The sequence below is a fragment of the Aeromonas sp. R2-2 genome (assembly GCF_040908355.1).
Taxonomy (GTDB): Bacteria; Pseudomonadota; Gammaproteobacteria; order Enterobacterales; family Aeromonadaceae; genus Aeromonas; species Aeromonas veronii.
Genome location: NZ_JBFODQ010000057.1, coordinates 56823 through 113386, shown reverse-complemented (window position 1 = coordinate 113386; position 56564 = coordinate 56823). Strand labels below are relative to the sequence as shown.

Genomic DNA, 56564 nt, shown 5'->3' with positions numbered 1-56564 from the left:
AGCTCTACCGCCGAGTTGAACGCCAGCTCTGCCTGTTTGGCGAGCTGTTCGATCTGTTGCTCGGTCTGGTTCAACTGCTGGTTGGTTTGTTCACAACGATTGCGAGCTTCGTTGACCTGACCGTTGGAGTCCTGAATGTTGCGGGCGATCTCGTGGGCCGTGCTGGCCATCTGAGTCATAGCCGTAGCCATCTGCTGGGTCTGGGCATCTTGCTCGTTGATATCGAGACAGGCTTGATGAGAGGCCTGCTTCAGATTGATGGCCAGGGTTTGCAGAGGTGCCGTGGCATCGTTGATCCGCCCCAACACGGTTCGGATGCGAGCCTGCAGCATTTTAATATGAAAATCGGCAATGGCGCCGGGGTTGTCACCGGAGTAGACCAGTCGGGTCAGACTGTCATATTCACGGCCCAGTTGCTGCAGATAGTGGGGTAGGGCAAAGAGCTCGCGCCAGTAGGTTCCGCCAAGAAGCAACAGGGGCAGCAGCATCAGCAGGACGGTCATGGCCCCTTGGTTGGCGAAGGCCCAGCCCATCATGCCGAGCAGCAGCAGGGTAATGGCCGGGGTGCGCACTCTGGCAAGAGAGGGGAGGTTGCTGCTGTTGCCGCGCTCGGCCTTGAGCAGGGCTTGGTAGGTCTGAGCGGCGATGCGCTTGAATTGGGGCTCGGGCTTGCAGCGTACCGACTGGTAGCCGCTGATCTTGTTGCTTTCGTAGATGGGGGTGACGTAGGCATCTACCCAGTAGTAGCGGCCATCCTTGCAGCGATTTTTGACGATGCCGCGCCAGGGTTTGCCCTCCTTGAGGCGGGCCCAGAGATCGGCGAAGGCGGCCTTGGGCATGTCGGGGTGGCGTACCAGATTGTGGTTGTGACCGACCAGCTCGTCGGCGCTATAGCCGGCGATGGTGCAAAAAGCCGGATTGGCATAAGTGATCACCCCGCGTAGGTCAGTGGTGGAGACCAGTTGTACGTCGGCAGGAAACTCCACTTCGCTATCCAGGGTATGGACATCTCTGCGGGCCATAGGAATACGCTCCGATGTTCTTGTTGATAATGTTGTCGTTGTTATTGTGGCAGATCTGGAGGTGGCCGCAGGCTCGCGCCAGCAGGAGACAGACCAGCTTCATTGGGGGCTGGATTTTGCCAATAATGGCGGATGAATGGTAGGGGGAAGTTGATGTTTTGTTGGCTAATCGTAAAAAAGGCGGCCGATAGGCCGCCAAAGTAGAGACAACATTACCTCTGTGGCATCCGGTAGCGCACCTGCAACTGATCGAGGATCTGCAGCTGGCCCGGCAGGCGGGCGGCGAAGTGCTCCCAGCCCTTGTGGGCGGGATCGCTCCAGGCCACCTCGGCCGTGGCCAGCATACGCGGGAACAACATGTAGTCGAGACGATCACGGCTGGTGATCAATTCTGACCACAAGGGGCTCAGCACCCCGAGGATGTTATCGTTGGCATGGAAATCGGCTGGGGCAGGGTCACACGAGTAGATCTGCTCCAGATTGAGGGTACCCGCCCAGTAGAGGCCGGGTTCATGAATATCGGCGCTCCAGGCGAGATCGAGATAGAGGAACTGGGCGGGCGCCATCACCACAGGATAACCCGCGGCGGCAGCATCCAGCCCCGCCTGAAAGCTGGTCCAGGCACAGATGGCCGCTTTGCGGCTCACCTTGTCGCCATGCAGGATCTCCTCCCAGCCGATCATCTGTTTGCCTCTGGCGGCCAGATAGCGCTGGCAGTGGCGCAGCAGATGGCCCTGCAGCTCGCGGCAGTCGGCGTAGCCCTGCTCGACCATCAGCTGCTGGCAGGCGGGGCTGTCGGTCCAGACCCCGGTCGGCACCTCGTCACCCCCCATGTGGATCTGCGGACCGGGGAAGAGCTCGCACACCTCGTCCAGCACCGCCTCCAGGAAGCGGTAGGTGCCGGGCAGGGCGGGGTTGAGCACGTTGTCATCGAAATGCTGAACCGAGCGGTAGCGGGAGTGATCCGCCGTTTCGATCAGCAACTCGGGCAGCGCCTTGATGGCGGCGTGGCAGTGGCCCGGAATGTCGATCTCGGGAATGACGGTGATGCCGAGCTCACTGGCATAGCTCACCAGCTCCTTCACCTCGCTCTGGGTGTAGTAGCCGCCATAGGGTTCGGCACCGCCGCTGAGCTGGGGGCCGATCGCCAGATCGTGGCCGCGCCAGGCACCCACGTCGGTCAGCTCCGGGAAGGCCTTGATCTCGAGTCGCCACCCCTCGTCATCAGTCAGATGCCAGTGGAAGCGGTTGAACTTGTAGAGGCTCATCAGCTTGAGCAGGCGCTTGATGGTTGCCGGAGTGTGGAAGTGGCGGGCGCAGTCGAGAAAAATGCCGCGAAAGCCAAAGCGCGGGGCATCCTCCAGCGTGACGCAGGGCAGGCTCTCCCCATGTTGCAGATACCACTGGGCCAGAGTCACCAGCCCATGACGCCAACCCGCTTCGTCGGCGGCGGCAATTACCACCTCCTGCGGCGTGATGGTCAGTTGGTAGGCTTCGGGGGCCAGTCTGGCCTCGGTCAGCCGAATTTCTGCGTCGTGATCCTGCTCCAGTGCCAGCGACGTCAGCTTGTTGAAGTGGGCAAGCAGCTTCGGCATATCGCGGGGGGCGCTGACATGAGCCCGCTCTGCCAGCCGGAAGTTCCCCTCCAGCAGCACCAGATGGGCCGGTTGCGGCACCATGCCGGGCAGGGACTCGACATCCGGCAGGTCGGGGCGGGTTACCGGCGGGTTTTCCAGTCCAAGATCCTGAGCGGCCAGTGTCACCGGCAGCAGCTGAGCACCCGTGGTCGCCTCCGGCAGGCTGAGAAAGAAGCCCTGCGGCATGTCGGAGAGCTTCTTGATGGGCGTCTGGCGGCAGCAAAAGCGCAGCTCGCTGCTGCCAGCGTTCGGGACAATCACCTTGTAGCTGCCGCTCTGGCGCTCCAGCTCGCCTCCGTGCAAGGAGTCGGGGTCGATATGGCGAGCCAGACAGAAGTGCAGCTTCCACTTGGTATCAGGCATGCGGGAGAGGGTGAAGGTGAACCAGACATCCTCGCCGTCACGTCGGGCGACCTGGGTGTGGATCAGGGGTGTAGACATGGAAAATCCTCTGATTGGGCAAACAGGATGGCGCCATCGAGCGCATCTGCCTGGGGGGGGATCAGGTTGAGCTGGCCGAGACGGGGAGCGAGGCGGGTGCCAATCCCCCCCAGCAGGGCGATCTGTCTGGCTCCGAGCTGGGTCATTCCCTCCAGCAGGATCTGCAGCTGCTCGCAGGTTTCGTCCAGCAGCTGATTGGCGAGCTCGTCACCATCGCTGGCGGCATCGAACACCCAGGGGGCAAAGTGGCCATAGTCCGCCGGAATGGCGCGGGCGGCCCAGCGTACCACCTCGGCCTGATCCCGCTTGAAGCGATCCATCAGGCGGATTGCGAGGGTGCTGGGGGGCAGAATGCCGTCGTGGCAGAGCAGGGATTGCTGGATAGCGCGCAGCCCCAACCAGGCGCCGCTGCCTATGTCTGAAATGGGGAAGCCGCGGCCGGAACAGGTGCGGATCTGCCCCTCCTGATAGACCAGCCCCACCGAGCCGGTACCTGCGATCAGAATGGCCCCCTCACGGCCGCCAAAGGCGCCGAGGCAGGCACCGAATGCATCGGAGGTGAGCCTGACGCTGGCAAAGGGGAAGGGCATCTCGAGCAGGGCGTGATAGCAGTCGGCCAGCTCGGCGGAGGCGAGCGCCAGCCCGACCCCCATCTGCTGTTCACTCTCGATAGAGATCCCGGCGGCAAGGCGGGCGCTGGCGATGGCGGCCAGCACATTGGCGTGGGCATGGGGGATGCCCAGCTCCAGATTGGAGCCGGCCGCGCGCCCCTCTCCGAGCAGTTTGCCCGCCCGATCCCGAATGCGGGCGCGGGTGTGGGTGCCCCCGCCATCGACGCCGACCCAGAACTCAATCATGGCGACCTCCATTTCCCCGCGCATTCAGCCAGGTGATGGCAAGGGCAAACCAGGCAGCGTGGGGGATCCACTGCTCGCCCCAGCGCCAGTTCTGATCCAGCCGATCCTTGTACTCCTCCGGAATAAAAGCTACGTCGTTTTCGTCATCGAACCCGGCGGTGATGCCGTTGCAGATGCCCCCCTGCGCATTGGGATACCCGGCGGTATAGGCGGGGTTGTTGATGCCGTGGCCCGCCAGCATGCAGGCGTTGAAGGGGTTCTGCCCGAGGATCCAGTCGAGTTGGCGCTGGCCATAAGTGAGCAGCGGCTGGCTCTGGCGGGGGAAGTGGCGGGCGCCAGCAAAGGCCATGGTCGCCAGAGACGCGAGGCGGGCGTTCTCCCCCTGCCACCAGTAACCGGACTCGTTGTTGTGGGGCATAAAGAAGCTGACGCGCGGCGCTTCATCCACCCCTTTCACATATTGGCGGGCAAGGGAGAAGGGGTTGCTCGCGCGGGCGCAGAGCGCCAGCTCGGCGGCCAGCGCCTGTTCCACCACGGTTTGTGCTTGGGCCTTGTGCTCCTGCTCCGGCTCTACGCCCAGATATTCCAGCAGCGCCAGCACCGGCAGGCCCGCCTCGGCGGCGTGATAGTAGGGGCGCGAGCCATCCTCGTTGGCCGACCAGTAGTGACCCAGCTCAGGATGGGGGCGCTGGCGGGCGCAGAGCTTGCTGGCGCGGGCTCTCGCCTCATTCAGCCACTCGGAGCCGAAGGTGCGGGTCAGCTCTACCGCCGCGAGCAGGGCGCAGTAGTCGTCGATGATGTTTTCGACCCCGTCATCCAGATAGGAGAGGTTGTGTTCACGCAGATGCAGGTAGCCGCGTTTGGCGGCCTCGGCGTAGCGGCTGGCATCGAAGTCGCCACTGACGCTCTCGCGGGCGGCGCGGGCCAGCGCGGCGATGGCCATGCCGCCCCCTTGGCGAAAACCCGCCTGCCAGTTGGCGGATTTGATCCCCTGTTGGGTAGCATAGGCGCACAGCTCGCGCTGGGCAGGGTCCTTGCTCCACTTGTCGAACAGGGTCATGAAGAAGAAGCCCGACTCATCCTGCATCCGGCAGAGGAAATCGGCGCCGTGCAGCGCCTCGTCATTGAGCCGCTTGCAGAGGTTCACCCCGTCGATATCGCGGCGCGGGGCCAGCAGTTCGCGGCACTTGAGCAGAGCCCACACCACCATGGGGGTCTGCTGGGGGTTGAGGTAGTTGGCGTAGGAGAGGTGGCTCAGGTACTTGCTCATGTCGCCGCTGGCATCGAACCAGCCGCCGTGCACATCTTTGTGCTGGTCGGTGCCAAACAGGCGGGCGCTGCGGTCGGCCCGATCGAAGGTGCCGCTGGCGCGCTGCCCCTTGAAGTAGTGAATGACGTCCGAGAGGCAGCGGCTGGCCAGCAGATCCTGGCCGATGGCAAAGCGGGTCGAGCGGACAATGCCTTGGGCAGTGATCGCCTCCAGCCGATAGTGGCCGGGCTCCTTGAAGGCGGAGAAGTCGGCACGCCAGTAAGCGCGGCCTTGCCAGCCTGGAACGCTGCCAGCCGGTTGCAGCGGGGTTTCAAACAGGATCTGGCCATCATCGAGGCGTTGCAGCCTGACATAGCCGCCGAGATCAGGGGCGGGGTAGGCTTGCAACAGGGCGACCTTGTGTCCGTCGCACTCGTAGCCCACCTGATTGATCAAGAGTTCCATCAAGGTATTACTCCTGTGGTTCACCGCCGGGCGGTGAGGCACATCACGGGGCTGTGGCCGCCCCGTATCGAGGCATGGCCGGACAGGGTTGTCCGGCCGGTCTAAGGCTCACCCTCACTCGTAGAGGTAGCAGCGCACGAAGTGGTTGTCGGCAAGCTTGGTGATGGGGGGCAGCGCCTCCTTGCAGCGGGGCATCGCCTGATTGCAACGCCCGGCAAAGGGGCAACCGCAGGATTCCGGCGTCCAGAGCGGGATCTCCCCCTTGCGGCCACCCTCCAGTTCGGCATGGATGCTCTTCTCCGGGTCGGGCACCGCCGAGATAAGCAGTTGGGTGTAGGGGTGCTGCGGGTGATGGAGTATCTCGTCCACCTCACCCCACTCCACCATGTGCCCCACATACATGACAGCCAGATCTTCCGCCACATAGCGGGCGGTGGCGATGTCGTGGGTGATGTAGAGCATGGAGACGCCGAGCTCGTTCTTCATCTGCTCCATCAGGTTGAGGATGCCGATGCGAATGGAGACGTCGAGCATGGAGGTGGGCTCGTCCGCCAGCACCACTTCCGCCTCCACCGCCAGATTGCGGGCGATGTTGACCCGCTGGCGCTGGCCGCCGGAGAGCTGGTGCGGATACTTGGCCGCCGTTGCTTTGGCGGGGGTGAGCCCCACCTTCTCCAGCAGGGCGTAGACCATGTCGGGCAGCTCTTTTTTGTCGAGCACCTTGCTGTGCAGCAGCAGGGGACGGGCGATGTGGTGATAAATGGTGTGGGTCGGGTTGAGCGAACCGAACGGATCTTGCCACACCATCTGCACGCTCTGGCGATAGTCCAGCAGGGCTGTGCCCTTGTTGAACTCCTCCAGATCGTGGCCGCGATAGAGGATGCGCCCGGCACTGAGCTTGTACATCTTGGCGATGATCTTGGCGATGGTGCTCTTGCCGGAGCCCGACTCCCCGACCACCGCCAGGGCGCGGCCCCGGTGCAGGTTGAAGGTGATGTCGGAGAGCGCCCGCATCTTGCCACTCTTGATGGCATTGGAGTTGATGGGGAAGTCCTTGTAGAGGTGCTGGACTTCGATGATGGGTGCATCGGTTTTGGCGATTTGCATGACAGACATCCTTAACAGCCAGCGGCCTTGTCCAGATAGATCACGGAATCTTGTTGCAGTCCCTGCTCCTCATAGAGGTGGCAGGCGGTCTGTTGCCCGGGGCGGATCTCGGCCAATCTGGTGTACTCCTGACGGCAGCGATCGTGCCCCTTGCCGCAGCGGGCCTGAAAGCGGCAGCCGACCGGCACCTCCAGCAGGTTGAGCGGGGTGCCCGGGATCCCCTCCAGCACCTTCTTCGGCCCGTGCAGGGGCGGGAAGGAGTTGCCGAGCCCTCTGGTATAGGGATGCAGCGGCGCGGTCAGGATCGCCTTGGAGGGGGCGACCTCCACCAGTTCACCGGCATACATGATGCCGATGCGATCGCAGAACTCCACCATCAGGGAGAGGTCGTGGGTGATGAACAGAATGGAGAAGTTAAACTTCTCTTTCAGGGCATAGACCTTCTGCAGGATCTCCCGTTGTACCACCACATCGAGCGCCGTGGTTGGCTCATCCATGATGAGCAGCTCGGGGTTGAGCGCCATGGCGATGGCAATCACCAGCCGCTGGCGCATGCCGCCGGAGAACTGGTGCGGGTAATCCTTGAGCCGGCTCGGGTGGATATCGACGATAGTGAGCAGCTCCTGAGCGCGCTTGATCGCCTCGTAACGGGTCATGCCGGGGTTGTGGGCCAGCAGCACGTCGCAGAACTGCTCCTCCATCCGCAACACAGGGTTCAGGGCGTTCATGGCGGACTGGAACACCACCGACACCTGTTGCCAGCGGTAGGAGCGCAACCGTTCGTCGTTGTAGTGGAGGATATTCTCCCCCTTGAACAGGATCTCGCCACCGCTGATGTAGGCGGGCGGCTTGTGCAGCCGGGCCACCGAGAAGGCGACGGTGGATTTGCCGCAGCCCGACTCACCGGCGAGACCGAAGATCTCGCCTTGTCTGATATCGAAGCTCACCGAGTTGACGGCGCGCACGTCGCCATTTTCGGTGATGTAATCGACGCAAAGATTGCGTACTGACAGCAGGGGATGCTTGTTCATGCTGTCTTCTCCTGTGCTGTGGCAACCGGAGTGGTGACCGGGGCCGCGAGTTTCTTCCAGCGGTTGAGCCCTTTGTGGGAGCGCAGCTGCGGGTTGGCAATCTCGTCGATGGCGAAGTTGAGCAGAGCCAAACCGGCACCCAGGGTGGCGATGGCGAAGCAGGGGGCCAGGATCTCCCACCAGGCGCCGACCAGAATGGCACTGGAGGTCTGGGCGTTGTAGAGCATGATGCCCCAGCTCACCACGGTCGGGTCGCCAAGCCCCAGGAACTCCAGGGTCGCTTCGGTGACGATGGCGTAGATGATGGAGCCGATGAAGCTCACCCCGATGATGGAGATGAGGTTGGGCAGGATCTCCACCAGAATGATGCGCCAGGCCGGCTCGCCCAACACTTCGGCGGCGATGACGAACTCCTTCTCGCGCAGGGCCAGGGTCTGTGCACGGATGACCCGCGCGCCATAGGCCCACGAGGTCAACCCTATTATCACGGCAATCACCGCCGGTGACGCCTCCCCGATAAAGCTCGCCAGCACCAGTAGCAAGGGGAGGTTGGGGATCACCAGCACCACGTTCATCAGGAAGGTGAGGCATTCATCCACCAGACCCCCGAAGTAACCGGCAGTGATGCCGATGGCGACGGCGAGGGTGCAGACCAGCAGGCCTGCGCTGAAGCCCACCAGCAGCGAAATACGGGCGCCGTTGGTGAACTGGGCCCAGATGTCGTGGCCCATGCGGGTTGAACCCATCACGAACTCGGCACTGGGCGGCTGGTGCGGGCGAGCCACCCGTTTGGTCGGCTCGTTGCTGGCCAGAATGGGGGCAAAGATGGCCATCAGTACGAAGGCAACCACGATGGCGAGGCCACAGGCAGCCTTCTTGTTGCCCAGCAGGATCTTGAGAATGGTCGGCATACGCATCTTATTTGCCTCCTGTACGCAGACGGGGATCCAGGAAGACGTAGAGCACGTCGGCCAGGAAGTTGAAGCTGAGCATGGTGATGGTCATGATGAGCAGCTGCCCCTGAATGAGCGGGTAGTCGCGGGCCAGAATGCCCTGATAGAGGGTCAGGCCCAGGCCGGGATAGTTGAAGATCACTTCGGTGATGAGGGAGCCACCGATGACGAAGCCGAGCGCCATGGAGAGGGCGGTGACGCTGGGCAGAATGGCGTTGCGGGCGCCGTAGTTGAAGATCACCCGGTTGCTGGAGAGCCCCTTGGCCTTGGCCATGGTGATGTAATCCTCGCCCAGCAGGTTGATCATGTTGTTGCGCATGGTGATAAGAAAGCCCCCCACCTGTACCACGGCCAGGGTCAGCACCGGCATGATGGCGTGAGTCATGATGCTCTTGATGTGCTCCCAGCCCCAGTCAGCCTTGATCTCCGGGCTGTAGGCATAGCCGATGGGCAGCCACTCGAGGCTGACCCCGAACAGGAACAGGGCGAGCAGGGAGACCACCACCGGCGGAATGGCCTGCATCACCAGGGTGAGCGGGGAGAGAATGCTGTCCATCCGGCCGCCGCGATACCAGGCGGCGAAGATGCCGACGATGGAACCGATGGAGAAGCTCAGGATGGTGGAGGTGCCGACCAGAAACAGGGTCCAGCCGATGGCACGGCCCAGCACGTCAGAGACCTGCTGCGGGTAGAAACGCACCGAGGTGCCGAGATCCCAGGTGAAGACACTCTTCACATAGGTGAGAAACTGGGTGCCGATGGGGCCGTCGACAAAGCCGAAGGTGGCTTTGAGGGCTTCCAGGGCGGCGGGTTCCATCATGGCGCCAGCGCGGGCAAACATCACGGAGACAGGATCCCCTGGCATGGCACGGGGTAACAGGAAGTTGATGGTGGCGGCTACCAAAAAGGCAACCAGATAGAAGGAAAAGCGTCTCAGTATGAATCCCATGATAGTACCTTTTACTGCAAGTCTGCCCCGCGTCGGGTATAGCGACCCCAACCCCGGCGGTGCCGGGCAAGAAAGGGGTTAACGGGGAAGATGGCCCCCCGCAGGGGGCCAGGATTGTTTAGCTGTTTGGCTTGAGGGACAACACGTGCAGCAGTCGCTCAGGGGTGTCCGGGTGGAGCTGAGGTTTGGCTACCGGGTTATCAGCACTGAACCAGCCGTTGAAGCGCTTGGTGCTGTACTCGTACCAGGTCGGGTTGTTGAAGACCGGAATGATGGTCTGGTTGGCACCAACACGATCCTGGATGGCGAACATGATCTCCTTCTGCTTGGTCGCATCGGCGGTCTGGGTGAAGTCATCGATCAGCTTGTCGAGCTCGGGGTCCTTGTAACGGGGCGCGGCGAAGCGGTTGCCACGGTCACCCATGTTGCGGGAGTGGAACGCGGTCTCGAAGTACTTGTGCGGGTTGGCACCGGCAAAGTAACCCTGCAGGGCGACATCGAAGTCACCGGTGATCAGGTTCTCGGTCCAGACGGTTGCTTCCGGGGTTGCGGTCTTGGCGTTCAGGCCCAGCGCCTGCAGCCCTTCTACACCAATCTGAACTGTGTTGACCCAGTCGGTCCAGCCGTTCGGCACCAGAACCTTGAACTCGATCTTTTTGCAGCTCGGGGTGTCGAGGAACTTGTCGCCGTCACAATCCTTGTAGCCTGCCTCTTTCAGCAGGGCCTTGGCCCCTTCCAGATCGAACTTGTTGTACTTGCCGTACTTCTTGTCCACTTCCGGGTTGTTCCAGGAGTCAAAGGCTTTGCCCAGACCTGACGGGTACTCGTTGACGGTGGGGTAGCCGTAGCCTGCGATATCCACCATGGACTGGCGGTCCATCGCCATGGAGAAGGCGCGGCGGAAGTTGATGTCGTTGAAGGCTTCGTTATTGCCCGGGTTCTTGGTCTGGAAGTTGACGTTGAACGCCACGGTACCAGAGGCCGGGAACCAGTATTTGTTGTTCTTCGGATCGTTGCCGACGTAGAGGCGCTCGATATCCGGCACGAAGGAGCCGAACCAGTCGATGTCACCTTTCATGACAGCAGCCAGCACCTGGTCGTTGGTGGCCATCTGCGGCATACGCAGACAGTCGATAGCAAGGTTGGCGTTATCCCAGTAGTGCGGGTTGCGGCACTGGGTGTAGAGCTGGGCGGAGAAGTTGTCCACTTCGGTGAAGGGGCCAGTACCAACCGGCTTGTCGTTGGTGAAGGCAACCGGATCTTTCACCGATTTCCACTGATGCTCCGGCACGATAGGTACCAGCACCAGATCGTTCACCACGTTGGTGTTGACCTCGGTCAGGTCGAATTTGACCTTGTTGGGGGCCAGCTTCTCGACGCTCTTGATCTGGGTCCAGATTGAGCGCTCATCCAGCGCCTTGTTGGCCTTGACCAGATTGAAGGAGAAGATGATGTCATCGGCATCAAAGGCTTCGCCGTCAGACCACTTCACGCCGTCACGCAGATCGAAGGTGACGGATTTCAGGTCATCGCTGAACGCATAGTTGGTGGCCAGACGATAGACGGGTTTGCCCCCTTGCATATCGTTGAAGATCACCAGCGGCTCATAGATGAAGTGACGGGTGGTGTGCAGCAAGCCCGCTTGCAGGAAGGGGTTGAAGTTCTTGACCCAGGCGGTTTCCTGCTGTGCGACCATGGTCAGCACGGTTTTGTTTTCTGCGGCCATGGCGTTACCGGCGGCACCGGCAAGCATCATGGTTCCCAGCATTACAGCGGTAGAGATTTTGGATACTTTGGCAAGCATATGTTTTCCTTTCTTATTTTTTGGCATTCCCGAGGGTTCGCCTTGTTTTGTGTGAGCACCGGTTTCGCATGCTGATGAAATCGGCCCTCTGTGTTGGTCAGGTGTCTAACCTTTGTCGTTCTGTTTTCCAACGCCCTAAGCAAACCAGAATTAACAGGAAAACAACAACTATTGATTTCGTTGTTTTCGTAAAAATTGACGGTGTTACGTCAATCTCGTCAAAATGCTTTTTTATCTGTTTAGAATCATTGGTTTGCGTTATTTGCTCTCGCGTAGAAAGTGGCTCTGAAAATGGTGTATATGACAAATTTGTGAATTGGATCTGCTCTCGGTTTCAGGGTTGTGCGAGGCTTTGTTTTGCATAAAAAGAAACCAGATTGCCAATTGTGATCCGGCGCCCGTTTAGGGCGCCGTGTCACGGTTTGCGGTTGGCGAGTTGACGCAGGGTCTGGGCGCTGTGCTGCAACTGGTGGCGCTGGTGGTCATTGAGCGGGCAGTGGCCCAGCACATACTCGGTGGTGGCCACTACCGTCTTCCAGCGTGGCGACTTGGGCAGGGTGTCCAGACTCAGGTATTTGTCGAGGGTGCGGGTCTGCGGGCTGGATCTGTCCATATAGACCCGCCACAGCTTGCTCTTCTCTGCCAGCACGATTTTGCCCTTGCCGGTCCCCTGCTGCCAGGCATCCAAGGTGAGCTGCATGGTCTCTACCAGCGCACGGCGCAGCGGCTCGTCATCCTGCTGGCGAATGAGGTCGTCGGCCAGCGAACGGAACTCGCCACCCAGGCGGCTCAGCTCGCCCAGCAGCTGTTCATCTTCGATGATGGCTTGCCGCGAGAGGTTCTTGAGGGCGTTCTCCAGCGCCATTACCCGGTTCTCATCCTGACGCAGCTCGGTACTCAGAGTGAGGGCGAAAGCGGCCTGTCCCCCTAGCGCGATGGGCAGGGCACGGGCGTTGAGCACATCTTTTTGCCCGGCCACCAGAAACTCCAGATTGTGTTCCCGCTCGCTGGCAAGGTCGGGCCACTGCTGTTGCAGCGGGGTGGCGAGCCACTCATTGAGGGGCTGCCCCTCCATGGCTTCCGGCTCCTGTCCCAGCAGGCGCGCCAGTACCCGGGAGGCAAACAGCACTGTGCCCTGCTCGTCGATAAAGATCATGGGGTCGGCCCCTTCGCCGAGCAGGGCCAGCAGGCGCTGCTGATCCTGATGCAGCCGATCCTGCAGGGTGAGGCGATGTTCGATCTCCTGCTTCAATAGCCGGTTCTCTACCAGCGAGGCGCGTCCGGCCTTGGCCTCCAGCAGTGCCTTGACCCGGGCAAACAGCTCTTCCTTGCAGAAGGGTTTGACCAGATAGTCGTTGGCACCGGCCCCGAAGCCCTCCTCGATATCCTTGGGCTGGTTGAGGGCGGTGAGCAGCAGCACCGGCAGCATATCTTTCGGGTGCTGCTGGCGCAGGCGACGGCAGACGTCAAAACCGGAAAGGGTCGGCATCATCACATCGAGCAGGATGAGGTCCACCGGCTCCTCGGCCAGCTTGGCCAGCGCATCGTGGCCGTCACTGCTGGGCAGGATGCGGTAGCCGCAGGGTTGCAACAGATGGCGCAGGATGTGCAGGTTGATGGGCTCGTCATCCACCACCAGAATGAGTGGCGCATCCTCGGGGGGAGGGGGCAGATCGTCGCTCTCCCAGTCCGGCAGGATCAGCGGTTGCTGGCGCACCAGCTGATGCTCGATCTGGCGGCTGTCGAGGGTCAGATTGGCCGCTTTGCCGGTGGCAAGAGGTAGGGTAAAGGCGAAGGTAGATCCGACGCTCGGCTCGCTCTCGACGAACAGCTCGCCCCCCATCAGGTGCACCAGCTGGCGGGTGATGGAGAGGCCAAGGCCGGCCCCCTGCTTGCTTACCTCCGGGCTCATCTGCACCAGTGGCTCGAAGATATGTTCCAGATGATCGGGGGCGATGCCGATGCCGGTGTCGGTGACCTTGATGCGCAGAAAGTTGTTCTCGACGATGGCGCTGAGCACCACCTTGCCCTGCGGCGTGTACTTGATGGCGTTGCCCACCAGGTTGTAGAGCACCTGTTCGAGCCGCTGCTCATCGGCCAGCACCGGCGGCAGTTCGGCCGGGCTGATATCCACCAGAGTGAGGGGTTTGGCCTGCACCAGATGCTGGCAGAGGTTCAGCACCAGCCGGATAACCCCTTTTGATGAGACGGGTTGTGAGTGGATCTCCAGCTGGCCGTAGCGCATCTGGTGGTAGTCCAGCAGATCGTCCACCAGACGGGCCAGACCATCGGCGCTCTTGATGATGAGGCCGAGCTGCTTTTGCTGCCCTTCGGTCAAATCCTGCTGGCTGGCGAGCATCGACTCGGCCATCCCCTTGATGCCGTGAATGGGGGTACGCAGCTCGTGGGAGGTGTTGGCCAGCAGTTCATCCTTGAGCTTGTCTGCCTGCTGTAAGCTGAGGTTCTGCTTGTGGGTCAGCTTGACCTGCTGTTGCAGCTCCTGGGTCTGCTGTTCGATCAGTTCGATCTTGTCCTTCACCGAGCGCTGCATATGGCGAAACGCCTCGGCCAGCCGGTCGATATCATCGCCGGTGCGCTCGATGGCGATGGGGTGATCCAGCGCGCCGTCGGCCACCTGCTCGGCTGCTTCGGTCAGGGATCGCAGCGGCGCCGTGATGGAGTGGGAGAGCCAGCGGGAGAAGAGGATCAGCAGCAGTACCGAGCCCGCACCCAGCACAATCACCAGGGTTTCCAGTTGGCGGATCGGGGCATAGGCTTCCCGGGTGGAGATCTCGGCGATAAAGGCCCACTCGGTATCGAACACCTTCACCTGGGTGTAGGCGGCCAGCACCTCGTCATCCTGATAGGAGTGGAACAGCCCGACCCCCTGCTCGCCGGAGAGCGTCTTGGTGATGAGGGGCGTTTGCAGCGGCCGGAAGTTGGGGCTGAAGCTGTTCTCGACGCTGAACTCCGGTGCCAGCCAGGCATCGGCGCGCATCCGCTTGTCGGGGCCGATCAGGATGGTTTCGCCGGTCTCGCCCAGCCCCTCCCGCTCCGCCATGATCTGGTTGAGCTTGTCCGGCAGCAGCTCGAAAATCACCACACCGCGCACATAGTCGTATTGCATCACGGGGGCCGCCATGTAGGCGACCACCTGCCCAGTCAGCTCGTTGCGGCCAAAATCGGTGAATTCGAAGATCTGCTGCGGTTTCTGACCACCATCGAGGCGGCGTTTGATCTTGGCAAAGGTCTGGCCCAAGCCACTGCCCTGATAGGGGCCGGAGAGCAGATTGGTGGCAAAGTTAGGGTGCTTGGTGACCGAATAGACCACATCACCGTTGAGGTCCACCAGAAAGATGTCGCTGTAGTTGGACTTGCGCACCATGTCGGCATAGCCGCGATGAAAGCGCTGGTGCACCCGGCCATACATCTCGTCGGCGAGGATCAGCGCCGTGATGGAGGGTTCGATCTCTACTTGACTGTCCGGTTTGCGCAGTTGATCCCAGGAGCCTGGCAGATAGCGGGCCTGGGCACGGCTGCGGGCCTCCTGCGGTGTGGTGCCCAGCTTCTCGAAGGCGCCGGTAAAGCCATAGAAACGGCCGATACTGTTGCCGGCAAAATCCTGCTGGGAGAAGTTGATGATCTGCTCTTTGAGGTTGTTGAAGTAATCCTCGAGCTGACTCTTCTTGATATTACGGACGGAGACCAAATGGTTGGAGGTCTGGGTGGTGAGATCCTTGCCGTGGCTGTATAGGAAGAAGAGGGTGATGACCAAAAAGGGCACCATGCCCAACATGAAAAAAGCCAGCATTAACTGCGGCCTGAGCCCACGAAGCGTGAAGATCCATTTCATCTTGTGATTTTCAATTGAGAATCCGGTTATTAAGCCGCTCAAGTCTCGAACGAAAGCGTAATCATTTCAACGACTTTATCCCAAATTCGCTTGGTGGGTCACAGCTGGCTGGAGAAAAATGCAGCAAGGCGTTTAAACCCTGAGCAAACAGTTTGCATCAGGGCTTAAATTGCGAAAAAGGGGTTGTGCTGGCGCTCGTGGTACGTATAATGCGCCTCGTTGTCAGGCAACTGGCACGAAAGCAGTAACGCGGGAATAGCTCAGTTGGTAGAGCACGACCTTGCCAAGGTCGGGGTCGCGAGTTCGAGTCTCGTTTCCCGCTCCAATTTTCCATCGCACCAACGATGGAACTCACTTTCAAGACAATCAGTCTTGTCAGCATGGCGCGTTAGCAAAGCGGTTATGCAGCGGATTGCAAATCCGTTTAGTCCGGTTCGACTCCGGAACGTGCCTCCATCTTTTCTCTGTTTATCTCAATCATCACTCTTCGAGTCTGAGCCTTGGTCAGTATCCTTGCTGTACCAGTAACTGTTCGCAGCCAGCCTGTTTCCACTCGCGCTCGAGATAGTGGCTCACATCCGCCATGTTTTGCCCCCGATATTGAAACTGCACCTCGGCACTGTGCTGGTTGAGATCCGCAATCCGTTGCTTCAGTGTGCCGCATTGCCACAGGCTGACGGTGGGCACGCCCCGTTCGGCCAGCACGATGGCATCTTCCCGATTCAGTTGCCACTCCTCCAGTTGTGCCCGTGTCAGGGCAACCATCAGCACCAGCAGTGCCACTTCCGGCAGTTTCATGCGTGTCTCCCTACTGCATGTTTTTCCCCTGATAACTGTGGCAAAGCGCACGATTTTCGCAAGTTTGTTAACTGTTGGTTAATGACGTAACCCGTTTTCAGTATTTCCCGTTTTTCACCATTTTTTTATAAAAAAATGCGTTAGTGATGTAGTAATCCTACATGGAGTGGGGTAATCTTTGTTCAGTGGTCTTACCAGTAAGGAGTTACATCATGTTTCATCCCTTTTCCCTGACTCAGATTATTCTTCGTCGCATTTATGTATTGCTGGTGGGCATTCTGGCTTTCCCCGTGATGCTGTTTCGCAGCGATCGTGCCCGCTTCTACAGCTATCTGCACCGGATCTGGAATAAAACCAGCACCAAACCGGTGTGGCTCAAAATGAGCGAGCGTGGCGAGCGGATCTTCTACTAAACCCCATTCGCACCATGTGCAAAAAGAGACAGCCAAAGCTGTCTCTTTTTCTATCTGCTTGCCGCAACTCCTGGCTCCCAACCTCCCCCCCCCCCGCTTGTTGATTTATTGTTTCTTGCAAGTTGCATTCAGCCCTGTCTGTTGGCGGGGATTCTTTATGTCTGACACATCTCTTTTGATGGAAGCAGTGAAAAAGATTAACGGGGTGAAAGCACCATATGGCACTTTTCTTGTTCATAAATGGGTGGTCGTCGAGAAATTTTCAATGATGAAATAGCTGTTTAAAATCAATTGATTGAGTGTCTGCCTTTGGATTTTTTAACTCTTTTTGTGTTTTTTTGAAAGGGAATATCCCGTTTGCCGGTTCTATTGCAGGTCCCCGGTTGCGACAAATCGGGGATATCAGCAACATCCAACGACATCAAAAGGAACATGAACATGAATGTTAAAAAAAGCACTGCTATCGCCTCCGCCATGACCGGTCTGCTGGCGCTGGGCGCCCAATTTATCGCGGCACCAGCAATGGCTGCCGATGAAAAGGAGAAGTGCTACGGCGTGGTCAAGGCCAGCAAGAATGACTGTGCGACCAAGAGCAGCTCCTGCGCCGGTACTGCCAAGGAAGATGCTCAGGGTGATGCCTTTGTGGTGATGCCCAAAGGGCTGTGCGAGAAGCTGGTCGGCGGTTCGCTGCAACCCAAGTAAGAGACATCGGGCAGGGGATGGCCAACGGGTCGCCCCCTGCATCTTCTCTGATTGGCGAAAGCGAGTCTTGCGATGAACCCTTTGATTGGTATCGGATTACGCACTCCCCATTACGATGAGATCCGGCAAACCCTGCCGGCAGTCGGTTGGTTGGAGGTGCACAGTGAAAATTACTTCGAACGGCACAGCCAGGGTTTTCAGGTGCTAGCCGAACTGGCGCAACACTACCCCGTCAGTCTTCACGGCGTTGGCATGTCCCTTGGTTCTGCCGACCCGCTCGATCCGCACCATCTGCAGCAGTTGTCGACACTGGCCGCGGCGATCAAACCGGTACGGATCTCCGAACATCTCAGCTGGGGCAGCATTGGCGGGCGTTATTTCAACGATCTGCTACCGGTGCCCTATACCCGCGCCTCCCTGCGCAACATGAGCGACAAGATCCAGCAGGTACAACAGACCCTGGGTTGCCGCATGCTGATTGAAAATCCCTCCTCCTATCTGCAACTGGCCGGGGAGATGAGCGAGTGGGAATTTCTGGCCGAGCTGCAGCAGCGCAGCGAGTGCGGCATCCTGCTCGACCTCAACAATCTCTATGTCAGTGCCTTCAATCACGGTTTCTCTAGCGATGAGTATCTGGCGGCGATCGATCTCGCCACCGTCGGGGAGATCCATCTGGCCGGTTATACCGAGAAGCAGCTGCCGGAAGGCTCCCTCTATATCGATACCCACAGCGCCCCTGTGGTGGAGCCGGTCTGGGAACTCTATCGCCAGATCTGCCGCAAGCAGGCCATTCCCACCCTGATTGAGTGGGACCTCGAGATCCCGCCGCTGCCGGTCTTGCTGGCAGAGGCGGCGCAGGCTGGCGCCATTCTGGATGAGGCGTGCGCCATGAGTGCGCCACGGGAGGTGGCCCATGGCTGAACTGGCACAGCTGCAACAGCACTTTGCCGATGGTTTGCTGGGGGCGCCTGACGCCATTGCCCCTCACATCAGCTCCCGGCTCTTTTCTGCCGAATCTGTGCTGCAGGTCTATCGCAACCATTTCATCCTGAGCCTTGGCGAGGTGCTGGCGAGCAGTTATCCCGCCGTCAAGGCTATGGTCGGGGATGACTTTTTTGCAGCGGCGGCCCGTGGCTTCGTATTGGCCGAGCCGCTCAGGGAAGGGAGCGTCATGCACTATGGCGCCGGATTTGGCCAATGGTTGGCCCGCTTGCCAACCACGGCCGAGTTACCCTGGCTGGAGGCGCTGGCGCAGTTCGAATGGCAGCTTGAGCGTGCCAGTCTGCTGCCACTGGAATCACGCTGCTGGCCAGCCGAGCGTCTGGCCGCATTATCGCCGCAACAATGGGAGCGGCTGCGGCTGTTTCCAGCCACGGATCTGCTGCTGGTTGCCAGCGATTATCCGGTGCTGGCCCTGTGGCAGATGGCGCTGCACGGTGGTGAAGCGGTGGAGGTGCTTGATGCCCCCGTCTGGTTGGCATTGAAGAAACAGCCGGATTGCCGGGTTGCCCCCTTGCCCCTGACGGCTGGTGAGTGGGCGCTGCTACAGGGATGTCTCGCTGGTACGGCGCTGGTCGATCTGCTTGCGGCCGACCCTGCGGCCAGTGAACATCTCACTCGCCTGATAACCCTTGGTCTGCTGGTGGATATGGAGGTAATGCCATGATGGCAAACAAATGGCTGGCGCTGGCCAGCTCAAGTGGTGATTTGCCGCGCTGGAGCAGTACCGGTGTGCTGTTGCTGGCGCGGCTTTGGGTCGCGTCGGTTTTTATCACTTCAGGCTGGCTCAAGCTGACGGCGTGGGATTCCACCCTCTATCTGTTTGAATCCGAGTATCAGGTGCCCCTGCTGCCCTGGTTGTGGGCTGCTTATCTGGGTACGGCGACCGAGCTGCTGCTGCCGCTCTTCCTGCTGGCGGGGCTTTTTACCCGCCCGGCCGCCTTGCTGCTGTTTGGCTTCAATATCATGGCGGTGATCTCCTATCCGACCCTCTGGGCGGGCGGCTTTTACGATCACCAGTTGTGGGGCTGGATGTTGCTGACCCTGACCATCTGGGGCGGTGGTGTGCTGAGCCTGGATCACTGGCTGACACGTCGCAACCATTGATTTATCAGTGATTTCCCCAATCACAAAGAGCGCCACAAGGCGCTCTTTGTCATAATGACGGCCGGCGAAATTTCCCATGAGAGAAAAGGAGCAGCCAATGATTATTCGTCAGGCAAGGGCCGCAGATATTCCCGCAATTGTGGCGCTGCGCATGGAGCTGTTTTGTGAGGTCGGTGAGCTGTTGACGCCGCAGGCAGACCCGGCCTTGTGGCAGGCCACCCTTGACTATTTCACCCGGGCGATGAGTGAAGAGAGTGCTTTATCCTGGCTGGCTGAGGCCGATACGCAGGATGGCGGCAAACAGATCGTGGCGGCCGGGACGCTGGTATTGTTTGAACGGCCACCTTATCTCGGCAATCTGGCGGGGATGGAGGGGTATCTGCTCAACATGTATACGCGGCCACAATGGCGCCAGCAGGGGATCGCCACGGCGCTGCTCGATGCCATTACAGCCTTCGCCAGCTCGCGTCAGCTGGGCAAGGTGTGGCTCCATGCCAGCGAGCAGGGGCGCCCTCTCTATGAGCGGATCGGCTTTGTCGCCAATCCGGCCTATCTGGAGTGGCAACCGGTGGTGGAGTAAGGGTTGCAGCTCTTCATGAGTGGTGCTTGGTCGGTGAATTTGATTTACAGCAATAAATATGGCGTCAGATGGGATCGCGGCAACGCCGCCAACTATGCTGATGGAGCACGCCACCATTATCTTATTGATCCACTGCGTGGTTTGGCCATGGTGGGTGCCAGTCTGGAGGATACGTTTCGATGTTCAATAGCAAACTGAAAGCCGAGTTGCAGCAGTGCCAGGATCAACTTCTGGAACAGCAGGGATTTTTTGACGCAGTGCACGGCAGCGTGGCGACCATCACCTTTACGCCGGATGGCACTGTGCTGGCCGCCAATGATCTCTTTCTCAACGTGGTGGGCTTCAGTGCGCCCGAGGTTATCGGCCAGCATCACCGTATCTTTTGCGACAAGCTCTATGCCCAGAGCAGCGACTATCAGCAGTTTTGGGCGGACCTGAAGCAGGGGCGCTCCCGTACCGGGGTGTTCCAGCGCTTCAACAAACGGGGCGAGGCGATCTGGCTGGAAGCGACCTATTTTCCGGTCAAGTTGCGGGGCGTGGTGACCAAGGTGATCAAGATCGCGGCCGATATTACCGAGCACCACCTGCAACTGCTCAGCCAGCAGGCGGTGGTGACGGCGCTGGATCGGTCGCTGGCGGTCATCGAGTTCACCCCCGGCGGGGATGTGATTGCAGCGAATGGTAATTTCCTCCATACCATGGGCTATACCCTGGCTCAGGTGCAGGGCAAGCATCACCGCATCTTCTGCGACGATCAGTTCTATCGAGACCAGCCCCACTTCTGGGATGAGCTGGGCCGTGGTCAGTTCAAGTCCGGTCTCTTCTGTCGTCAGAACAGTCACGGTAGCAAGGTGTGGCTGGAGGCAACCTACAACCCTATCCTGGATGACAACCGCCGGGTGGTGAAGGTGATCAAGTTCGCAAGCGATATTACCGAGCGGATCAACAAGAGCGATGCGGTGCGGGAAGCGGCCATGCTGGCCCACGATGCGGCCCGGGAGACCCTGAACTGCGCCGAGCGTGGCGCGGGTCTGCTCTCCTCGGTGGTCGATACCTCCAGCCTGATTGCCAGCCAGCTGACTCACAGTATCGGCCTTATCAACCAGCTCAACGAGCAGTCGCGCAGCATCGAGGCGATCGTCTCCACCATCAGCAGCATCGCCGATCAGACCAATCTGCTGGCCCTTAATGCGGCCATTGAGGCGGCGCGGGCGGGGGATCAGGGTCGTGGGTTTGCGGTGGTGGCTGACGAGGTTCGCCAGCTGGCGGCCCGCACGTCTCTCTCTACCGACGAGATCGCCAAGGTGGTACAGAACAACCGGGAGCTGACCGCCAAGGTCACCTCCGAGATGTCCGACGTCGCCAGCAGCGCCGAGCTGGGTAAACAGCAGGTGGGTGAGGTGAACGAGGTGATGAGCGACATCCGCCGGGAGGCGAACAACGTCTCCAGCACCGTCTCTGATCTGGCCATCTGAACCCCCTGACTTCCTGTCATGCCGGGGCATTGACTCATATTTGAGCAGTCAGTGCCCCAATCTGAACCCCTCCTGTATCGTCCCGCCATTGTGAATTGTCCTCTTCTGGCCCCTTGATTAGGCTTGTCGCCTCATTTATTTCAGAGCAGGAACAGAACACGATGGCATTACAACAGAAGGGGCGGGCAATGGCCCTGCTGGTTATGGTCGCGAGCATGGGTCTGGGCGGCTGTATGGGGCAGATGGGGCTTTCCGGCATGGTCACCAAGGGCAACCTGAGCGTAGTGGATAACCGCTACGGTCGTGCCGGGGTTTTTATGCTGCTCTCCCCTGTTTACGGTCTGGCCGCGACCGCTGACCTGTTTGTGTTCAATACCATCGAGTTCTGGTCTGGCAAGAACCCCATCACCGGCAAATCTCCGGCTGTGGTGGACATGAAGGCCAATCCGGTGATCAAGGTGAACCAGCATCTGGATCCGGCCCTCAAGAAGGTGCCGCTGGCCATGCTGCCACAAGGGGTGCGCGAGGTGGAGATCAGCTACCCGGACGAGCATACCGCCCAGATGGAGGTGCACTATCTGGATGGCCGCCGCAGCATGATGCGTGGCGAGAAGCGTGGCGAGTTGATGGATATCTACTTCGATGGCCGCTTTGTCTCTACCCTGAGCCGCGCAGAGCTGGAAGAGCGGGCGAATCAGGGGAAGGCTGCTGCCTAAATTCAACTGAATCCAGATCGATCCAGCTTCAGATGGGGTATACCTAATCTGCTGGCAAAATCGCCATGATGTCTAAGGGAGTAGACTATGACGGTGAATGGATTGCGATTGGCGGAGTTGATTGGTTCCCTCAGTCATGCGCTCGATATGACCGAGGGGCAACCAAGAGGACACTGCATTCGCTGCTGCTGGATAGGTTCCCGTCTGGGGGAGCGGCTGGGACTGGACGCCCGGCTGTGCCATGATCTCTACTACACGCTCCTGCTTAAGGATCTTGGGTGCAGCAGCAATGCTGCCCGCATCTGCGAGCTCTATCTCACCGACGATCTTCACTTCAAACGCGATTTCAAACTGGTGGATGGCTCCCTCTCCGAGGTAGTCAACTTTGTGCTGGGCCACACCGGCTTGCAGGCGGATCTGCTGGGACGTTTTCGCAGCCTGTTTCATATCTTTCGCAACGGCGACCAGATTGCCAACGAACTGATCCAGACCCGCTGTCATCGGGGGGCGGATATCGCTCGCCAGCTGCGTTTCAGTGACGAGGTGGCCGATGGCATTCTCTCCCTCGATGAACACTGGAATGGCAAAGGTCGGCCCCTGCAACTGGCTGGCGAGGCGATCCCGCTCTTTTCGCGCATTGCCCTGCTCTGTCAGGTGGTGGATGTATTTCACGCGGCCGCAGGTCCGGATGCGGCGCTCAAGGAGCTGCGCGAGCGCAGCGGCAGCTGGTTTGATCCGGCACTGGTTCGGGAATTTGAAGCGCTGGCCGACGAAGAGTTCTGGCAAGGACTGGCCGATCCCCGACTGACCGAGTGGGTGCTGGTCCACCCGGCCGGGCAAGGGGAGGTAGCGCTGGATGAAGATTATCTGGACGAAATCGCGGCGGCCTTCGGGCAGGTGGTGGACTCCAAAAGTCCCTACACCGCGGGTCACAGCGGCAGGGTTGCGCTCTATACCGACATTCTTGCCACCCAGATGGGGTTGTCCGAGCCGCGTCGACGCTGGCTCAAGCGGGGCGCCCTGCTCCATGATGTAGGCAAGCTCGGGGTGAGCAACGCCATTCTCGACAAGCCGGGCAAGCTCGATGCGCAGGAGTGGGCGGCGGTGCAGATGCATGCCGCCTACACCGAGGAGATCCTGAGCCGCATCGGCGCCTTCGAGGAGCTGGCACAAGTGGCGGGCGCCCACCATGAGCGGCTCGATGGCAAGGGCTACCCCAAGGGGCTGAAGGGGAACGAGATTACCCTTGAGACGCGCATCATTACCACAGCCGACATCTTCGATGCCATCACCGCCAAGCGCCCCTATCGCGGCGCCATCCCTGTGCCGCAGGCGCTGGAGATGATGGCGGAGAATCTGGGCACCGCTATAGACCCCGACTGTTTTGCCGCCCTGCAGGCGGGTATTCAGGATTTCTCCCTCTACCTCACCACCGAGCAGCCGCTGGCCAATGCCAGTTAAGATTTGCTGCCTTCATGGCCCAAACGGCCAGTCAGACAGCAAAACGCCCCGCAACTGCGGGGCGTTTTGCATTGGGTCTAGTCCGGCTGCTTGCGATGGGGCGGGGTGAGGATCAGCCCCAGCAGGCGGCGTAGGTGGGTGAGCTGCTCGGTCAGTTGCACGTTGAGCCAGAGGTAGCCATTGATGGCCGCCTCTGCGTTGGGCGGCAGCGATACCTGGGTCGCCACCTCGTGCAGGCGGGCGATGGCGGCATCGGCCCCGCGACCATCGCCGGTTTGCATCATCAGGGCAAGCTGGTTGATCGCCTCCTCGGTGGCCAGATGGCAGGCTTGCAGCGCAGCCGTGCTCTGCATCAGGAAGTGGCTCTCCCGATCGTTCCAGTAGGTGTTGGCCAGCATCTCAAGAGTGCAGAGGGTATTGCGCATGGTGACCTGCACCGCATCAAACAGGGCGACGCTGTGGCGTGTCTCCTTGGCCGCCGGGGCCAGCAGGGCCCGCAGTTTGCCGGTCTGCGCCAACAGCTGGGAGAGATTGTGTTTGAGGCGCGGGCGCTCCAGCACATTGGGGGAGAGGTGGGTGTGATAGAGCCGCCCCGACTGCTGCAGGATCTGGTGCAATTGCAGCCGCCAGTGGCTGTAGGCCCGCTGGGGGTAGATGCTGCAAAAGAGCAGCGCCAGCAGGGAGCCCAGTATCACGTCGGCACTGCGCCACAGAGCTGTCTCTATGTCCCCCGGCATGGCCCCCATGGTGACTCCCAGGGTGATGCCGATCAGCAGCCCCACATAGGGGCGCTTGCCGAGGGCCAGATAGCCGCAGAGGAACATGATGCACCCACACCAGATCAGGGTAAGCGGTAGCGAGTAGATCTCGAGATAGAGCGCTACCACCCCGCAACTGGCGCCGAAGATGGTGCCCACCACCCGCTGCAGGGCACGGGAGAGCACATTGCCCCAAAACGAGATGGGGCCCATCACCACCACCAAGGTTATCAGCGGCCAGGTGCTCTCCGGCAGTTTCAGCTCGCGGGTCAGCAGAAAGGTGAGCATAAAGGCGAGCGCAATGCGCAGGCCATGGACGATCCGGTAGCGGCCATAGACCAGCAGATCGAGTCGGGAGAGGGGGGCATCAAGACGCACGGTCTGCCTCCTGTCAGGTGGGTGACGGGGCGCCGTGCATCCGGCCGACGCCCCGTCGGGATTTAGGCCAGTCGTCCCTGCAGGGGGTGGATCCAGACCCGCTCGCCAACGGCGATCCAGGGTTGGTCCGGTACGATTTCGATCAGGCAGTTGGCATCGGCCATGGAGCTGAGAATGCCCGAGCCCTGTGGCCCTGTGGTGCGCACCCGCAGCTGGCCGTTACGGTCCTGATGGAAGATGCCGCGCAGAAACTCGGTGCGCCCCGGGCGGCTCTTCATCTTCTCGTCCGCCAGTGCCGAGAGGCGCAGCGGCTGCCACAGCTTGCCCTGCAAGCGAGCTATGGCGGGCTCGACAAACTGCAGCACGCAGATCATCGCCGCCACCGGATTGCCCGGCAGGCCGAAGAAGGGGGTCTGCCCCAGCTTGCCAAAGGCGAGCGGGCGGCCCGGGCGCATCTGGATGCGCCAGAAATCGATCTGGCCCAGCTCTGCCAGCACCAGCTTGATAAAGTCGGCGTTGCCCACGGAGACCCCGCCCGAGCTCAGCACCAGATCGGCGCTGGCGGCGGCCTGCTCCAGCTGCTGGCGCAGAATAGTCTTGTCATCGGGAATGATGCCAAGGTCCATCACCTCGCAACCGGCGGCGCGGATAAGGGCTATCAGGGTGAAGCGGTTGCTGTCGAAGATATGGCCGGGGGCGAGCTGCTCGCCCGGCGCCTGCACCTCGTCACCGGTACTGAACAGCGCCACTTTCAGCGGGGTGCGCACTGTGAGACTGGCTTGACCGAGTGATGCCGCCAGCCCCAGCTGGGGGGCGCCAAGCCAGGTACCGGCCGGGATGGCGACCGCACCTTTGGCGAGATCTTCCCCGGCGAAGCGCACATTCTGCCCTGCCCGGATTGGGGCGGTGACGGTGACCCACTCACCTTCAATCAGCGTCTCTTCCCGCATCACCACGGTATCCACACCGGGGGGGAGCGGGGCGCCAGTCATGATCTGCACCGCCTGACCGGCCAGCACTGGCTCGTGGCGCTGTTGGCCCGCCAGCACTTCCCCCACCAGTTGCCAGCGACCGGTGGCGAGATCGTCGCTGCGAAGGCCAATGCCATCCATCGCCGAGTTGGCGTGGGGGGGCACATTGATGGGGCTTATCAGATCGGCGGCCAGCACGGCGCCGTGGCATTGGGCCAACGGTTTGTCGCTGCAGGCAGTGCTCGGGGTGAGGGCTGCCAGAATGGCGTTGCGGGCCGCCTCGACAGAGAGAAAGCCCTTGCCTGCTTCAGGCTCCTTGCTCTGGCAGCCGTCAAGCCAGCGGCAGACGAAGTCGGCGATAGCCGCCAGATCGTTGATATCGAGGCGGGGCAGGCTTGTCTGCTGTTGTTCGCCACTTTGTTGGGGCTGATCGCTGGCCAGCGCGATGATGTCGCTGTCTTCGGGGAAGAGCAGCGGCTTGCCAATCTCGGCGCGGTGCAGCTCGATTTTCGGGAAGTGCTCGTGCTTGAACCCCTCGACCAAGAGCAGGTCGAGCTCTGTCTGATCGAAGCTGGCCAGCAGCTGGCGAAAATCGGCTTCGGCCAGTTCCGTTTCGCCGTGCGTTGTTTCAGTAATGCGCGCATGGCGGCGGCGGGAAGCCACCATCATCTGCTTGGCACCCGCCTTGCGCAGGCGGTAGCTGTCTTTGCCCGGCTGGTCGATATCAAAGTCGTGGTGGGCGTGCTTGAGCACCCCGATGCGCAGGCCGCGATCCACCAGCATGGGGATCAACTGCTCCAGCAAGGTGGTCTTGCCGGTGCCGCTCCAGGCGGCGAAGCCGAGCAGGGGAAGAGTGGGGGCCGGGGTCATGAGGTGACTCCTTGTTGGGGGTCGATAGCCGGGGCGAGCAGACGGGCCTCGTAGGCGGCCAGCTCGGCAGGGCTGTTGAGATTGATAAAGGCATCCGGCTGATCGGCAAAGCTCACCACCGCCATATTGTGGCGGGCAAACCAGATATCGATTTTGCGCTCCCCCTCTGCCAGCGCAGCGGTGAGGGAGGGGAGCAGGGATTTGTGCAGCAGGGCCACCACGGGTTGCAACCAGTCGCCATCGTGGGCCACTACCAGCTCGGTATCCGGGGTCAGGGCGGCGCGAAAGCGGCTCATCAGATCCAGCGGCAGGGCGGGGCCATCGCAGGGGACAAACAGCACCCAGTCGTGACGGGCGGCGGCAAGGCCAGCCTGCATGCCCGCCAGCGGGCCGAGATAGTCGTTGTTGTCATCGCTGATTACCGGGGCCAGCGCCTGATAGCGGGCCTGACTGCGGTTGGCGTTGATCAGCACCTCATCCACCTGGGGGCGCAGCCGTGCCAGAACGTGGTCGATAAGAGGGCGTCCCGCCAGTGCTACCCATCCCTTGTCTTCGCCTCCCATCCGGGTGGCGCGGCCTCCTGCCAGGATCACTGCTGATACGGCAACGGGATCAGAGTGGCTGTCGCTTTTTGAAGTCATGTCGCTCGATGATTTTTAAAGGGGTCGTCTCTTGCAGCTGGCCACGGGCGAGGGTCCATTGCCGCTCGCACAGGTCGGTCAGGGCGTTGCTCTGGTGGCTGATGACGACCAGGCCGCTGCCATGTTCCCGCAGATCTTGCGCCAATGCGGCCATCAGGGCAACCGAATGTGTGTCCAGATTGGCGGTGGGCTCATCCATCAGCAGAAAAGCAGGTTGCAGCGCCCAGGCGCGGGCCATCGCCAGCCGTTGCCGTTCGCCACCCGAGAGAATGCTGATGTGCTCCCGCGCCAGTCCCTCCAGCTCGACCCGGCGCAGCGCCTCGAACACCCGGATCTCGCTGCCGAGCTGTTTATCGAGCGCCCAGGCCACGTTGTCGTGCACCGTGCGATCGAACAGATAGGGGGTCTGGTGCAGATAGGTGACCCGGCCCGGCCCCAGATCCCGCTTGAGCAGCCGGTTGAGCCGCTGTTGCCAGCGCCCCGGCAGATTGGTGTGGCCGCGGGTGGGTGCCAGCAGCCCCGCCAGGATTTTGAGCAAGGTGGTCTTGCCCACCCCGTTGGCTCCATGCAGCCAGATGGCATCCCCCGGTGCGATGGCGAGCCGGTCAATCTCGAACAGCTGGCGCTCGCCAAAGCGCATCGTCAGCTGGTGGGCGGTCAGGGCCATGGGGTACTCCTGTTGATACACAGTGGGGGCATGGTCAGTTCTTCAGATAGCTGTGGCCGCGACAGGCCGTCAGCAGCAGGTTGAGCAAGAGGGCGAGGGTGAGCAGCACTATGCCGAGCGCCACCCCCTGGGTGAAGGCCCCTTTCTGGGTCTCCAGCGCGATGGCGGTGGGGATATTGCGGGTAAAGTGCAGGATATTGCCCCCCACCATCATGGAGCAGCCCACCTCGGTGACGATGCGGCTAAAGGCGCCGATGATGGCGGCCAGCAGGCCAAAGCGGCACTCGTGCATCAGGCCGATCAGCGCCTTGGGCCAGGAGACCCCCAGGGTCAGGGCGGTTTCCCAGGCGCGCCGATCGCTCTGAACAAACGCCGCGTGAGCCATGGTGGCGATCACCGGAAAGGCGATCAGCATCTGCCCTACCACCATCGCCTGCTGGGTAAAGAGCAGCTTCCAGTCGCCAAAGGGGCCGGCCCGCGACAGCAGCATGTAGAGCAAGAGGCCAATCACCACGGTCGGCACCGATTGCAGGGTATTGATGCAGGAGAGCCAGAGCCAGCGGCCGGGCAGCGGCAGATAGGCCAGGGCAAAGCCCAGCAGCAAGGCGGGCAGCAGCACCAGCAGCAGAGCGATGCAGGAGACGGAGAAGGAGACCCCCACCACCTGCCACAGTTCAGTGTCACCACTGAACAGCAGGGCGAGGGCAGCCAACGTAGTGTCGAGCAGGGTCGGCATCAGGCACCTCCCTCAGCGAACCGGGGGAGGGCCAGCAAGGTCATCGCAGGGGTCAGGGTTGCCATTATTTCCCGTTGGCATCCGCTACAAACAGTGCCTGACCCGCCACCTTGAAGTCACCGATCAGCTTCTGGCCATGCTCGGAGACCAGCCAGTTTTTCAGGGTGCGGGCCCCTTCGGTGTTGAGATCCGGGTAGCGCTTGGGGTTGACCAGGATCACCTGATAGGGGTTGAACAGGCGCTTGTCACCCTCCAGCAGCACGGCGAGATCCAGCTTGCTCTGGTAGGCGAGCCAGGTGCCGCGGTCGGTCAGGGTGTAGGCACCCAGCTCCGAGGCCATGGTCAGGGTGGGGCCCATCCCCTGGCCGATGGATTTGTAACCGGCAAACTCGGGTTTGACGTCAGCGGCCTGCCACAGGGTCTTCTCCTTGATGTGGGTGCCGGACTCGTCACCGCGGGAGATAAAGATCTGGCCCTGCTCCTTGATGGCTTGCAGCCCCTTGGCCGCGTCGTGCAGTTTGCCGAGACCCGCCGGATCTTTCGCCGGGCCAACGATGACGAAGTCGTTGTACATCAGGTGCACCGGCTCGATGCCAAAGCCCGCATCAACGAACTTCTTCTCGGCAGACGGTGCGTGGGTCATCACCAGATCCGCGTCGCCGTTCTCGCCCATCTTCAGGCTCTGGCCGGTACCGGCCGCCATCACCTGCACCGGATAACCGGTCTCCTTGGTGAACTGAGGCAGCAACCAGCCCAGCAGACCGGACTGCTCGGTGCTGGTGGTGGTGGCGAGGCGGATCGGCGCTTTTGTGGCATTAGTATCCGCTTCGGCGTGGGCAGCACCGGCGATCAGCAGGCTGGTGGCGAGGGAGAGGGCAAAACGTTTGAGGCTGGTTTTTATCGTCATCGTGATGCAACTTTTTCAGGGTGGCTGAGGAGAGGGCAAGAGTAAGCAAGCAGGGTGCCAAACCGTTCCTTTGCCGCTGTATTCACGGTTTGCCGTTTAAAAACAGAAGCTTATTAGAATCAATTAGGTGAGCTTGTTATCGCTTTTAATAATTGGTGTTGGTGCTTTTGATACGGTAAGGACAAAATGTCCCACTAAGGTTCCGGTTATCGGGACATTCACCGACCGTACGTGCATCCGAGGTACTTTTTTCCATGACACTCCCTCCCAGCCGCTGGTCTGCCCTCTCCCTGCTTATCGTTGACGATGAGCCCGGCATGCGCAGCTTTCTGGCCAAGGCGCTGGCCAAGCGCTTCGCCCAGATTGAGACTGCCGCCAGCGTGGAGGAGGCGGAAGCCCTGCGCTGCCGCCTTCACTTCGACCTTATCATTGCCGACATCCGGCTGCCGGGGCGCTCCGGCATCGAGTGGCACGAAGCCATCGACCCGGCCACTCGCCGCAGCGACATTATCTTCATGACCGGTTTTGGCGATATGGAGACCGCCCTCAAGGCGCTGCGCCTCGGCGCCAGCGACTTTATCCTCAAGCCATTCAACCTCGATCAGATGGTGCAGGCGGTGGACAGAGTCATCGAGCGCCGCCAGATGGAGCGGGAGAACCTGCTGCTGCGCCGGGAGGTGAGCAAGCTCTTCCCGCCCACCCTGATTGGCGACAGTGCCAAGACCCGCGAGCTCAAGACGCTCATCGCCAGAGTAGCCCCCTCCAATGCCGCCGTATTGGTGGAGGGGGAGTCCGGCACCGGCAAGGAGCTGGTGGCCCGCGCCCTGCATCAACTCTCCGGCCGGATGGGGGCCTTTGTGCCCCTCAACTGCGCTTCCATCGCGCCGGAGCTGCTGGAAAGCGAGCTGTTTGGCCACGTGCAGGGGGCCTTTACCGGCGCCCGCAAGGGGCGCGACGGCCTGTTCCGGGTCGCCCATCAGGGTACCCTGTTTCTCGACGAGATCGGCGAAATGCCGCTCGCCATGCAGGCCTCGTTGCTGCGGGCGCTGGAGCAGAAGGCCATCCGCCCGGTGGGGGCCGAGCGCGAATTGGCGGTGGATGTGCGCATCGTCGCCGCCACCAACCGCAACCTCAAGGCCGAGGTGGAGGCGGGCCGCTTTCGCGAAGATCTCTTCTATCGCCTCAACGTGGTGGCGCTGCCGGTGGCCCCGTTGCGGGAGCGGATCGACGATATCCCCGCGCTGGTACACCACTTTACCCGCCAGCTCACCGCCGAGATGGGGATGGGCTCCTTGAGCTGGACCCACGAGGATGTGGTAGTGATGCAGGCCTACCCCTGGCCCGGCAACGTGCGGGAGCTGCGCAACCTCATCGAGCGCTGCCTGCTGCTGGGCAAGCCCCCGGCGGATTACTGGCAGAGCAGCAAGCCTGCCGAACAGGGCACGAGCGAGGAGGGTTATCCGCTGGCGTGGCCGCTGGCGGAGGTGGAAAAAGCCCACATCCTGCAGGTGGTGGCGAGCCATGATGGCAACAAGTCTGCCGCCTCCCGGGTGCTCGGGGTGGCGCGCAAGACGCTGGATCGCAAATTCAAGGAGTGGGCCATCGAATGAGGAAGGCTGATCGGATGGGGTGGCGATGAAACTGACCCTGCTCTCCCGCTGCATGCGTGCCCTGTTGCCCCGTTGCGTACGCACCAAGGTGCGCTGGCGCCTGCTGCTGCTCACCTCGGTACCCATCATGCTCACCCTGGTGGGCATGATCGCGCTCACCCTCTACTGGACCCTCACCTACAGCTGGCAGAACCTGCTCACCACGGTGCGCAGCGATCTCGGGGTGGCCCACCACGCCATCACGGTGCAGCAGCAGCGCCAGACTGAGCATCTCGAGCATCTGCGCGATGCCTGGGCCTTTCAGCTTCGGCTGCGGGAATCGCCGGATCAGTTGCATGACTGGGTGATGCCGCTGGCGGCCAACTATGGTCTCGATTTTCTGCGCTTGCGCCGTGGCCCCGAGCTGGATCAGCTGACGGCGCAGGAGCGGGCCGCCCTCACGGCCGGGCGCAGCGTCAGTCACTTCGTGGTCTGGTCACAGCAGGAGATGCTCGCCCTCTCCCCGCAACTGGCCAAGCGGGCTGTGCTGTGGCAGCGGGATGGCACCAGGGTGGTGGAGGACCGGGGGCTGATCAGCCTCTCACTGACGCCGGTGATGGGCCGAGACGGCTCCCTTTGGGCCGTGCTGGAGGGGGGCGAGCTTGTCAACGGCAGCACCCGGCTGGTGGATGAGCTCAAGGGGCAGGTGTTTGCCAAAAATACCCTGCCGGATGGCAGCGTCGGCACCGTTACCCTGTTTCTCGACGATCTGCGGGTGAGCACCAATGTGCCGGTCAGCAGCAGCCGTCAGGTGGGCCGGGCGGTGGGTACCCGGGTCTCGCCGCCAGTGCGCGAGCAGGTGCTGGGGCGGGGGGAGATGTGGGTTGACCGCGCCTTCGTCCACGACGCCTGGTATGTCTCTGGCTACGAGCCGCTGCTGGGAGCCAGGGGCGAGCGGCTCGGCATGCTCTATGTGGGCTTTCTCGAGTGGCCCATTATCCGCACCTACCTCACCAATCTGGTGGAGCTGGGTTCCGGCGTAGTGCTGCTGTTGCTGCTCTCCGGCCTGCTGGTCTATCGCGGCGCGCGGGATCTCTTCTCCCCCATCGAGCGGATGCACAAGGTGGTGCGGCAGGTGCAGGCCGGGGAGTCGGCTCGCATCGGCCCGCTGGCCCTCGATCCCGACCACGAGCTGGCCCAACTCGGTCGCCAGTTCGACGCAATGCTGGACAGGCAAGAAGCGCATCAGCAGCAGATGGCTCGCAGCGCCGACGAGCTGGAGCAGAAGGTGGCCGAGCGTACCCAAAGTCTCGAGCTCAAGACCGCCGAGCTGGAAGATCATATCCATATGCTGACCGAGGCGCGCCAGCAGTTGCTGATCAGCGAGAAGCTGGCGGCCCTCGGCAAGCTCTCCGCCGGGGTGGCCCACGAGATCAACAACCCCTTGGCGGTGATCCTCGGCAATGTGGAGCTGATGAAGCTGGAGCTGGGGGAGGCGGCCGAGCCGGTCAGCGAGGAGCTGGCGCTGGTGCTGGCCCAGATCGAGCGCATTCGTGCCATCACCCGCAGCCTGCTGCAATATTCGCGCCCCGGCGATTACGAGACGGCGCCTGTGTGGCAGCACCTCAACCCCATCATCGAGGAGAGCCTGACGCTGGTGCGCTCCGCCCTGCGCCAGCAGCAGGTGGAGCTGGTGGCCGATCTCAGGGCCCAGCAGCCCATCGAGGCGGATCGCCAGCAGCTGTTGCAGGTGCTGATAAACCTCTTGGTCAACGCCAGCCACGCGCTGGGGGAGCAGGGGGAGATCCGGGTCGAGAGCCGCGACTGGGTCGATGAACTGGATCAGCTGCGCGGGGCCGAGGTGCGGGTGATCGACAACGGTAGCGGCATCGAGGCGGCCATTATCGACAAGATCTTCGACCCCTTCTTCACCACCCGCGCCACCGGCACCGGGCTGGGGCTGGCCCTGAGTCACCGCATCATCAGTCGCTGGGGTGGGGAGCTCTTGGTGGACTCCACCCCGGGGCAGGGGAGCTGCTTTACCGTGCGGCTGCGCAGCCACGCCCTGCTGCCCAGCGGCAGCGAGCCTACGAAACTGGAAGGGTGGCGCATCGCCCTCAATGCCGAGGGGCGTGAGACAAGCGATTGAGGCTGTTATAAAAAGGCCCGTTATAAAAACAGCCCGTCAACATGGTTGCGGGCTGTTTTGTCTGTAGGTGAGTGGTTATTTACTGCGGACTCCACACTAGCTTGCCGCTTTGGGTCAGGTCATAGCCGCCGAGGCGAACCGCCAGCTCGCGCCCCTCGGGGGATTGCAGCCAGCCGATCAGCTGTTGCAGCAGGGTGCGAAAGAAGACCCCCTGCGGCATCACCAGATCGAAGCACTCCTGCGACAGCGGCATAAAGCCGAGGCCAAACTCGGTGGCTGTGCTCTGGGCGCCGGGCCCGACATCCGCATCGCCACGGCTGATGGCGGCGGCCAGCTCCCGCTCGCTGTTGACCTCGAGGGTGCGCTCCAGCCGGGTCAGCGACTCCCCCTGGGTTTGCAGCCACTCCTGCAGAGCGCGCTGGCTGCCAGCCCCCTCCTGACGCATGGCCCAGCGCCAGTCGAGTGCCTCTTTCGCCTCCTTGGGTTGCAGCCCTTGCCGCAGCACCAACCCCTGCACCCGCCTGAATCCATGAACGATCACCCATTGCCGGTGGCCCTGATACTGCTGCACCAGCGCCGGGTGGCGCAGGTGGGCCTCCTCGGCCTGCCCCCAGTGGATGGCGCAGAGATCCACATGGCCGCGTGCCAGCATCGCCAGCCCCTGACGGGTGCCGCACGGGGTGTAGCCCACCAGTGCCTGGGTGCCGAGCTGCTGGGCCAAGCGGCTGCTGGCGTAGTGGAGCAGCACGTCGTCCGAGCCCGCCAGCAGCAGCCGGTCGTTCATCACCCCCTCGTGGCAACTGCCGAGCAGCCAGCGGTCGAGCAGGGAGCGGGGAAACAGCCACTTGCCGGTCGCCTTGGTGGCGGGGATGCGCGCCTCGTTGGCGAGCTGGTAGACCTTCTTCTCGTTGAGATCGAGGTATTCCGCCACCTGCTTCACGTTCATAAACTCGTTCATGACTTAATCCCGCATCCCGCGACCGGCCGGACTGGGCGCCAGCACCGGCGGCTTCTCGTCCAGCACCATATGGTTGTGGCCGCTGAATACCTCGAAATGGCGCCCCTTGGCGCGGGCAATCATGGTGATGCCGAGCTGGCGGGCCAGATCCAGTCCCATCTGGGTGACGCCGGAGCGCGACAGCAGCACCGGAATACCCATCTGCGCCACCTTGATCACCATCTCCGAGGTAAGCCGCCCGGTGGTGTAGAAGATCTTGTCGTGGCCACTCTCGCCGCGCATCCAGAGCTCGCCCGCCAGGGTATCCACCGCATTGTGGCGCCCCACATCCTCGACAAAGGAGAGAATTTCGCTGCCGCGACAGATGGCGCAGCCATGGACGGCACCGGCCATCTTGTAGGTTTCGTTATGAGCCGACAGCGCCTTGAGCAGGGCGTAGAGGGTGCTCTGTTTAAGCTCGGGCGCCGCCAAAACCACCCCTTCGAGCTTCTTCATCACGCTGCCATACATGGTGCCCTGACCGCAGCCGGAGGTGACCGTCTTCTTCTCCAGCGACTTGTCGAGATCGGCTGCCTGCTGGCTGCTCACCACGGCGGCGGCCTCACTCTCCCAATCGACGATCACCGACTCTATGGCTGCAATATCCTCGATAAAACCCTGATTTTTCAGATAACCCAACACCAGCGCCTCGGGGCGGGCCCCCAGCGTCATCAGTGTTACGATCTCCTTCCAGTTGAGGTAGACCGTCAGTGGCCGCTCACAGGCGATTTGGCGGGTGTTCATCGTGCCCTGCTCATCCATCACCTCGACGGCCATGGTGAGCTGGGCGGCAGCATTGCTTTTGATAAAGGTCGGTGTCATGGGCCCCTCGCGACCGGTTGCCGGGATCTAAGGGGAGGGATACAGCAAGTTTTGTTCCAGATTACTTTCAAACGAGGCACAGGTTTAACCTATGACCTTGATGAAACAGGAATTATCCACACCGAGAAGATTAACGAGCTGGGTTATAGAGCTTACTTAATATGATGGGGGAAGGGATAGTCCGCTGGATACCTATTAAGTGGACCGAGATATAGAAGATTATTTTTACAGCACGTGACAAATAAAGAAGAGGGCCTTAAAAGTAGGTTTTGTTAACCTATGTAAGGCCCAGTTAATTAAAAAATCAAACTAGTTTCCGCTATGCAAGCTGAACTCATTGAAATAAACAGGGAAAGTATATGGTGTATTAGCTCCCCCCGCCCCCAACACAACCTTACTCACTTCTTGCAAAGACGTCGTGCCACTATAAACCAAGTCGCCATTCACATACATTCTAATCATGTCATCGACTTTCATGATCGAGAGTCGAAGTTTTGACATATTGCTATAACGTCCTTTGGGTGGGAGGCATCCATTATTATTTATACAAACTTGTGAAACCCAGAAATTATCCCCATCTCTACCGATAACAAGGGATGTTCCCTCTGTTTCATCTAGATTAGAAATTTGAATGTAAGCCCTAGGGTTGATGTTGGATAAATTTGAAAAATCTCCTTGCACAACGGTGCTCAAAGAAATATTTCTCTTTGGTTCAAACGTTTTTGATACACCAGAAAATTTGAAATCCTTCAGCGGGTTCCGAGTGACAACTTTTAGAGAGCTATTTTCCTCTTTTATGTCAGATTTTTCGGAGGTTTGGTTGTAGATATTCCAGTTGGATAGTGAATTTGAGCTAAAAGAATCATGTATATAGAAGTCGCCAGCAGAGGCGGAATTATTTAACAATAATGCTGTAGAGAATGCCAAAATTTTTTTAGTGTTAAACTTCATTGTTATAATCCATCTTTTAGTTTTCTTGTTAAAAGTGAGATAATTATTTATATCAAAGAGCAGATATATAATCTGACCTCTCATATTTTAAATCAATTTTCATCTCACCAACATCATGACTCCCATCAGTGAATTGCAGTTGCCGATGCTTTTTATTGGCAAGCAATTTCTTGCATTGATTTTTATGGGTGTCGTATGGGGCATGTTACATCAAGTTAGAGCTAATCCGCCAGTCCAAAACAGGTGTAACCAAATATTTTATAAAACTTGGAATACCTACCTTTTTGGCAAAACGTAGGGCTGTAGATTCGAATAGCGAAGTGTATTCGAACGGTCGCGTATTGGAAGTGCTACGTGTCCTGCTCTCCTCGAAGGAAAGCCACATCCCGCCTTGGCCCCACTCTTGCTAAGTCTTATCCCATAGATGGCCGTGGCCGCCCTGAATCCCCTGCTCTGAACCGCCTCGAACGGGGTGGATCACGGGGGAGGGCGGCTCGGCAGAGACCTTCTGATGGGAGCCGTGACAGTGCAAGAGACAATCAATACCTTGCCCCCGCAGCGCTGGCTGCAACTGGAGTTAAAGGCCATCGACAGCCAGGTTGGCCGCTGGCAGAGCCGCCGTTTCGAGATTGCGGCGCTCCACCCAGCCGAACCGGAGTCTGCCGGTGCCTTGCCCCTTACCCTGTTTCGCGATGAGCGGGGGGATTATCGCTTCAACCTGAGCTCCGGCTCGCCCCGCCTCTTTGTCACCGGAAGCCGCGTGGACAGTGGTTTTGTGGCCGACGGCCTGACCCTGAGCCAGACCGTGGCCGCCGCCTATATGGATGGCGAGCGGCAGGTGCTCTCCTGCCCGCTGCCCGAAGCGCTGCAAGCCTGGGTGGAGGCCTTTATCGGCCGCCACGGCGAGCTGCTGGAGGCCCGTCGCAAGGGCAAGAAGGGCAAGGGGCGGGCCCAGGATCAGCTGGGAGTCGATAGCCAGGATCAAGCCAGCTGCGGCGCCGTGAAACCCACCGGCCCCGATGGCCGCGAGCGTGGCTGTGACAGCGGAAATCGCGCCCATGAGTGAGTTCCTCAAGCGCTGGTCATCCCGCAAGAGTGAGGCGCGCAAGCATCAGGCATTGCAGCCGAGGGAAGAGGCCATCCCCGAGGCAGTTGCCGCCCCTATCGAAGGCAGTGGCGAAGCTGGAAATACAGATACTGCGCTGGATAGCCCCGTAGTCAGCACTGACAAGGGGAGCTGTGAACCTCTTGCCGTTGAGAGGGCCGAGAGTGGCGAGCTGCCGCTAACAATGGGGCAGCCGGGCAAGGCCAAACTCCCCGACAAGGAGGCGCTACGGGCCATGTTTCGCAGCCACAAGCCGGATGGGCTCGACGACTACACCCAGGATTTCAGCCAGCCCGAATTGCTGCCTGCGGCCCTGACCGCCGGGCTGCGCAACTGGCTGGTGGATCAGGTAACCGCCCCGGAGAGCGAATCGGCCAATCCGGCCAGCGGATCTGCTGAACCGGTGGCGGTTGTCAGCGAACCTGCCGCCGACGAGCTGGCTGATAACCATTCTCAAACCACCACTGACGATCGGGACATTTTGGTTTCCTGTGGTGGACAAAATGTCCCAACCAAAGGTGGGGGAATGGAACCCTCAGGATCCTGACTCCCTGTCAGTCACTTTTTTTCCGGGGGAGTTGGCTCGCCTCTTGCTCTCTCGGCTTACCAACAAGCGCCCATCCCATGAGGTGGCGCGCACAGGAGCGTATGTGAGCACTGAACAAACATTGCCAAATCTGGCCCCAAATCTAGCCTCCAATCTTGCCCATGGGGCGGGGGCGGCCGAGCATAACGCGCGCGCTCGCGCCTATGCCCTGCAGCATACGGTCAAGACCGACAACCTGATCCCGGCCACTGTTTCTTACCAGAGTCAGGGGCGTCTGCTGCTGGTCGGCCCGGAAGATCGCATTCGCCGCGCCGCCAGCCTGCTGCCCGCCGGGGTGAAGCCCACCCTGCTGGTGAGCGAAGCGGTCCACGATGCCGAGGCGGCCGATCTCGAAACCATTTTCGATGCCACCGCATCCCTCGCGGCCCTGACCCTGCGCGAGCCGAGCCTGACAGGGTATCTGGGGCAGTTCCAGTTTACCGGCCTCAATGGTCAGGGTGAGCGGATTGAGCTCGCCGCGATCTGCTTCCCCCAGCAAACGGCTGCTATCAGTGAACAGCCACGCTTTGATCTGGTGGCCGATCTGGGCCGCGCCCCGCTCTTTGCGCTGGAGCGCCCGCCGGTGGGCTATCTGCATCTGGCCGATGACGCTGACTTAGCCGAACGGCTTGCCGAGCTCTGTGCGCTGACCGGTATCTTCGACAAGCCGCGCTATTTTCGCCTCGACCCCGAGGCCTGCGCCTTTACCGCCCGCGGCGTGCCCGGTTGTAGCCGCTGCCTAGATGTCTGTCCGACCGATGCCCTTAAGCCCATCAATGGCCGCATCCAGATCGATCCCCATCTCTGTCAGGGCTTTGGCAGCTGTGCCTCTGCCTGTCCGACCGGCGCCATTGCCTATCACCAGCCCGATGCCAACACCAGCGGCGAATACCTGCTGCGCTTGCTCAAGCACTACCGGGAGGCGGGTGGCGAAGCGCCCCAACTGCTGATTGCCGGCGAAAGCGAGCGCGATTGGGTGGAAGCCGAACTCACCCGTTTGCCCGCCAACTGGCTGCCAGTCTGGGTGGAGGAGAGCGCGAGCTTAGGCATCGAGAGCTGGTTTGCCGCCCTTGCCTATGGCGCCAGCGCGGTACGTATTGCGGTGGGCGATGATGCTCCCGCAAGTGTGCGGGCATTGGTTGAGCGGGAACTGGCGAGCGCCGCCGTGCTCTTGGCGGGCGCGGGTCTCGCTGCCGATCGCATTGCCCTGTTTGACGCAGATGCTGGTGAGCCTGTTTCCGGCCAGACAGCCGTTGCCCTGCTGGAGAAGCCGCTCAAAGGGGATAAACGGGAGAACCTGTTTGCCGCCTTCGATGCCCTCTGGCAGGCCAACGAAGGGAGCCGCGAGCCGCTGGCGGTGCCCCACGGCGCCCCTTACGGCAGTGTGGAATTGAAAGAAACTGACTGCACCCTCTGCATGGGCTGCGTGGCGGTCTGCCCGAGCCGTGCCCTGCATGCGGTGGGGCACACGCCGGGCCTCAACTTTATCGAGCAGGATTGCATCCAGTGCGGCATGTGTGAAAAGGCGTGCCCCGAGCAGGCCATCGTGCTGGTGCCCCGTCTGCAACCCGTGCCCGAAGCGCGCCGCGCCGTGCAGAGCCTGAAAGCCGAAGAGGCGGCCTGCTGCATTCGCTGCTCCAAGCCGTTCGCGCCCGCCTCGATGATCCGCCGCATCCAGCAAAAACTGGCCGGTCACTCCCACTTCCAGAACGAGGCCGCCCAGCGGCTGCTGATGTGCGAGGACTGTCGGGTCAAGGATGTGTTTGCGGCGCTGGCGGCGGATCCCGTCTCCCAGCTCAAGGTATGAGGGGCCAGTGATGAGTGAACAACATAACGAAAAGGCTGGCGAACTGACCATGACCGAACTGGAACAGAGCAGCGCCGATCTCTACGCCCTGCTGGCGAGCCTCTGGCGCGCCGCTCCCCGTGGCGAACAGCTCGCCTGGCTGCAAGGGTTGCAGGCTATGCCGGGCCCCTTTGCCAGAGGGCTGGGGTTGGTGCAGCTGGCGGCCAGCAGCCAACACGAAAACGAGCTTGCCGAGGAGTATCAGGATCTCTTTATCGGGCTGGGGCGCGGAGAGATTGTGCCGTTTGCTTCCTGGTATCTCACTGGCTCTTTGATGGAGCTGCCGCTGGCGGTGCTGCGTGCAGATCTCCAGTCCCTCGGTTTTGAGCGCCAGAGCGGAGTGTGCGAGCCGGAAGATCATCTGGCCGCCCTCTGTGAGGTGATGGCGGTACTGATTGGCGAGCAGCATCCGGAGCGCAACCGCTTCTATGAGCGCCACCTTGCCCCCTGGGTACTCGCCTGCTGCCGCGATCAGCAACAGGCGAAAGGGGGGAGCTTCTACCGGGCGGTCGGCGCCCTTGCCGAAGATTTCTTCAAGCTGGAAAACGAATTGCGCCTGCCGTTTGGCGCCTGCGTGGTGCCGGGCTGAACGCCCCTATCTGCGCATAACACGCTGTGCATAACAAGTTCTGCGCATAACAAAACGAACAGACGAGATATCCCATTGGACGCGAAGCTGGCGCGCAGGCGCCGGCAAGAACAACAACAGAGGTCACAAGAATGAGCGATGAACAGCTGAAAGACCCGTCCCGCCGCAATCTGATCAAGGGAGTTGGCGTGGTCGCCACCATAGGCGTATTGGCCGGTGCCACCGGTCGGGTGGTGGGCAAAGAGGTGCTGACCCACGACACCGAGCCTGACAAGGGCTATCGGGAGACCCCCCATGTTCACGACTTTTATCGCACCCTGCGCGGCACTGACTGAGCCGGATCAGTGAAGGAGAACTCATGAAACTGACAAAACGTGCCGAGCAGCCCCAAGTGGGCGAGCAGGGCAATGAGGCCATTCGCGGTCAGGGGCTGACCCGTCGCGCCTTTATGGTCAACTCGGGTCTGGTGGCCGGTGGCGCCGTGGCCGCCGGTTGGCTGGCGCCAGCCATGATGCAGCGGGCCGAGGCCAAAACTGTGGCGGCCGACGTGCCGGTCGAGGTGAAGCGCACCATCTGTTCCCACTGCTCAGTGGGCTGCGGCGTCTATGCCGAGGTGCAAAACGGCGTCTGGACCGGTCAGGAGCCGGCCTTTGATCATCCCTTCAACCTTGGCGGTCACTGCGCCAAGGGGGCGGCCCTGCGCGAGCACGGCCACGGTGAGCGTCGCCTCAAGTACCCGATGAAGCTGGTGGGCGGCAAGTGGCAGCGTATCAGCTGGGATCAGGCCATCGAAGAGGTGGGCAACGAAGTGCTGCGCCTTCGCAAGGAGTCCGGCCCCGACAGCGTCTACTGGCTCGGCTCCGCCAAGCACTCCAACGAGCAGGCCTACCTGTTTCGCAAGATGGCGTCCCTGTGGGGCACCAACAACGTGGATCATCAGGCGCGGATCTGCCACTCCACTACGGTCGCTGGCGTCGCCAACACCTGGGGCTACGGCGCCATGACCAACAGCCTGAACGACATGCACAACAGCAAGTCGATCATGTTTATTGGCTCCAACCCGGCGGAGGCCCACCCGGTCGCCATGCAGCACATCCTGCTGGCGAAAGAGCGCAACGGCTGCAAGATTTTGGTGGTCGACCCGCGCCGTACCCGCACCGCCGCCAAGGCGGACATGTACCTCTCATTGCGCCCGGGTACCGACGTCGCCTTTATCTGGGGCATGCTCTGGCACATCTTCAAGAACGGCTGGGAAGACAAAGAGTTCATCCGCACCCGCGTCTATGGCATGGACGAGGTGCAAAAAGAGGTGGCGCGCTGGACTCCGGCCGAAGTTGAGCGGGTAACCGGCCTCAACGAACAGCAGGTCTATGGCGCCGCCAAGCTGCTGGCCGACAACCGTCCCGGCTGCGTGGTCTGGTGCATGGGCGGTACCCAGCACACCACAGGCAACAACAACACCCGTGCTTACTGCATCCTCGAACTGGTCCTCGGCAACGTGGGCAAGAGCGGGGCGGGCACCAACATCTTCCGCGGTCACGACAACGTGCAGGGCGCCACCGACTTTGGCGTCACTTCCGACTCCCTGCCCGGCTACTACGGGTTGGAAGAGGGCTCCTGGAAGCACTGGGCCCGGGTGTGGGATGTGGATTACGAGTGGATCAAGGCGCGCTTCGACAACAAGGCCTACAACGGCAAGCTGCCGATGAACAATAACGGCATTCCGGTCTCCCGCTGGGTGGATGGTGTGCTGGAGAACGCCGATCTGATCGAGCAGGGCTCCAATATCCGCGCCATGTTCTACTGGGGCCATGCGGTCAACTCCCAGACCCGCGGCCCGGAAATGAAGAAGGCGATGCAAAAGCTCGACATGATGGTGATTGTCGACCCGTACCCCACCGTCGCCTCGGTGATGAACGATCGCACCGACGGCGTCTACCTGCTGCCGGCCACCACTCAGTTCGAGACCTATGGTTCCGTCACCGCCACCAACCGCTCCATGCAGTGGCGCGATAAGGTGATTGAGCCTCTGTTCGAATCCAAGGTCGATCACGAGATCATGTATCTGCTGAGCAAGAAGCTTGGCTTTGCCGACCAGCTGTTCAAGCACATCAAGGTAGAGAACAATCAGCCACTCTTGGAAGACATCACCCGCGAATATAACCGCGGCATGTGGAGTGTGGGCTACACCGGCCAGAGCCCGGAGCGGCTCAAGGCGCACCAGCAGAACTGGCACACCTTCCACAAGACCAACCTCAAGGCCGAGGGCGGCCCGGTCAGTGGCGAAGTGTACGGTCTGCCGTGGCCCTGCTGGGGCACCCCTGAGATGAAGCATCCCGGCAGCCATATCCTCTACGACACCAGTATTCCGGTGTCGGAAGGGGGCGGCGGTTTCCGCGCCCGTTTCGGCATCGAGTATCAGGGCGTCTCGCTGCTCGCCGAAGACTCCTGGCCGAAAGGGAGCGAGGTGGAAGACGGCTATCCCGAGATCACTGCCGACCTGATGAAACAGCTCGGCTGGTGGGATGAGCTGACCGAGGCCGAGAAGAAGGAGGCCGAGGGCAAGAACTGGAAGACCGATCTCTCCGGTGGTATCCAGCGGGTCGCCATCAAGCACGGCTTTGTGCCGTATGGCAACGCCAAGGCGCGCTGCGTGGTGTGGACCTTCCCGGATCAGGTGCCCAAGCACCGCGAGCCGCTCTACACCCCGCGCCGGGATCTGTTGGCCGACTACGCCACCTGGCCTGATTCGAAGAGCCTGTGGCGCCTGCCGACCCAGTACGCCTCGGTGCAGGAGAAGGACGTCAGCAAGGAGTTCCCGATCATCCTCACCTCCGGCCGTCTGGTGGAGTACGAGGGGGGCGGCGACGAGACCCGCTCCAACCCCTGGCTGGCTGAATTGCAGCAGGAGATGTTTGTCGAGATGAACCCGGCGGATGCCAACGATGTCGGCGTGCGCGACGGTCAGGATGTGTGGGTCGAGGGGCCGGAAGGGGGCAGGGTCAAGGTGAAGGCGCTGGTGACCCCGCGGGTCAAGCCGGGGCTCGCCTTTATGCCGTTCCACTTCGGCGGCCACTTCGAGGGCAAGGATCTGCGATCCAAATATCCGGAAGGGTCAGACCCCTATGTGCTGGGGGAGTCGGTCAACATAGTCACCACCTATGGTTATGACCCGGTCACCCAGATGCAGGAGACCAAGGTCACCCTGTGCCGTTTTCGCAAAGTAGGAGCCTGATCCCATGGCCAGAATGAAATTCATGTGTGACACCAAGCGCTGCATCGAGTGCAACGGCTGTGTGACGGCGTGCAAGAACGAGAACGACGATGCCCTCGAGTGGGGCATCCAGCGTCGCCGGGTGGTAACCCTCAACGACGGCCTGCCGGGAGAGACCTCCATCTCGGTCGCCTGCATGCACTGCACCGACGCCCCCTGCATGGCGGTTTGCCCCGCCGACTGCTTCTATCACACCGACGACGGCATAGTGCTGCACAACAAGGATCTCTGCATCGGTTGTGGCTACTGCCTGTTTGCCTGCCCGTTTGGTGCCCCCCAGTTCCCGAAGACCGCCGCCTTTGGCGATCGGGGCAAGATGGACAAGTGCACCTTCTGCGCCGGTGGCCCGGAAGAGGATCACAGCGAAGCGGAGCGCCAGAAGTACGGTGCCAACCGCATCGCCGAGGGCAAGCTGCCCATGTGTGCCGAGCTCTGCTCCACCAAGGCACTGCTGGCAGGGGATGCGCAGGTGATCTCCGACATCTTCCGCGAGCGGGTTGCCTATCGCGGTGCCCCTCATGCAGCTTGGGGGGCTGATGAACAGGCGCTCTATCGTGACGCCAGCAAACCTCACGATGGCAGAGGCAAGGGGCTCAAGCTTGGCAAGCAGGAGGATGGCCAATGAGACACTGGCTGACAGCGCTGCTGACGGCCTTGCTGCTGTTCAGCGCGCCCGGCTTCGCTGATGCGCAGAAAGAGGCGGTCGGCTTTGCCGGCGCCGACTACTGGCGGGCGGTGAAGGATGGGCAGGAGGGGGTGACCACCTCCCGCTCGCCGGAGCACGGGGTGCTAATCTCGGTGCCGGGCCAGCTCTGGTTTGAGGTGAAGACCAAGTGGGTGTCGCCGCTCGGTGCCATCGCCATCTTCGGATCGCTCGCCATGTGCGGTCTGATGTATCTGGTGGTGGGGCAGACCAAGCTCTCCAAACCGCGCACCGGGCGCAAGCTCAAGCGCTGGAGCCGGCTGGATCGGGCGCTGCACTGGACCACGGCGGCCATGTTCCTGACCCTGTCCGGGTCGGGGCTGGCCATCATCTACGGCAAGTACTTCATCAAGCCGGTGGTGAGCCTCGGGGTGTGGGAGAACTGGATCTGGTTTGCCAAGGTGTTCCACAACTATGTGGGGCCGCTCTTCTTCCTCTGCCTGATGGGGGTGCTCATCAAGTGGTTCCGCCACAACATTGTCAACATGGTGGATGTGCAGTGGTTCATGAAGTTTGGTGGCATGCTCGGCAAGCACAAGGGGAGTCACCCCTCGGCGGGCTTCTCCAACGGCGGCGAGAAGGCGATCTTCTGGCTGCTCATCTGGTTTGGCGGCATTGTGGTGGCGACCGGGCTGTTCCTCGACTTCCCCATCTTCGGCCAGCTGCGCCGTCAGATGGAGTGGGCCAGCTTCATCCATATCGTAGGCGCCTTGATCCTTATCTGCGGTTTTATCTTCCATATCTACATGGGCCTGTTCCAGCTGGAAGGGGCGCTGGAGGGGATGGTGACCGGCGAGGTGGACGAGACCTGGGCCAAGGAGCACCACGACCTCTGGTATGAGGAGGTGAAGCACACCCTCGATGAGCCCAAGGCGGGTAAATCAAGCTGATGGTCGACAAAGAGTAAAGAGAAGGGGGCGCTGCGGCGCCCCTTTTGATGGCGGGTCGATCGTGATGGCAAATTGATTGAGCGATGCCGCAAACGGCGATGGTTTTTTGGGCCACCTTGAGCAACAGTAACAGGGGGGTCCATTCATACAAGGGATGACAAATGATGAGAAAAGCATGGCTGGCAGCGGTATGTGCATCTGCGCTCTTCGGTGGTATTACGGGCGTGGCGCAGGCGGCTGACGGGATCAAGACCCAGCAAGTGCAGTTCAAGAAGGGGGAGTCAGGGGCAACCATCAACGGCACCATTCAAGGTAGCCAGACCCTCGATTACAAGCTGACGGCCAACAAGGGCCAGAGCATGGTGGTGATCCTGACCGGCAAGCCCTACTTCAATATTCTGCCGCCGGGCAGCAAGGGGGAGGCGATGTTTATCGGTTCTACGGAAGGGAACAACTTTGAGGCAACCCTGCCCGCCAAGGGCACTTATACCATTCGGGTCTACCAGATGGGGGCGGCCGAGAGCAGCAAGGCCAAGACGCCGTTCAAGCTGGAGGTGGGCATCAGCGGCTAATGCCAGCCGCTGACAAGCATCACAGAGGTGGCGGCCACAAAGGGCCGCCACCGTTGTTTTATCCCCTCTGTTTTTGCCTCGCCAAGGTCAATATTCCCCCCGGGCCAGCCGTTCGAAGTAGCGCTTATAACGTCCGCTGGCGATGGCCTGCTGCAACTGCTGATTGAACTGATCCCGCAGTTTGGCTGAATCCGGCATCTTGCGCGGGAACATCACGAAGCTGTCGTTGCGCAGAAAAGGGGTCTGACTGTGGGTGATGAGTGCCGCGCTGGCGGGGTCGAGCTGGCTCTGCAACTCGGCCAAACCGACTCGCAGCTCTTGCGGATAGAGGTCGATCCGCCCGCGCAGCAGCTTGCCGAAATTCTGCTTCACGTCGGTGACTTTCTGTTGGGTTACCTTGCCATCGGCCACCATCTTGTCCAGCTCAGACCCGTAGCTATAGGCGATATCGCCCCCCAACCGCATGCCGATGATTTGCTCAAGGCGCTCGGCTTGCAGCTGCCGTGATTTGAGGGAGAAGAAGACAAACTGCTCCTGCAGCACCGCTTCGCTGAACAGAAAATCCTGCTCCCGCTCCGTTTTGTGCATCCAGACGGCGGTGGCATCGTAGAGCTGGCTATTGGCCGCCAGCGAATAGACCCGACCCCAGGGGGCGAAGTGGAACTTCACCTCATAGCCCGCCTCCTTGAACAGATCGCTGATAAGGTGGGCCACGGGACCGTGCTGTTTTGACTGCTCGGAGACGAAAGGGGGCCATTCACCCACGATGATGTTGAGCACCCGGCCCGGTGCGGCGAGAGCCGACTGGCAGGTCAGAAATAGCCACAGAGCAAGCAGCGGGATCAGGCGCATGGCAGAAAGAAGGGGACGCAGGCTGGCAGAGGTGAGGGCATCAGATCACTCCCGGCTGTGATGCGGTGAAAGGGGCTGGGTTGCCCGCAATGCTAACATGAGTCTCATTCCTTGCCGTGGATATTTGTCTCGTCGGGGCCGCCGGGCGCCTATTTTGGCCACAGGGTATGCCCAAGCTCACAAAACCGATCGAGTAAACGTCATATGATTGATTTCATTATGAGTCTTGCTCTCCTGCCGAACGGCAATTTCACGTAAATCAAAGAGAATGACTATGGCTACCGGACAATATCTGCTGTGGAAAGACGCACAGGGACAGGATTTTCGCCCCGTTGCACTGACCGGCACTGATCTGCTTAACAATCGATACCTCAACAAGGGCACGGCCTTCACCGAACAGGAGCGGGCCGATTTTGATCTCGATGGTTTGCTGCCGCCTCAGGTGCAAACTTTTGAAGCACAGCTCGAGCGAGTGTATGAGGGGTTCAAGAGCGCTTGCAGCGATATCGAGAAGTACCAGAACCTGCGTGCCCTGCAGGATCGCAATGAGACTCTCTTCTATGCCCTGTTGTCACGCCATGTGGAGGAGATGACTCCCTACATCTATACCCCGACCGTGGGCAAGGCGTGCCAGGAGTTCAGCCACCGCTTCCAGAAGCCGCGCGGCCTCTACATCACCCCGGACAACGTAGATGATATGGGCAGTCAGGCCCGTCACTTCGATGCCAAATCGATCCGCATCATAGTCGTCACCGACAGCCAGGGCATTCTGGGGATTGGCGATCAGGGCGTCGGCGGCATGGGGATCCCTATCGGCAAGCTGGCGCTCTACACCCTGGGGGCCGGTATTCACCCCGCCTGCTGCATGCCCATCGCGCTGGATGTGGGCACCGACAACCAGAAACTGCTCGATGACCCCATGTATCTGGGCCGCCCCCACAAGCGCATTCGCGGCAAGGAGTATGAAGAGTTCATCGACAAGTTCGTGCAGGGGGTCAAGCGTCACTTCCCCAATGCGGTGCTGCAGTGGGAAGACTTCAGCAAATCCAATGCCTTCAACAATCTGGCCCGCTACCAGCAGGCACTGCCGTCATTCAACGATGACATTCAGGGCACCGGTGCCGTGGTGCTGGCCGGTATCATCGGCGCGGTCAAGGTCAAGGGGGAGACCCTGGGTCAGCAGAACTATCTGGTCTACGGCGCTGGCGCCGGTGGGGTTGGCGTCGCGGATCAGATCTGCGCGGGAATGATCCGCGAGGGGATGGATCCGCAGGCGGCCCGCGATCGCATCTACATTCTGGATACCCAGGGGCTGGTGTGCGACAACCGCGAGGGGCTTGACGAGTACAAGCGTCGCTACGCCAAACCGGGGCTGCTGCGGGCAGGCTGGGATACCGAGGTGCCCGGCAAGGCCAATCTGGCCGATGTGCTGCGTCATGTGCCCATTACCGTGTTGCTGGGTACCAGCGGCTCGGGCGGTGCCTTCCAGGAAGAGCATATCCAGCTGATGCTGCAGCATTGCGAGCGCCCCATGGTGTTCCCGCTCTCCAACCCGACCGCCAACTGTGAAGCGCTGCCGGAAGATATCTACCGCTGGAGCAAGGGCAAAGCCATCGTTGCAACCGGTAGTCCGTTCAAGGATGTGAGCTACGAGGGGCAGGAGTTCCGGGTGGGGCAGGGCAACAACGTCTTTATCTTCCCCGGTGTAGGTCTGGCGGCCATCGTCAGCCAGATCCGCGAGATCACACCCGATGTCTTCACGACCGCCGCCTTTGCGCTGGCCGAGTGCGTGAGTGAGGTTGACCTGGCGAAAGGGGCCGTCTATCCACGCATTCGCGAGCTGCGCAGCATCTCGGTGCATGTGGCGACCGCCGTGCTCAAGGATATCGTGCGTCGGGATCCCTCCCACCCGCTGATCGGTCAGGATCTGCAGCAGCATATCCTCAACCACATGTGGGAGCCGGTTTACCTGCCCTATCGTCGGGTATAACCGCGTATTCACCGCCCCGATAAAGGGTCGGTAAAGATGAAAAGGGGGTAGCGCTGCTACCCCCTTTCGTTTACCCCGTGGCATTCACTAAGTTCGCAATGGCCGCCAGCGCCCTTGCTGATTGCGACAGGCGGTATCCTGCCACTGCTGGCTCGCCTTGCCGATATAGAGTTGCTCGCGATAGTCGCGACACCACTCCCCGCTGGTATGGCGGAAGGTGCGTAGCGGGGTGACGCTACCCGAGTGACGATTAGCCGGATTGAACCAGGTGAGGCTCTGCCCTTTGGTGCGGGTTTCCAGCGCCTTGGCAAGGGCCTGATTGGCCAGTTGAACATCTGCCTTATCCATCTGATGGTAAAGCGGCGGAGTGTCGACCGTGGCGCAGCCTGCGAGGCCGAGCAGGAGGAGTGTTAGCAGATAACGCATCATGGTTGCCCCTGTTGGCGAAAACCGTTGTTGAGCAGCGCCCGCTCCTGCTCATCGGTAAGCACTTGCTGGCGATCATCGACCGTGCCATCACCTCTTAGTTTGTTGCCGTTGGCATCGACGGCATCCACACCGTTGTCATCGACCGTGCCGTCACCTCTGAGCTTGTTGCCGTTGGCATCGACAGCATCCACGCCGTTGTCATCGACCGTGCCGTCACCTCTGAGCTTGTTGCCGTTGGCATCGACGGCATCCACGCCGTTGTCATCGATGGTTCCATCGCCTCTGAGCTTGTTGCCATTGGCATCGATGGCATCTACACCGTTGTCATCAACGCCATTGCCAAATCCGCGGCCACCCCCATGGCGTTCTCCCCCTGCATGTTTTTCTCCACCAGCATGCCGTTCACCTCCACCATGCTGCTCTCCGCCGGCATGCTCGCCTTGGCCGCCACTGTCATCGCTGCCCCCATCGCTGTCGCTGCCACCGCCGCTGTCGCTGCCACCGCCGCTGTTGCTGCCTCCACCGCTGTTGCTGCCTCCACCGCTGTTGCTGCCTCCACCGCTGTTGCTGCCTCCACCGCTGTCGCTGCCACCGCCGCTGTCGCTGCCACCGCCGCTGTTGCTGCCTCCACCGCTGTTGCTGCTTCCACCGCTGTTGCTGCCTCCGCCGCTGTCGCTGCCTCCGCCGCTGTCGCTGCCTCCGCCGCTGTCGCTGCCTCCGCCGCTGTCGCTGCCTCCGCCGCTGTCGCTGCCTCCGCTGCTGTCGCTGCCTCCGCCGCTGTCGCTGCCTCCGCCACTGTTGCCCCCACTGCCACCATCGCCATCTTTGTTGTGAACGATCAGCTCATTGGCGATGTAGCTGTGGCTGCCATCGAGCAGCAGATTGAAGAGTGCGGTAGTGGGAGATGCCTCGATCCAGCAGAGTGACTCAACCAGCAGTAATTCCGGTTGGGCTTGCAGGGCCAGATTGCCCGTCACCATGGCAGGTGCCGGGCGACACATTATCTGCATGCCGGTAAATAGCGGCAGCACCGCCAGTTGCGGGTTTTCGGTTCGGGTCATGGCCGGTGAGATGGCCGCCCAGCCCCGAGTGGTCAGCAGAGGGTGCTCTGCGGTAAAGAACGGGGGCAGATCATTGATCCCGTAGAGTCTGCGCTTGCCCAGAATGACCCGTTCGATCGCCAGGATCCGGTTACTGCCGCCGTGTTGATCCAGCACTCGTTCACCGACCCGGAGCGTCTCTATGGGGCGGGTGGAGCCATCGGCCATCGTGATGCGAGTGCCGGCGATAAAGCAGGACTTGGCATAGGCCTGATTCATTTGCCACTCATTGTGGGCGAAATCATAACTGAACGGGTTTGCAAACAGGGCGAGTGCGATGGCCGAGCCAATAAGCAATCTGCGCTGGCTGGCCTTGAATGGGGGTTGTGACATGGGGACTCCTTGTCCATCTTGATTCACAGGATCCATTATAGAGCGCCCCCTGGCGGCGGCATTTTTGACCATGAACACAATAAACATGATGGAAAAACGATTGGCGTTCGTCACAATAATGCGTAAAATCGCATACTCGATGCTTGTAGCAACGAATCCCGCCTAAAAAGCCAGTTTCATGCCCTTCCCAAGCAGTAAAAGGTAACAAGTGACGAATTTGTGTTCATTTTGTGCCTTGAAAAAGTCTTGTGATAACTGAAAAGTGATAAATATCCCCATCAGTTATCAAAAAATTAAGGACATCCATGTTTTCCTTAGTCAAGCAAAGTGTCGCCGGGCTGCAAATCCTGTTTGTCGCCTTCGGCGCCATGGTTCTGGTGCCCCTGCTCACCGGATTGAACCCCTCCATGGCCCTGCTTGGCGCCGGTGTGGGCACCCTGTTGTTCCAGCTCTGCACCCGCCGCCAGGTCCCGATTTTCCTCGGTTCCAGCTTTGCCTTCATCGCTCCCATCATCTACGCCACCCAGACCTGGGGATTGCCATCCACCATGTTTGGCCTGTTTGCCGCCGGTTTCATGTATTTCATTCTGGCTGCGCTGATCCGGGCAAAAGGGATGGGCTTTGTGCACAAATTGCTGCCGCCCGTGGTGATTGGCCCGGTGATCATGGTGATCGGTCTTTCTGTGGCGCAGGTTGCCTGCAACATGGCGATGGGCCGCGCCGGTAGTGAGCAGGTGGTTCCTGCGGGAACTGCGCTGACACTGGCCGGTATCTCGCTGGCGGTCACCCTGATTGCAGCTGTGTTTTGCAAGGGGTGGATCAAGCTGATCCCCATCCTGTGCGGCGTGATTGCCGGTTATGTCTCGGCGGTCTTCATGGGCCAGGTGAGTTTCGATGGCATGGTGAACGCCCCCTGGTTGGCGCTGCCCCACTTCGAAACCCCGGAGATCAACTGGGCTGCTGCATTGTTCATGTTGCCGGTAGCCATCGCCCCCTGTATCGAGCATATCGGTGGCGTGTTGGCGATTGGTGGCGTGACTGGCAAGGATTACACCAAGGATCCGGGTTTGCACCGTACGCTGGCCGGTGACGGCATCGGCGTCTGCTTCGCCGGTTTCATCGGTGGCCCACCCGTGACCACCTACGCCGAAGTGACCGGTGCCGTGATGATCACTCGCAACTTCAATCCGGTCACCATGACATGGGCTGCGGTGTTTGCCATCATTCTGGCCTTCTTCGGCAAGTTCAATGCGCTGCTTACCTCCATCCCCATGCCGGTGATGGGCGGTATCATGCTGCTGCTGTTCGGATCCATCGCTGCCATCGGTCTCAAGACGCTGGTGGAATCCAAGGTGGATCTGGGACTGTCACGCAATATCGCCATCGTCGCCGTGACTCTGACCGTCGGTGTCGGTGCGCTGGAGATGAAGATTGGCGACTTCGCGCTGGCCGGTGTTGGCTTGGCCTCTGTTGCCGCCATCCTGCTCAACCTGATCCTGCCTGCGCACTCCGAAGAGGGTGTGATGGACGCGGCCAAGGATTGAGTTCCACCAGACGTTCATCGTTGATTTGGAGAAGGCCACCTCGCGGTGGCCTTCTGTTTTTCGGGTATATCGCGCCACTTTTCGGCTCGGCGGAGCTCATCTGGAATCTAATTTGGAAGCAGATGAGGGGGTTAGCATTCTCATTTGACGTATCTCTTTTCGTGACCTTAGCTAAAGGACAGGTTTGGCTCTGAGGTCTCCTCGAGCAGTATGGGAAAATGGATGTTGGCGTTTTCTATCATTTCTCTCCCAGACCCCTGTCATAAAACGATGCGCTTTTTCTTTGCCACGGCGCTGTTGTATGGCAGAGGCTTATCCGCCCCACTCCGCATCCCCTCATGCTGCCCTGGCATGTTTCCACCTCGATTTGTTGTGAGCCTCCCTCGCCGGTTGCGTTTCGTTGCGCACAGGCAAAATCCGGATCTGTTTGCTGCTGCACATGGGTGGGCGGCGAGCCGTGAAAGCCGGCATGACCCCAGCGGGTCAGACGTGCACCGCCATCGGTAACGGCGGATGTTCAGGGATGAATGGCAAGCAAAGCGAGGTTGCAATGAACTATCAACTGCTGTGGAAAAGTGCAATTTTTTCAGTCTCTTCCATGATGGCGATAAGCGCTGTTCAGGCTGCGCCACTGAACGTGATGACCGAGGATTACCCGCCATTCAACATGCAGGGGGAGGGGGGCAAGATTGTCGGGCTGTCGACCGAGGTGGTCGAAGAGCTGTTCAAGCGTGCTGGAGTCGAATACAAGCTGACCCTGATGCCCTGGAAACGGGCGTACGAAGATACCCTCGGTACTCCCAATACCGCCCTCTACTCCACGACCCGTACTCCGGAGCGGGAAGCACTGTTCAAGTGGGTAGGGCCGCTGGTCAATAACAACTGGGTGTTTTTCTCCAGCTCGACCGCCAATATCACGGTCAAGTCGCTGGAAGATGCCAAGCAGTATTCGGTGGGTGGCTATAACGGCGATGCGGCCGCCGAGTATCTCAAGGCCCAGGGATTTGCCAAGTTGCAGCTGGCGGCCAACGACACCGCCAACGTGAAGAAACTGGAGGCAGGTCGCATCGATCTCTGGGCTACCGGCCAGTATCTGGCCCCCTATCTGGCCAGCAAGGAGAAGGTGGCCTCACCCAAGCCGGTCTTCGTGTTCAAGGAAACCCAGATGAGCTTGGCGTTTAACAAGGATACGCCCGATGAGCTCATCACCAAGCTCAACGAGATCCTCGCTGCCATGAAGGCGGATGGCACCATCGACAAGATCAATGCCAAGTACCAGTAACAGTACCAATAGCAAGTGCCGCTCAATGGCACTGCGCCGGCTGCCGTAAAACCGGGAGGAAACCATGGATTGGAAAAGTCTGACGTTCAGGATTGCCGTGTTGACCTCCCTGTCGGTGAGTCTGCTACTGGTGTTGTTTGGCGCTTACAACTACAACGCGGTCAGGGCGGAGAGCTACAGCAAACAGAGTGCGCTGGTCGAACAGGCCATCGGTCGGCTGCAGCTCTCCCTGCCCGGCCCGCTGTGGAATTATGAATCGGCCTTCATCGAGGCATCGCTCAAGTCCGAGCTGGCGGCCGATATCCTGAGTGCGCTGCTGGTGGTCAACAAGGACAAGCTGGTTGCCGGGTTTGCCCGTGACACGGCGGGGAGCATAGCCCCCGTGACAGCCATGCCTGCCGATGTGTCTGCCTACGGAGGGTATGATCTGGTCTATGACGACAGCGGTCAGAAAAACACAGTGGCCCGATTGCTGGTGCAAACCAGTGATGCCGCTATTCAGGCCCAACTGCGCCAGCAGTTGATCACCACCGTCTGGCAGATCCTGGTGCTCGATCTCTGCATCATCGCGCTGCTGATGGTGCTGATTCATCGCAATGTGCTCAGGCCGCTCCATCAGATGAATCAGGCGGTGTTTGATCTGGCCAAAGGAGAGGGGGATCTGACCCGGCGTCTGAAGATCAGCCGTCAGGATGAGATGGGCGCGCTGGCCACCAACATCAACCACTTTATTGCCAAGTTGCAGGAGATGGTGGCGGAGATCAACGAGCTCTCTGCCGGGGTGTTGCAAACCGCCGAACTCTGTGACTCCCTCTCGGCAGATACCCGGGTAGGCAGTGACGCCCAGCAATCCGAGCTGGATCAGGTCGCCACCGCCATTACCGAAATGAGTCAGGCGGTGCAGGAAGTGGCTGGCAATGCGGTGAAAACCTCTGGCGCTACCGATGAGGCCAACCTCTATGTGGAGCAGGGTTACAATCTGGCGGGCCATGCCAATGAGGCCATCCATCAACTGGTGGGGGAGGTGGAGCGAGTCGCCACCCTGATGCGCACCCTTTCGACCGAGAGCAGCAGCATTGGCACCATCATCGAGGTGATCAACGGCATTGCCGAGCAGACCAATTTGCTTGCCCTCAATGCGGCCATCGAGGCGGCGCGGGCGGGTGATCAGGGACGCGGTTTTGCGGTGGTGGCGGATGAGGTGCGCACCTTGTCGGGCCGTACTCGCCAGTCGACGGAGGAGATCAGCGCCAGTATCAAACGGTTGCAGCAAGCGACCCAGAATGTCGGTACCGGCATGCAACAGAGTCAGGAGAAGGCATCCCGCGCCGGCATCGAGGCGGCAGATGTGCAGATATCGGTGGAGAAGATTAAAAATCAGGTCAGCCTGATCCGCGAGATGAACATGTATATCGCCCAGGCATCGGAAGAACAACACTCGGTGGCGGAGGCGGTCAGCCACAGTGTCAACCGGATTGCGACGCTCAACAGCGAGAGTGCGGCCAGAGTGGCACAGGTTGCCGAGGCCAGCAGCGATCTGCGGCAGCTGTCGGCACAGCTCGACACCCTGCTCAAGCAGTTTCGGGTCTAGTCAGTTCACTTCGCCCCGTTGGATCATCCTGCGGGGCAGGCCGGTTCCCATTAATTTGAGGCGTGGCGAGATGTCGTGAGGGGCAAGGGGCCTTGTCCAGCAGCGCTTTTCGTCATACCCATGTCACTGTTCAGCTGAGATTGGCGTGACCGTGATAGGCGAAACTCGCAACATCATGCTCTGCCCGATATGCTGTCCGACAGCGCTGGACGCATATTTTCATTTTCCCCGCTCATGCCTGCCTGCATCTATTGTGCCGCTGATCCCGACCCTTTAGAATTTCGTTTAATTACAGCGAGTCCTGAGCCGCCATCTGGCTTTATCAGGTGTGGAATCCCATCTTCTTCATGATGAATGCAAATAACAGGTGGTTGGTATGACGGGGGTTGCGCCAGGCAATAACATATCAGCCTATCACTTCGGTGATTATGTCTTTGATGTCAAAAGGCGAGAGCTGATCTTCTGTGCCGACAAGGACAACTTGCAAAGCGCCCGGGTGGTGCGCTTGTCATCGGCAGAGAGCCTCATTTTCAGCTATCTGCTCGATCACCATGACGAGGTGTGCGACAAGGATCTGTTGCTCGATATCGGCTGGTTGGGTCGCCCCATCAGCCCCAACTCCCTGAACGTGGCTATCGCCAATATTCGCCGCCACTTCGCCTCATCCCCCCAGACGCTGGATATCAGAAGTACCCCGAAAAAAGGGTACTCCCTGCATCTGAACTGCAAGATGAAGAGTTATTACGGCAAGGCACTGCCAACAGAGAGTGAGCCCTTGCCCGAGCCGCTGAGCGAGACCACGCCTGCAGCGGCTGCGCAGCCACCGTCGACATCACCAAGCTCCGACCACGAGGTCATCACAGAGCCTGCTGCTCCCCGTTCTTTTGGTGAGCGTGCCAAACTTGCCTTTCTCAGCGGTATCGGGCGGCCAATGCTGGCAAGGGGCCTGATATACGTCAATCTGCTACTGGTTGTGCTGGTGGTGTTTGTCGCCAGCTATCTCCATTTCGAGTGGCTCCATGTGCACTGCACCGACTCGCCGACCGGCGTTGTTTGCCAGATGGAGGCACGGAGCGATGTGCCACCAGTCAAACCGGCATCGCTGGTGCTGGTCTCCGGCCACCAGGTTCGCGTGCTCTCCTATAAAGAGCTCGAAAAAACGCTGTAAGGGATCTCTGATGAAACGAACGCTGAAAAATACCTTGCTGCTGTTGCCACTGCTTGTCGTGCTGCTGTTTGTGGTCGGGATGTTTATCAACAGTCTGGGCTGCCATTACGATCTGAAAATGTCGGCCAATGGAGTCAACTATCACGGGGTGTGCCGCTGGGGCAAAATCACCGTGATCGAAGAGGAGGAGGCGACCAGGGAGAAGTGGCGAGTGACCGGTTTTCAACTTACCTTCTTCAACCAGCTTGTCTACCTCATCGACAGTCGTACCCAACTGCACGAATCGGGTAACGATGACTCCTATCTAAATGAGTACAACCTGATCCAGTCGCAATATGCGCTGGTCAACTATGCCTGGGTGCCACTGACTGAAAACAAGGTGGCGATCTTCCAGCGCGATCCGGTGCATGAGGTCGTGATTGCCCAGCGAGATGGCTGGTTCGATCTCTACCGCTGGTTCTTCCCCCCGGCACCGTTGGTGCCTGCTCAGTCGAAAAGCGCAGGTGCCGGGCGTCCCGCTAGCTTCTAAGCAACTTGCACCAGGGGCCGGTGACCTCGCAGTGGCCTGTCTCATCACTGTTTTGCCAGCCCAGTCTATGGTAGAAGGCTAATGCCGCCGTGTTGCGGGTCGCAACTTTCAGCGAGCCGTGCGGCG

51 protein-coding genes and 2 tRNA genes (2 of these 53 cut by a window edge) are annotated in these 56564 nt (G+C 60.5%); 29 read left to right on the top strand and 24 right to left on the bottom strand.

The genetic code is table 11. The features are described from left to right. The 10 genes from AB5Z09_RS10670 to AB5Z09_RS10625 form a co-directional block, all read right to left on the bottom strand. Positions 1–1022, bottom strand: partial view of a methyl-accepting chemotaxis protein gene (locus AB5Z09_RS10670; RefSeq protein ID WP_368195271.1) — the 5' portion only. It extends 532 nt beyond the left edge of the window; 1022 of the gene's 1554 nt are visible here — the first part of the coding sequence; its start codon is at positions 1020–1022; the stop codon falls past the left edge of the window. 212 nt (positions 1023–1234) lie between these two features. Then, positions 1235–3100, bottom strand: coding sequence for a beta-N-acetylhexosaminidase (locus AB5Z09_RS10665; protein ID WP_368195270.1), 1866 nt, complete (start codon positions 3098–3100; stop codon positions 1235–1237). Continuing rightward, entirely contained in the window at positions 3085–3957 is an 873-nt protein-coding gene (locus AB5Z09_RS10660) for a BadF/BadG/BcrA/BcrD ATPase family protein (RefSeq protein WP_167567752.1), read from the bottom strand. The genes AB5Z09_RS10665 and AB5Z09_RS10660 overlap by 16 nt, the downstream gene beginning before the upstream one ends. Then, complete coding sequence (locus AB5Z09_RS10655) at positions 3950–5671, bottom strand: glycoside hydrolase family 9 protein (RefSeq protein ID WP_368195269.1); 1722 nt, start codon at positions 5669–5671, stop codon at positions 3950–3952. Before AB5Z09_RS10655 ends, AB5Z09_RS10660 begins: the two co-directional genes overlap by 8 nt. 114 nt (positions 5672–5785) lie before the next feature. Further along, entirely contained in the window at positions 5786–6778 is a 993-nt protein-coding gene (locus tag AB5Z09_RS10650) for an ABC transporter ATP-binding protein (RefSeq protein ID WP_167567750.1), read from the bottom strand. An 11-nt stretch (positions 6779–6789) separates the two neighbouring features. Further along, positions 6790–7809 (bottom strand): ABC transporter ATP-binding protein, encoded by a 1020-nt coding sequence (locus tag AB5Z09_RS10645; protein ID WP_368195268.1) that lies wholly within the window; start codon positions 7807–7809, stop codon positions 6790–6792. After that, on the bottom strand, positions 7806–8726 hold the full coding sequence (locus tag AB5Z09_RS10640) for an ABC transporter permease (RefSeq protein ID WP_075114831.1): 921 nt from the start codon (positions 8724–8726) through the stop codon (positions 7806–7808). The genes AB5Z09_RS10645 and AB5Z09_RS10640 overlap by 4 nt, the downstream gene beginning before the upstream one ends. Position 8727: 1 nt before the next feature. Then, positions 8728–9711, bottom strand: a complete 984-nt coding sequence (locus AB5Z09_RS10635) for an ABC transporter permease (protein ID WP_005353818.1) — start codon at positions 9709–9711, stop codon at positions 8728–8730. A gap of 118 nt (positions 9712–9829) precedes the next feature. Continuing rightward, positions 9830–11515, bottom strand: a complete 1686-nt coding sequence (locus AB5Z09_RS10630; protein WP_368195267.1) for an ABC transporter substrate-binding protein — start codon at positions 11513–11515, stop codon at positions 9830–9832. Positions 11516–11930: 415 nt separating this feature from the next. Next, entirely contained in the window at positions 11931–15368 is a 3438-nt protein-coding gene (locus AB5Z09_RS10625; RefSeq protein ID WP_368195266.1) for an ATP-binding protein, read from the bottom strand. A gap of 249 nt (positions 15369–15617) precedes the next feature. Between AB5Z09_RS10625 and AB5Z09_RS10620 the strand changes: the two genes are divergently transcribed. Both AB5Z09_RS10620 and AB5Z09_RS10615 read left to right on the top strand, forming a co-directional pair. Next, a tRNA-Gly gene (locus AB5Z09_RS10620) sits at positions 15618–15693 on the top strand. 57 nt (positions 15694–15750) lie between these two features. Further along, a tRNA-Cys gene (locus tag AB5Z09_RS10615) sits at positions 15751–15824 on the top strand. A 48-nt stretch (positions 15825–15872) separates the two neighbouring features. Here AB5Z09_RS10615 and AB5Z09_RS10610 read toward each other — a convergent pair. Continuing rightward, a complete protein-coding gene (locus AB5Z09_RS10610; RefSeq protein ID WP_005347702.1) occupies positions 15873–16166 on the bottom strand; it encodes a hypothetical protein in 294 nt (97 codons plus the stop codon). Between the two features lie 212 nt (positions 16167–16378). Between AB5Z09_RS10610 and AB5Z09_RS10605 the strand changes: the two genes are divergently transcribed. The 10 genes from AB5Z09_RS10605 (at position 16379) to AB5Z09_RS10560 (ending at position 23619) form a co-directional block, all read left to right on the top strand. Further along, positions 16379–16579 (top strand): YbfA family protein, encoded by a 201-nt coding sequence (locus AB5Z09_RS10605; RefSeq protein WP_005334863.1) that lies wholly within the window; start codon positions 16379–16381, stop codon positions 16577–16579. 438 nt (positions 16580–17017) lie between these two features. Beyond that, on the top strand, positions 17018–17281 hold the full coding sequence (locus tag AB5Z09_RS10600; RefSeq protein WP_005334862.1) for a DUF2282 domain-containing protein: 264 nt from the start codon (positions 17018–17020) through the stop codon (positions 17279–17281). A 72-nt stretch (positions 17282–17353) separates the two neighbouring features. Next, positions 17354–18202, top strand: a complete 849-nt coding sequence (locus AB5Z09_RS10595) for a DUF692 domain-containing protein (protein ID WP_270818046.1) — start codon at positions 17354–17356, stop codon at positions 18200–18202. Continuing rightward, positions 18195–18947, top strand: a complete 753-nt coding sequence (locus tag AB5Z09_RS10590) for a DNA-binding domain-containing protein (RefSeq protein ID WP_270818045.1) — start codon at positions 18195–18197, stop codon at positions 18945–18947. The genes AB5Z09_RS10595 and AB5Z09_RS10590 overlap by 8 nt, the downstream gene beginning before the upstream one ends. Continuing rightward, a complete protein-coding gene (locus tag AB5Z09_RS10585) occupies positions 18944–19387 on the top strand; it encodes a DoxX family protein (protein ID WP_270818044.1) in 444 nt (147 codons plus the stop codon). Before AB5Z09_RS10590 ends, AB5Z09_RS10585 begins: the two co-directional genes overlap by 4 nt. A 97-nt stretch (positions 19388–19484) precedes the next feature. After that, positions 19485–19967 (top strand): GNAT family N-acetyltransferase, encoded by a 483-nt coding sequence (locus tag AB5Z09_RS10580; RefSeq protein ID WP_270818043.1) that lies wholly within the window; start codon positions 19485–19487, stop codon positions 19965–19967. Between the two features lie 3 nt (positions 19968–19970). Then, positions 19971–20165 carry a hypothetical protein gene (locus AB5Z09_RS10575; RefSeq protein WP_368195265.1) on the top strand — a complete coding sequence of 65 codons (195 nt, stop codon included), beginning with the start codon at positions 19971–19973 and terminating at the stop codon, positions 20163–20165. Beyond that, complete coding sequence (locus AB5Z09_RS10570) at positions 20147–21442, top strand: PAS domain-containing methyl-accepting chemotaxis protein (protein WP_139463456.1); 1296 nt, start codon at positions 20147–20149, stop codon at positions 21440–21442. Before AB5Z09_RS10575 ends, AB5Z09_RS10570 begins: the two co-directional genes overlap by 19 nt. A 161-nt stretch (positions 21443–21603) precedes the next feature. After that, positions 21604–22158: a DUF3332 domain-containing protein gene (locus tag AB5Z09_RS10565; RefSeq protein WP_201973811.1), complete on the top strand. Its 555-nt coding sequence runs from the start codon at positions 21604–21606 to the stop codon at positions 22156–22158. 87 nt (positions 22159–22245) lie between these two features. After that, on the top strand, positions 22246–23619 hold the full coding sequence (locus AB5Z09_RS10560; protein ID WP_236396737.1) for an HD-GYP domain-containing protein: 1374 nt from the start codon (positions 22246–22248) through the stop codon (positions 23617–23619). Between the two features lie 77 nt (positions 23620–23696). On the opposite strand, the gene AB5Z09_RS10555 is transcribed toward AB5Z09_RS10560, so the two are convergent. From AB5Z09_RS10555 to AB5Z09_RS10530, 6 genes are all read right to left on the bottom strand, one after another. After that, positions 23697–24755, bottom strand: coding sequence for an FUSC family protein (locus tag AB5Z09_RS10555; protein ID WP_042054492.1), 1059 nt, complete (start codon positions 24753–24755; stop codon positions 23697–23699). Between the two features lie 62 nt (positions 24756–24817). After that, positions 24818–26596, bottom strand: a complete 1779-nt coding sequence (locus AB5Z09_RS10550) for a bifunctional molybdopterin-guanine dinucleotide biosynthesis adaptor protein MobB/molybdopterin molybdotransferase MoeA (protein WP_368195264.1) — start codon at positions 26594–26596, stop codon at positions 24818–24820. Then, a complete protein-coding gene (mobA, locus tag AB5Z09_RS10545; protein ID WP_111900511.1) occupies positions 26593–27237 on the bottom strand; it encodes a molybdenum cofactor guanylyltransferase MobA in 645 nt (214 codons plus the stop codon). Before mobA ends, AB5Z09_RS10550 begins: the two co-directional genes overlap by 4 nt. After that, the gene (locus AB5Z09_RS10540) at positions 27209–27904 is read right to left on the bottom strand and encodes an energy-coupling factor ABC transporter ATP-binding protein (RefSeq protein WP_005362120.1); all 696 of its coding nucleotides are present in this window, start codon (positions 27902–27904) and stop codon (positions 27209–27211) included. The genes mobA and AB5Z09_RS10540 overlap by 29 nt, the downstream gene beginning before the upstream one ends. Positions 27905–27938: 34 nt before the next feature. Next, positions 27939–28640: an ABC transporter permease gene (locus tag AB5Z09_RS10535; protein WP_005347674.1), complete on the bottom strand. Its 702-nt coding sequence runs from the start codon at positions 28638–28640 to the stop codon at positions 27939–27941. Between the two features lie 64 nt (positions 28641–28704). Continuing rightward, positions 28705–29547 carry a substrate-binding domain-containing protein gene (locus AB5Z09_RS10530; RefSeq protein ID WP_110302537.1) on the bottom strand — a complete coding sequence of 281 codons (843 nt, stop codon included), beginning with the start codon at positions 29545–29547 and terminating at the stop codon, positions 28705–28707. 254 nt (positions 29548–29801) lie between these two features. Here AB5Z09_RS10530 and AB5Z09_RS10525 point away from each other — a divergent pair, with 254 nt between their 5' ends. Both AB5Z09_RS10525 and AB5Z09_RS10520 read left to right on the top strand, forming a co-directional pair. Then, positions 29802–31157: a sigma-54 dependent transcriptional regulator gene (locus tag AB5Z09_RS10525; RefSeq protein WP_110302536.1), complete on the top strand. Its 1356-nt coding sequence runs from the start codon at positions 29802–29804 to the stop codon at positions 31155–31157. A gap of 25 nt (positions 31158–31182) precedes the next feature. Further along, positions 31183–33285, top strand: coding sequence for a cache domain-containing protein (locus AB5Z09_RS10520; RefSeq protein WP_368195263.1), 2103 nt, complete (start codon positions 31183–31185; stop codon positions 33283–33285). A gap of 79 nt (positions 33286–33364) precedes the next feature. Here the strand turns inward: AB5Z09_RS10520 and AB5Z09_RS10515 are convergent, their stop codons facing one another. The 3 genes from AB5Z09_RS10515 to AB5Z09_RS10505 all read right to left on the bottom strand — a co-directional run bounded on the left by AB5Z09_RS10515 (position 33365) and on the right by AB5Z09_RS10505 (position 36055). Then, on the bottom strand, positions 33365–34231 hold the full coding sequence (locus tag AB5Z09_RS10515; RefSeq protein ID WP_279503028.1) for a helix-turn-helix transcriptional regulator: 867 nt from the start codon (positions 34229–34231) through the stop codon (positions 33365–33367). A gap of 15 nt (positions 34232–34246) precedes the next feature. Continuing rightward, the gene (locus tag AB5Z09_RS10510) at positions 34247–35104 is read right to left on the bottom strand and encodes a formate dehydrogenase accessory sulfurtransferase FdhD (RefSeq protein ID WP_368195262.1); all 858 of its coding nucleotides are present in this window, start codon (positions 35102–35104) and stop codon (positions 34247–34249) included. Positions 35105–35413: 309 nt separating this feature from the next. Then, positions 35414–36055, bottom strand: a complete 642-nt coding sequence (locus AB5Z09_RS10505) for a hypothetical protein (RefSeq protein WP_368195261.1) — start codon at positions 36053–36055, stop codon at positions 35414–35416. Between the two features lie 511 nt (positions 36056–36566). Between AB5Z09_RS10505 and AB5Z09_RS10500 the strand changes: the two genes are divergently transcribed. The 9 genes from AB5Z09_RS10500 to AB5Z09_RS10460 all read left to right on the top strand — a co-directional run bounded on the left by AB5Z09_RS10500 (position 36567) and on the right by AB5Z09_RS10460 (position 45620). After that, a complete protein-coding gene (locus AB5Z09_RS10500; RefSeq protein WP_279463492.1) occupies positions 36567–37121 on the top strand; it encodes a DUF3305 domain-containing protein in 555 nt (184 codons plus the stop codon). Beyond that, a complete protein-coding gene (locus AB5Z09_RS10495) occupies positions 37114–37707 on the top strand; it encodes a DUF3306 domain-containing protein (RefSeq protein WP_368195260.1) in 594 nt (197 codons plus the stop codon). The genes AB5Z09_RS10500 and AB5Z09_RS10495 overlap by 8 nt, the downstream gene beginning before the upstream one ends. 103 nt (positions 37708–37810) lie before the next feature. Beyond that, positions 37811–39553, top strand: coding sequence for a 4Fe-4S binding protein (locus AB5Z09_RS10490; protein WP_368195259.1), 1743 nt, complete (start codon positions 37811–37813; stop codon positions 39551–39553). A gap of 10 nt (positions 39554–39563) precedes the next feature. Continuing rightward, positions 39564–40181 (top strand): molecular chaperone, encoded by a 618-nt coding sequence (locus tag AB5Z09_RS10485; protein WP_201974807.1) that lies wholly within the window; start codon positions 39564–39566, stop codon positions 40179–40181. A 131-nt stretch (positions 40182–40312) separates the two neighbouring features. Continuing rightward, a complete protein-coding gene (locus AB5Z09_RS10480) occupies positions 40313–40516 on the top strand; it encodes a transcriptional initiation protein Tat (protein ID WP_005303194.1) in 204 nt (67 codons plus the stop codon). A 23-nt stretch (positions 40517–40539) separates the two neighbouring features. Then, positions 40540–43416: a formate dehydrogenase subunit alpha gene (locus AB5Z09_RS10475; protein ID WP_368195258.1), complete on the top strand. Its 2877-nt coding sequence runs from the start codon at positions 40540–40542 to the stop codon at positions 43414–43416. A gap of 4 nt (positions 43417–43420) precedes the next feature. Then, a complete protein-coding gene (fdh3B, locus tag AB5Z09_RS10470; protein WP_005353752.1) occupies positions 43421–44080 on the top strand; it encodes a formate dehydrogenase FDH3 subunit beta in 660 nt (219 codons plus the stop codon). Beyond that, positions 44077–45048 carry a formate dehydrogenase subunit gamma gene (locus AB5Z09_RS10465; RefSeq protein WP_005353740.1) on the top strand — a complete coding sequence of 324 codons (972 nt, stop codon included), beginning with the start codon at positions 44077–44079 and terminating at the stop codon, positions 45046–45048. Before fdh3B ends, AB5Z09_RS10465 begins: the two co-directional genes overlap by 4 nt. 161 nt (positions 45049–45209) lie before the next feature. After that, entirely contained in the window at positions 45210–45620 is a 411-nt protein-coding gene (locus tag AB5Z09_RS10460; RefSeq protein ID WP_368195257.1) for a DNA breaking-rejoining protein, read from the top strand. Positions 45621–45707: 87 nt separating this feature from the next. Here AB5Z09_RS10460 and AB5Z09_RS10455 read toward each other — a convergent pair whose 3' ends face one another. Next, entirely contained in the window at positions 45708–46472 is a 765-nt protein-coding gene (locus AB5Z09_RS10455) for a substrate-binding periplasmic protein (protein ID WP_368195256.1), read from the bottom strand. 274 nt (positions 46473–46746) lie between these two features. Between AB5Z09_RS10455 and AB5Z09_RS10450 the strand changes: the two genes are divergently transcribed. Next, a complete protein-coding gene (locus AB5Z09_RS10450; RefSeq protein ID WP_368195255.1) occupies positions 46747–48462 on the top strand; it encodes an NAD-dependent malic enzyme in 1716 nt (571 codons plus the stop codon). Between the two features lie 87 nt (positions 48463–48549). Here AB5Z09_RS10450 and AB5Z09_RS10445 read toward each other — a convergent pair whose 3' ends face one another. Both AB5Z09_RS10445 and AB5Z09_RS10440 read right to left on the bottom strand, forming a co-directional pair. After that, positions 48550–48891, bottom strand: coding sequence for an RT0821/Lpp0805 family surface protein (locus AB5Z09_RS10445; RefSeq protein ID WP_040065365.1), 342 nt, complete (start codon positions 48889–48891; stop codon positions 48550–48552). Then, on the bottom strand, positions 48888–50324 hold the full coding sequence (locus AB5Z09_RS10440; protein ID WP_368195253.1) for a hypothetical protein: 1437 nt from the start codon (positions 50322–50324) through the stop codon (positions 48888–48890). Before AB5Z09_RS10440 ends, AB5Z09_RS10445 begins: the two co-directional genes overlap by 4 nt. A gap of 305 nt (positions 50325–50629) precedes the next feature. On the opposite strand from AB5Z09_RS10440, the gene AB5Z09_RS10435 reads away from it, so the two are divergent. The 5 genes from AB5Z09_RS10435 to AB5Z09_RS10415 all read left to right on the top strand — a co-directional run bounded on the left by AB5Z09_RS10435 (position 50630) and on the right by AB5Z09_RS10415 (position 56438). Beyond that, positions 50630–51868 (top strand): uracil-xanthine permease family protein, encoded by a 1239-nt coding sequence (locus AB5Z09_RS10435; protein ID WP_005334784.1) that lies wholly within the window; start codon positions 50630–50632, stop codon positions 51866–51868. Positions 51869–52418: 550 nt separating this feature from the next. Further along, the gene (locus AB5Z09_RS10430) at positions 52419–53150 is read left to right on the top strand and encodes an ABC transporter substrate-binding protein (RefSeq protein WP_005334783.1); all 732 of its coding nucleotides are present in this window, start codon (positions 52419–52421) and stop codon (positions 53148–53150) included. Between the two features lie 64 nt (positions 53151–53214). Continuing rightward, entirely contained in the window at positions 53215–54741 is a 1527-nt protein-coding gene (locus AB5Z09_RS10425; RefSeq protein WP_368195251.1) for a methyl-accepting chemotaxis protein, read from the top strand. A 376-nt stretch (positions 54742–55117) separates the two neighbouring features. Continuing rightward, positions 55118–55909, top strand: a complete 792-nt coding sequence (locus tag AB5Z09_RS10420) for a winged helix-turn-helix domain-containing protein (protein WP_231720583.1) — start codon at positions 55118–55120, stop codon at positions 55907–55909. Between the two features lie 10 nt (positions 55910–55919). Continuing rightward, positions 55920–56438, top strand: a complete 519-nt coding sequence (locus AB5Z09_RS10415) for a hypothetical protein (protein ID WP_231720584.1) — start codon at positions 55920–55922, stop codon at positions 56436–56438. Here AB5Z09_RS10415 and AB5Z09_RS10410 read toward each other — a convergent pair. Then, positions 56428–56564, bottom strand: the end of a protein-coding gene (locus AB5Z09_RS10410; RefSeq protein ID WP_231720585.1) for a GNAT family N-acetyltransferase. Its footprint extends 283 nt past the window's final position; the window shows 137 of its 420 coding nt (coding positions 284–420); the start codon falls outside the window, past its right edge — the gene reads right to left on this strand; its stop codon occupies positions 56428–56430. The two genes, AB5Z09_RS10415 and AB5Z09_RS10410, sit on opposite strands and share 11 nt — an antisense overlap.

Coding starts and splice junctions, on each gene's coding strand:
- AB5Z09_RS10665 (WP_368195270.1), bottom strand. CDS start 3,100: ATGTCTACACCCCTGATCCACACCCAGGTCGCCCGACGTGACGGCGAG.
- AB5Z09_RS10660 (WP_167567752.1), bottom strand. CDS start 3,957: ATGATTGAGTTCTGGGTCGGCGTCGATGGCGGGGGCACCCACACCCGC.
- AB5Z09_RS10655 (WP_368195269.1), bottom strand. CDS start 5,671: ATGGAACTCTTGATCAATCAGGTGGGCTACGAGTGCGACGGACACAAG.
- AB5Z09_RS10650 (WP_167567750.1), bottom strand. CDS start 6,778: ATGCAAATCGCCAAAACCGATGCACCCATCATCGAAGTCCAGCACCTC.
- AB5Z09_RS10645 (WP_368195268.1), bottom strand. CDS start 7,809: ATGAACAAGCATCCCCTGCTGTCAGTACGCAATCTTTGCGTCGATTAC.
- AB5Z09_RS10640 (WP_075114831.1), bottom strand. CDS start 8,726: ATGCGTATGCCGACCATTCTCAAGATCCTGCTGGGCAACAAGAAGGCT.
- AB5Z09_RS10635 (WP_005353818.1), bottom strand. CDS start 9,711: ATGGGATTCATACTGAGACGCTTTTCCTTCTATCTGGTTGCCTTTTTG.
- AB5Z09_RS10630 (WP_368195267.1), bottom strand. CDS start 11,515: ATGCTTGCCAAAGTATCCAAAATCTCTACCGCTGTAATGCTGGGAACC.
- AB5Z09_RS10625 (WP_368195266.1), bottom strand. CDS start 15,368: ATGAAATGGATCTTCACGCTTCGTGGGCTCAGGCCGCAGTTAATGCTG.
- AB5Z09_RS10610 (WP_005347702.1), bottom strand. CDS start 16,166: ATGAAACTGCCGGAAGTGGCACTGCTGGTGCTGATGGTTGCCCTGACA.
- AB5Z09_RS10605 (WP_005334863.1), top strand. CDS start 16,379: ATGTTTCATCCCTTTTCCCTGACTCAGATTATTCTTCGTCGCATTTAT.
- AB5Z09_RS10600 (WP_005334862.1), top strand. CDS start 17,018: ATGAATGTTAAAAAAAGCACTGCTATCGCCTCCGCCATGACCGGTCTG.
- AB5Z09_RS10595 (WP_270818046.1), top strand. CDS start 17,354: ATGAACCCTTTGATTGGTATCGGATTACGCACTCCCCATTACGATGAG.
- AB5Z09_RS10590 (WP_270818045.1), top strand. CDS start 18,195: ATGGCTGAACTGGCACAGCTGCAACAGCACTTTGCCGATGGTTTGCTG.
- AB5Z09_RS10585 (WP_270818044.1), top strand. CDS start 18,944: ATGATGGCAAACAAATGGCTGGCGCTGGCCAGCTCAAGTGGTGATTTG.
- AB5Z09_RS10580 (WP_270818043.1), top strand. CDS start 19,485: ATGATTATTCGTCAGGCAAGGGCCGCAGATATTCCCGCAATTGTGGCG.
- AB5Z09_RS10570 (WP_139463456.1), top strand. CDS start 20,147: ATGTTCAATAGCAAACTGAAAGCCGAGTTGCAGCAGTGCCAGGATCAA.
- AB5Z09_RS10565 (WP_201973811.1), top strand. CDS start 21,604: ATGGCATTACAACAGAAGGGGCGGGCAATGGCCCTGCTGGTTATGGTC.
- AB5Z09_RS10560 (WP_236396737.1), top strand. CDS start 22,246: ATGACGGTGAATGGATTGCGATTGGCGGAGTTGATTGGTTCCCTCAGT.
- AB5Z09_RS10550 (WP_368195264.1), bottom strand. CDS start 26,596: ATGACCCCGGCCCCCACTCTTCCCCTGCTCGGCTTCGCCGCCTGGAGC.
- mobA (WP_111900511.1), bottom strand. CDS start 27,237: ATGACTTCAAAAAGCGACAGCCACTCTGATCCCGTTGCCGTATCAGCA.
- AB5Z09_RS10540 (WP_005362120.1), bottom strand. CDS start 27,904: ATGGCCCTGACCGCCCACCAGCTGACGATGCGCTTTGGCGAGCGCCAG.
- AB5Z09_RS10535 (WP_005347674.1), bottom strand. CDS start 28,640: ATGCCGACCCTGCTCGACACTACGTTGGCTGCCCTCGCCCTGCTGTTC.
- AB5Z09_RS10530 (WP_110302537.1), bottom strand. CDS start 29,547: ATGACGATAAAAACCAGCCTCAAACGTTTTGCCCTCTCCCTCGCCACC.
- AB5Z09_RS10525 (WP_110302536.1), top strand. CDS start 29,802: ATGACACTCCCTCCCAGCCGCTGGTCTGCCCTCTCCCTGCTTATCGTT.
- AB5Z09_RS10520 (WP_368195263.1), top strand. CDS start 31,183: ATGAAACTGACCCTGCTCTCCCGCTGCATGCGTGCCCTGTTGCCCCGT.
- AB5Z09_RS10515 (WP_279503028.1), bottom strand. CDS start 34,231: ATGAACGTGAAGCAGGTGGCGGAATACCTCGATCTCAACGAGAAGAAG.
- AB5Z09_RS10510 (WP_368195262.1), bottom strand. CDS start 35,104: ATGACACCGACCTTTATCAAAAGCAATGCTGCCGCCCAGCTCACCATG.
- AB5Z09_RS10505 (WP_368195261.1), bottom strand. CDS start 36,055: ATGAAGTTTAACACTAAAAAAATTTTGGCATTCTCTACAGCATTATTG.
- AB5Z09_RS10500 (WP_279463492.1), top strand. CDS start 36,567: ATGGGAGCCGTGACAGTGCAAGAGACAATCAATACCTTGCCCCCGCAG.
- AB5Z09_RS10495 (WP_368195260.1), top strand. CDS start 37,114: ATGAGTGAGTTCCTCAAGCGCTGGTCATCCCGCAAGAGTGAGGCGCGC.
- AB5Z09_RS10485 (WP_201974807.1), top strand. CDS start 39,564: ATGAGTGAACAACATAACGAAAAGGCTGGCGAACTGACCATGACCGAA.
- AB5Z09_RS10480 (WP_005303194.1), top strand. CDS start 40,313: ATGAGCGATGAACAGCTGAAAGACCCGTCCCGCCGCAATCTGATCAAG.
- AB5Z09_RS10475 (WP_368195258.1), top strand. CDS start 40,540: ATGAAACTGACAAAACGTGCCGAGCAGCCCCAAGTGGGCGAGCAGGGC.
- fdh3B (WP_005353752.1), top strand. CDS start 43,421: ATGGCCAGAATGAAATTCATGTGTGACACCAAGCGCTGCATCGAGTGC.
- AB5Z09_RS10465 (WP_005353740.1), top strand. CDS start 44,077: ATGAGACACTGGCTGACAGCGCTGCTGACGGCCTTGCTGCTGTTCAGC.
- AB5Z09_RS10460 (WP_368195257.1), top strand. CDS start 45,210: ATGATGAGAAAAGCATGGCTGGCAGCGGTATGTGCATCTGCGCTCTTC.
- AB5Z09_RS10455 (WP_368195256.1), bottom strand. CDS start 46,472: ATGCGCCTGATCCCGCTGCTTGCTCTGTGGCTATTTCTGACCTGCCAG.
- AB5Z09_RS10450 (WP_368195255.1), top strand. CDS start 46,747: ATGGCTACCGGACAATATCTGCTGTGGAAAGACGCACAGGGACAGGAT.
- AB5Z09_RS10445 (WP_040065365.1), bottom strand. CDS start 48,891: ATGATGCGTTATCTGCTAACACTCCTCCTGCTCGGCCTCGCAGGCTGC.
- AB5Z09_RS10440 (WP_368195253.1), bottom strand. CDS start 50,324: ATGTCACAACCCCCATTCAAGGCCAGCCAGCGCAGATTGCTTATTGGC.
- AB5Z09_RS10435 (WP_005334784.1), top strand. CDS start 50,630: ATGTTTTCCTTAGTCAAGCAAAGTGTCGCCGGGCTGCAAATCCTGTTT.
- AB5Z09_RS10430 (WP_005334783.1), top strand. CDS start 52,419: ATGAACTATCAACTGCTGTGGAAAAGTGCAATTTTTTCAGTCTCTTCC.
- AB5Z09_RS10425 (WP_368195251.1), top strand. CDS start 53,215: ATGGATTGGAAAAGTCTGACGTTCAGGATTGCCGTGTTGACCTCCCTG.
- AB5Z09_RS10420 (WP_231720583.1), top strand. CDS start 55,118: ATGACGGGGGTTGCGCCAGGCAATAACATATCAGCCTATCACTTCGGT.
- AB5Z09_RS10415 (WP_231720584.1), top strand. CDS start 55,920: ATGAAACGAACGCTGAAAAATACCTTGCTGCTGTTGCCACTGCTTGTC.